Below are 50,474 nucleotides of genomic sequence, written 5' to 3'. Positions count from 1 at the left end.
CTTCCTTCAGATTCCGCGTCACCACGGACACCCTTGCGTTAAGCTAACTGCTACTTCTGCCTTCGCAGCTCGGGACTTTCACCCTATAGATTACACCCATGCCGGGCGCACATGAAAAAAGACTTGGAAAATTCCAAGTCTCTTTTCTGTCCTAGTATTATACGGTTGTTTACCGTTTTCTTCATTTTACGGTTATTTTCCAATTCCGACAAGATTGAAAAACCTTTGTTCAATAAAATGTCATAGATTTGTCAAGATTTCAAAAAAGTCAGGAAACCTCAAGACCCTTTTTTAACTCCTCGCTCGATAATTCCCACATCTTTTGATTATGATTCATTAAAAATTCTTTTAAAACTTTTTTCGATTCATCATCCATATGATCTACAATCACATGTCCTTTTAACGATTTATCCATTCGGTTGACATGTTCCGGTAAAGATTTATAACCTCTCCGAATAGATCGGTCGACTGTGAATTCACAGGCAGTGACTCCATGATAATATGGTCCTTCTTCTTTTCGATGAATGGTGACCCAAATTAGCCAATATGGCTTTCCATTTGGGACTTCTTCTTTATTAGGCAAAAATTTAATCCCCTTTTCAACAGCACTTCTTGCATGCATAGCACCAAGATCAACAAATGCTCTTTTTTCTTCCACATCAATAATGACAGGGGATACATTCTCTAAACTTAATGTCCCTATTCCAAACCCTTTATGCCCATCAGTTGGATCATTTTTTATAATGTTAAAAGTCACTTGTTTTTTCTCTTTTTTATCCATGTTGTATCCCTCCTAACTTATGGCAAAAATTGAAGCAACGAATAAATGAAATCATACACACCAGGAACGACTTTATTAAAAATTGGGTGAATCGTGTATTGATCAAGAGGTGTAATGACTAATATTAAAAAGATTAAAATTCCATATTGTTCATACTGCGTCATTTTTGCGCGAATGTCATTAGGTGCAAGATCTTCAATAATTCGATACCCATCTAACGGTGGAAAAGGTAGTAAATTAAAGACAAATAAGATGATGTTTAAGTACACAAAATATTCAAAGAAATGGAAAATAAATGTCGGTATGCTCCAAACAAGTCCTGTACGTACGATGATATAAATGATCAAAACACCGATAATCGCCAGTAATAAATTACTCACTGGCCCCGCTAAAGAAACTAAAATCCCTGCTTTTCTAGGGTTTTTAAAATAAAATCGGTTAACTGGTACAGGTCTTGCCCAGCCAAATCCAGCAATAAAAAGGAAAATCGTGCCGATCGGGTCTAAATGAACAGCAGGATTTAACGTGAGTCTTCCTTGGTTTTTCGAAGTAGGATCTCCAAATTTATAAGCCATATAGGCATGGGCGAACTCATGCACAGAAAATGCGATGATTAACGAAACAATAATATAAGGAATGACGTCCAAATCATATGCTAAAAAACGTTCTAAACCTTCCACACATTCAACTCCTTTGTTTGACTTCTTTCATTAGTATACAATAACTATCTTTATGAAAAAAAGATGATGACTCGATCATCGAATCTTTACATAGCATTAATGGCTTAATACTCTTATTACGATATTTTTTTCATTGCTATCCTTCTTTTTTTCCTAGTAAAATACTTCATAGATAATAAGCGAAATTGGAGGTCTACGATTATGCCTTACATAACAGTAAAAATGCTTGAGGGTAGAACGGAAGAACAGAAAAAAGCTTTAGTGGAAAAAGTAACAGAAGCCGTTAGTGAAACAACTGGCGCTCCAAAAGAAAAAATCGTTGTATTTATTGAAGAAATGTCTAAAAATCACTACGCAATCGGAGGAAAGCGTTTAAGTGATGAATAGTTGAAAAAGCTAAGCTTAGTGAGAAAGCTTAGCTTTTTCTTTTAACTTTTCAATATATCGAAACGCTTCTTCTATCTCTTCCTCCGTATAATTTTGCTTACTTTTCGTCGTTTTTATTTTTTCGATGACTTCTTCATACGAAAGGTTATCAAAATATAAGATTGTTGATACAAGTTCTAGAAAACGGGAACTTTGTCCATTCATGTCCTCTAAAAAATCTTTCAATAAAGGAATCTCGCTTCCATATGAATGAAGAAATTCCAATCCTTCCTTTGTCAACTTGTAACGGTATTGAAAATAACCACCTTTTTGTTCTTTTTCCTCCGAAATAAATCCCATATTGCAAAGTTCTTCAATGCGTAACGTTAACTCTTCTGAATAAGGACCAAAAAAATGAAAGGCAAATTTCTCTTGAAAAGGGAACGAATGCTTCTTTGCAATATAAATCATTTTTTGTAACTTCTTCCGCCCGACAATTTCACCCGAATAAAAAATCGCTGATAATAACTTTACATGTTCTTTTAACATTCCCCTTCATCTCCTACTATCATACCAATATCTATTTTTCTTCTAGTTCTAGAAGTTTACGGATTTGTCGTTTCACCGATTTTTTCGTAGATTCGTCGTATAATATATCCATTGGAAAATATAGTTTATGATCCGTACGTCTTTTGCCGGATATAGCATCAACAATTTCTGATTCTCGTGAAAGCTCTTTTAATTCTCCATTCGGCATAAGTAAATGAATCGGTAAACGTTCTCCCTCTTCACCTGGACGATAGAAATCATAAGGTAAATCTGATGAAGAATCCAATACTAAATAATAATCAGGATCAATCCCTGCCTTTTTAAACAACTCGACTAGCTCAACATGTTTCTTATATTCTTTTGCAGGGTCAAATTCAACATATTTAAAAAGATGCCTGTCCATAAATCGCCAACATAAATCACTTAGAATCGGGTCTTCTTCTTCTTGCCACATTTGAAAATAATATAAAAATACCGCTTCATCTAATTTTAAATACTCTTCTAAAGATATTTCCTCTTCAAACAATGAATAAAAGTGTTGAGGATGAAATTTAAAAGAATAGTAATTTTTATGTAAATATTTTGCTCGGTGCAAAATTTTCGTTAATATAACTTCTGCGCTTCGAGTGACTGGATGGAAATAGACTTGCCAATACATTTGGTAGCGGCTCATAATATAGTCTTCTACTGCATGCATTCCGCTCTTTTTAATAACGACTTGATCCTCTCTCGGCCTCATCACTCGCAAGATTCGTTCCATATCAAAATTTCCGTAGCTAACCCCGGTGAAATAAGCATCTCTCAATAAATAATCCATACGGTCTGCATCAATTTGACTGGATATTAAACTTACCACTAATTTATTTTCAGACGTTTTGGCAATTACTTCTGACACTTTCTTAGGGAAATCTTCATGTACTCGTCTTAAAACAGCATTTACTTCTGTATCACCTAAAATAATCGCTTGAGTAAAGTGCTCATGGTCTAAATCGAATACCTTTTCAAATGAATGGGAAAAAGGTCCATGTCCTAAATCATGGAGAAGTGCAGCACAAAGAGATAAAAGTCTATCTTCTTCATTCCACTCTTTTCTCCCTTTAAACACATCATCAACAATTCGTCGAACGATTTCATAAACCCCTAAAGAATGGTTAAAACGACTATGTTCGGCACCATGAAAAGTAAAAAAGGTTGTGCCTAATTGTTTAATTCTTCGAAGCCGTTGAAACTCTTTTGTTCCTATTAAGTCCCAAATGACTTGGTCACGAACATGGATATAGCGGTGAACTGGATCTTTAAACACTTTTTCTTCATTTAATTGCTTATCCCAATACGGCATTTGATTTCCCTCTTCCTAACTATCATGTTTTCATTATATCGATTTTTTCCTTTTCGTTCATCATGATTCGAGCTTTTTATACTATTTTGTCTAAAAAAATGGAAATTGTATACATTGATGTTTCAACAACTTTCTCTCCCATGGAAAAAACTACTATACTTTTAACTTAATTGTATAAATCATCTATATTTTGGACATGATAGAAGTAAAACCTATTAATAACGATCATCATTTAGGGAGTTGAGAAATATGAAAGTACGTCAAGATGCATGGACGGAAGAAAATGATTTATTATTAGCTGAAACTGTTTTACGTCATGTAAGAGAAGGAAGCACACAATTAAATGCGTTTGAGGAGGTAGGTGATAAATTAAATCGAACTTCTGCCGCTTGCGGTTTCAGATGGAATGCCGTAGTTCGCCATAAATATGAAAAAGCGTTGCAACTTGCGAAAAAACAAAGAAAACAACGTCAAAGACTACTAGGAAAAGATCATGGTGGAAAGAAAAAGCTGCTATATCAACCTCCAACACCATCGATTGAAGAATTAGAAGTCAACCCGCTTACTGAAGCTGAAACTTTCGATCATACCAATACTCAAGAAGCGGTCCAATCAAATATTCAAACAAGCGGTGAAATGACATTAGAAAAAGTCATTGCATTTTTACAAAATTTAAATCAAAATCATCTTCAATCAGGATTATTAAAAATTGAGAATGAAAGATTAAAAAGAGAAATTGAAGAGCTAAGAAAAGAAAACAAAGAATTAGAACAAAAGATAAAAGAATTAGAGGAAAACTCTTCCACAATGCAAGAAGATTACGAAACTTTAATGCAAATTATGAACCGTGCAAGGAAACTAGTATTATTTGAAGATGAAGAACGCCCATCGACTAAATTTAAAATGGATCGAAATGGAAACTTAGAAAAGCTTGCCGAATAGTCCAAAAGATAAACAATAGATGTTTATGGGGAATAAAGTTGGCAACAACAAACCGTTATATAAGATAGAAAATGGGGTGCTTTAGCACTCCATTTTCATTTTCTTTTATTATTTCTAAATGTGTCCAATCATTTTTTCATTTCGCTCTTTTATTCTTTCGAAATATTGCTGATACATATTTTGCTCAAACGGAGATAATTGACTACTTACGAGATGGCTCGCAAAAGTATTTAAAGACGTCAAAAAACGAAGCATCACATCTTGAATCGTTAATGGTTGATTAAATAGCTCCGATAAAGAAGCCATTACTTCCGGTTGAATCTTAGGGTAAGAAAACTTAGTTGTCATTCCTTTTGTAGACAAGTCGTAAAAAGATTTTATGATTTTCGCTCGCTCACTTCCTGAATCTGTCACACATAAATAAATTTGAACAGCAACACCTTTTCTTAATCTTCGCTGAGAAATGCCTGCGAATTTTTTTCCATCAATACTTAAATCAAAACTTCCCGGACAATAGGAACCTTTAATTTCTCCCGCCACAATGGGCAAGTTAAAATCTTTGAACATAGATAAAATTAATTGATACATTGCTTCATATCCACGATCAATATCTATCCCTTTTTCCGTATCAGGGAAAATTAATGTAATGTTTAACACCCCTTGATCTAAAACGACCGCTAATCCTCCAGACGTACGAACGATATATCGATAACCAATGCTGTTTAAATATTTTAGACCTTCTTCAATATACGGAAGTTTTGCATCTTGAATACCTAAAATCACACTATTATGATGCACCCAAGTTCGTGCTACTGCACTTGATTGTCCGGATCCAACCGAATGACAAAGAGTATCGTCTATTGCAAACGATTGAAGAGGATCGAAGAACGGACCAAAACTCGTCTGATCAATCACTCTCCACTCATTTTGTTTTAATAGATCAAAGACTTCGCTCATAAACCATTTCCTTTCTTAAATCTAACAACCATTATATCATAGCAAAAAAATAAGGTGTCTCCCTAAGAAACACCTTATTCCTCTATTATTGCTTGAGCAGCGGTTATGATGGCAAGCTTATACACATCTTCCTCATTGCAGCCTCTCGATAAATCATTCACCGGTTTATTTAACCCTTGTAAAATAGGTCCAACCGCCTCGAAATTCCCTAGACGTTGGGCAATTTTATATCCTATATTTCCAGCTTCCAAACTTGGAAATACAAATACATTCGCATCTCCTTTAATTACGGAATCTGGAGCTTTTTTAGCTGCAACAGATGGTACAAATGCAGCATCAAATTGAAACTCTCCATCGATAATAAGATCAGGGTTCATTTCTTTTGCTTTTTTTACTGCCTCTTCCACTTTTTCTGTTTCCTTTGATTTAGCAGATCCCTTCGTCGAAAAACTTAACATCGCCACTTTTGGTTCTAGCCCAAACATTTTTGCTAACTTGGCGCTTTCTACAGCAATCTCTGCTAAGTCATCACTTGTCGGAGCTATATTAATCGCACAATCTGCAAACACATATTTTTCCTCTCCACGGACCATGATAAAAGCTCCAGAAGTTCGTTTAATTCCTTCTTTCGTCTTTATAATTTGCAATGCAGGTCGAACGGTATCTGCTGTGGAATGCATAGCACCGCTTACAAGCCCATCTGCTTTCCCTAAATATACAAGCATAGTTCCGAAATAGTTGACATCAAGAATAATAGATTCAGCTTCTTGTTCCGTTACTTTTCCTCTACGTCGTTCAATGAGGGAAGAGATCATTTCATCTTTATGTTCATACGTAGATGGATGATAAATAGAAATCCCTTCAATTGAAATTCCTTTTTTATTAGCAATTTTTTCAATCTCTTCTTTCTTTCCGATAAGAATTGGTCTTACAAGTTGTTCCTTATGTAAACGAGATGCGGCTACTAATATTCTTTCGTCTACTCCTTCAGGAAAAACAATTGACAATTCTTTTGTGCGAATTTTTTCCTTTAATGCTGCAAATAATTCCATATATCTAACCTCCTATAAAGCATCCCAGTCAAGCATACTTTACATTTATAAAATTGTCATTTCCTAATTATATTTTCCTTTATATGAAAAATCTATCCTCATGGCCGCTTGTCACACAGTTTTCAAGTTTTGAACGCCTATATTTGGTTAAAACTATGATATAGTATGTATTGAATGGATTATGGAAGGAGTGTTAATAATGAATGAAGCAACACAAACTCTAGATGGTTGGTATTGCCTCCATGATTTTCGTACAATAGATTGGACACTTTGGAAATCTTTATCTAGCGATGAACGATATAAAGCTATTTATGAGTTTCAACAACTATTAGAAAAATGGAATAAAGTAGAAGAATCAAGACAAGGAAGCCATGCATTCTATTCCATTGTCGGTCAAAAAGCTGATTTAATGATAATGATTTTACGTCCTACAATGGAAGAATTAAATGAAATTGAAACTGAACTAAACAAAACAAAATTTGCAGAATGTTTAGTTCCTTCGTATTCATACGTTTCAGTAGTAGAATTAAGTAATTACCTATCTTCAGATAGCAATGAAGATCCATATCAAAACCCATATGTAATCTCAAGAATTTATCCAACACTTCCAAAATCAAAATACGTATGTTTCTATCCAATGGATAAACGCAGACAAGGAAATGATAACTGGTACATGCTTTCTATGGAAGAACGTCGTGAATTAATGAGAAGTCATGGAATGATTGGGCGTCAATATGCTGGAAAAGTAAAACAAATTATTACTGGTTCCGTTGGTTTTGACGATTATGAATGGGGAGTCACACTATTTTCTGATGATGTATTACAATTTAAAAAACTTGTGTACGAAATGCGTTTTGACGAAGTAAGTGCGCGCTACGGAGAATTTGGTTCATTCTTTGTCGGAAACCTTTTAGATCGTGATAAGTTTCAACAAATGCTTCATGTAAATGAACAATAAGTGTTTACTAGATTTCATTAAGGCAAGAAGGGAAATATTAACTCTCTTCTTGCCTTTTACTTGTTCCTTCTATTTTCTTCAAATCAAATATTCCTTCTATTTTTGATTCCTCCATTATACCATCGTAGCTATTGTTTATATATTTTTTCAAAATCGTTGAACAAATGGGCTTTTCCATTAGTCATAGGTATTTGTCTAATTTCATATACATGTGTTAGTAAATTAATCCTTTTCTGCTAAATGTTCTTACGTCGATAACTCGACAAAGAGAGGTGACATCATGGGTGTTGTTGCATACAACGACGAAGAAGTAAAACTATTAGCCCGACTCTTACGCGCAGAAGCTGAAGGAGAAGGAAAACTAGGAATGTTAATGGTTGGAAATACAGGGATTAACCGTGTGATTGCTGATTGTTTAGACTTCAAAGATATACGAACAATTAAACAAATGGTTTTTCAATCTCCTGGTGGGTTTGAAGCAACACAGAAAGGTTATTTTTATCAGCGAGCAAGACAAATTGAGATTGATTTGGCTAGAAAAGTTATAGCCGGACAAAGATTTCATCCTGCGACTAATTCTTTATGGTTTTTCAAGCCTCAAGGCTCTTGCCCAGCCCAATGGTTTAATCAATGGAATTCTGGTCGCTACAAATCGCATTGTTTTTATTCTCCAACAAGATCCAATTGCCCTACAGTTTATTAAATATATGGAGGAGGAAAATAAAAAATGAGTTCAAATGTTGGAAATTCTTACAACCAATATTATTTTCGTCAGCAGCAGCCGTCTGCCATGAGTTATAGCGGACAACAGCCGGCAGGAACAGGCTTCGGTAACGCTCAAGCGTTACAGCAATCATATGGTCAAGGTTTTCCAGGATTTGGTGCTATGTTTCCACAAATGCCTTCTGGTTCGGTCATTCCTGGTGGTCAAATGCCTTCTCAATCTCAAGCACCTCAAATTCCAGGAATGTTACCATTAGAACAATCCTATATTGAAAATATTTTACGACTAAACAAAGGGAAACTAGTCAATGTCTATGCAACTTTTGAAAACAATAGAGAATGGAATGCAAAAGTGTTTAAAGGAGTGATTGAGGCAGCAGGAAGAGACCACATTATATTAAGTGATCCAGAAACAGGGATTCGGTATTTAATATTAATGGTGTATGTTGATTATATAACATTTGAAGAAGAAATCGATTATACCTATCCATTTGGATCACAGGTCTCAACCTATACTCCAAGATAATGATTTGATACTTAATAAAAGGAAATACATTGAATTGAATGACATTTTTCAACTTTTAGCTAAGTTCTCCCTAGAAAATTGCTGGGTAATAAAAAATAAAGAGCGATTCGAGAAACAACAAAATGGTTCCTCGAGCCGCTCTTTTTTAGACGTTTTGAGTAGCATTTTTCATCAAAACATTTTTACAGCAACGATCATTAACAATACCCATGCGATTAGAAAAGAAACTCCACCGAAAGGAGTGATCGCACCTAAAATCCGAATTTGCGTTAAACTTAAAATGTACAAGCTACCTGAAAATAGAATGATACCCGTCAACATAAGCCATCCGGACCATGATAGAAGTTGGTTAGCAGGAATATTACCTGATAATACACCTATGACAAGTAACCCAACAGCATGAAACATTTGATAGGTAACCCCTGTTTGCCAAGTTCCCATATATTTTTCAGGCAGTTTTCCTTCTAGAATATGGGCTCCGAAGGCACCAAAAGCTACTGCCAAAAACGCATTGATAGCTCCAATTAATAAAAACGTATTCATGTAAATTCCCTCCATTAAAAATCAAAAATTGAATCTCCGTTTGCCCCGTCTTCTGTCTTTAAACGTTTTTCAAGAAGGACAGGTTGTGATGAAACTACTTTTGGCTCATCAGAGGTAAACGATTGAACCGTCTCCTCTTGTTCTTCCAAAATGACTTCACATAATGATTTAATGGACTGAACATGCTCCCGAATCGTAGGAACATGGTTTGTATTTTTCGCCTTATGTAACTGCTCTTCAATTTTACGCAATATCCTTTCATGAGATATACTCATGACAACACCCCATTTTTCTTCACAATCTTTTTTTCATATTTCATACATGGATTCCCCGATGCTCGAAATACCGCCACCGATGGTAATTCTTTTGTTTTAAAATTAAAAGCTTTACATCCTCTAGGGAATTTCGGATCCCAAGTCACATAAAAATGTTTGCACTGAAAACAATTCACCATTCTTCCCATTATAACATCCCCATGATTACCTATGTATAATTTTATTGTACAAGAGTTTTGAAAAATATTCGAATAGATATGTTACTCCCCTTTTCTCGCAAAAAATACAAAGTATTGTTACAATGAGACAAGAAATATAGTTTGAACAATAGGAGGGTTACTATGGAAAGAAATGTAGAATACTTACAAAATTTCGATGGGGCTCTATGGTTAACGGAGAATGATCGTGACCATTTAAAAATAAGCTATAAAATTCGTGATGTAATTTTTTCCGAATCATCTCCTTTACAGCATGTCATGATTTTAGATTCGTATGATTTCGGTAGAATGCTTGTCCTTGATGGAGTCGTACAAACTACTTCCATTGATGGTCACATTTATAATGAAATGATTACTCACGTCCCTTTACATATTCATCCAAATCCTAAAAAGGTTCTAATTATTGGCGGAGGAGATTGTGGAGCCGCACGGGAAGTCGCGAAATATAAAGAAATCGAGCAAATTGACATGGTGGAAATTGATGAATTGGTTGTAAAAGCTTGTAAAGAACATTTACCGGAAGTTTCCGGAAATCTGTCTGATCCACGGGTGAACTTTATTTTTGACGACGGAGTACAATTTGCGAAAAATAAAGTCAATGAATATGACGTAATTATTGTTGATTCTTCAGACCCAGTGGGACCTGCAGAGCAATTATTTGAATACGAGTTTTATAAAAACTTGCATAAAGCTTTAAAAGAAGATGGAATCATGGTTTGCCAAAGTCAGTCACCAATTTTCCATTCATCCATTTTAAAGCAAACTGCCGATTCTATTCGCCAATTATTCACATATTCCGGTACTTATACTGCCGTTGTTCCTACTTATCCGGGAGGTCTGTGGAGTTTTACAATTGGTTCAAAACAACATTCTTTAAATCCGGAAACTTTCAAAAATCACCCGATTGAAACGAAATATTTCAATCAAGAAATATTAAAAAGTTGCTTTGCACTACCAGAATTTATGAAATCAATAATTTAAAATTCACGTGGTACGATATAAATAAATTGTTATAATGAATGAGGAAGATTCTATTTGATATTGCTAGTTATCCACCTTAGGGAGGTAAAAAAATGACTATGAAAAAAACATTAACGCTTGCAGGTTCAGATTCTAGTGGCGGTGCAGGAATTCAAGCAGATTTGAAAACGTTTCAAGAGCATGGCGTATATGGTATGACAGCTTTAACAACCATTGTGACGATGGATCCTAATAATCACTGGCATCATAAAGTTTTCCCGCAAAATGTCGATATCGTTGAATCTCAATTGGAAACAATTCTTTCCGTCGGAATAGATGCGATGAAAACTGGTATGCTTGGCTCCGTTGAAATTGTTGAATTAGCAGCAAGAAAAATAGACGAGCATAAACTTGATAAAGTTGTCATTGACCCAGTTATGGTTTGTAAAGGAGAAGATGAAGTATTACAGCCAGAAACAGTAGATGCTGCTCGAGAACTTCTTCTTCCGAGAGCAACGATTACAACTCCAAACCTATTTGAAGCTGGACAATTATCAAAACTTGGTCCAATTAAAACAGTAGAAGATATGAAAAAAGCTGCCGAGAAGATTGTTGATTTTGGCGCTAAAGCTGTTGTTATTAAAGGTGGAAAACAGCTTGAACATGAAAAAGCTGTTGATTTATTCTTTGATGGAAAAGACTTTATTTTATTTGAAACAGATAAAGTAGATACCACTTATACACATGGTGCGGGTTGTACGTTCGCTGCTGCTATAACAGCTAATTTAGCCAACGGACAATCTACGTTAGAAGCTGTGAAAAATGCAAAAGCATTTGTTTCTGCAGCAATTCGTCATGGATTTAAACTAAATCAATACGTTGGTCCAGTCATGCATGGAGCATATAATCGCTTCCCATCTGAGCGACTAGAAGTAAAAGAAGTTCAATAATTGTATAAAGAGGCTAGACAAACTCGAGTCAAAAGAAAACGGCACTTGTGATGAAAAAAATCATAAGTGCCTTTATTTTTTGTTCTTCTTCGTTTCGACAAGACGCTTTTTGCGGGGCACGGTTCAAGGCGCCTCGTACATACTTCAAGTCTTGCGAGGTCACAATGCACGCCCTCCACTTTAAACAGACGGGTTAAAATATACTGGTTAAACAATTATCCCCTACTTTTATTAGTCTACATACGCATAAATCATTCTTTTCGCGTAAATGAATTTTTTTTAGTATGATAAAAATTAGAAATAGAGCTTTTTCTTAAAGATAGGAGGAATTCAATGGAACCTATTCAAGATAAAGAACAAGTCCAGCAAGTCATTGATCAGTTTGCCAATGATGAAGTATATATACATTTAGAAACGACTAACGGTGCTTATGCTTCCCATAACGATGAAACTTTCCTGAATGCAGGATGCTTTATTCGTAACGCAAAAATAAAATATTCAATCGGGAAAATCGTTGGAAATGGCCCATATCGCGTTGGCTTAAAATTAGATTTAGGATGGGTGTATGGAGAAGGCATTACCCACTATGAAGTAGACGAACTCGGTCGACTGTTAATGGCAGGGCATGATTCTAGTGGAAAATTAGCCATTGCCTTTGAAATTAGTAGAACACCTTTTGAATAGAAAGGAGTGATAATTTTGATTGAAAATGAAAGACATGTATTAGTCGTATTCCCTCATCCAGACGACGAAGCTTTCGGAGTGAGTGGAACGATTGCCTCATACATCCAAAATGGGTCTCCTGTGACATACGCTTGTCTAACTCTTGGAGAAATGGGAAGAAATATGGGGAATCCATTATTTGCTACGCGTGAAACGTTGCCAAAAATTCGAAAAAAAGAATTACAAGCAGCATGTGAAGCAATGGGACTAAAAGATTTAAGAATGCTTGGTTTTCGTGATAAAACAGTAGAATTTGAAGATGAAGAAAAACTTGCCGATGTTATATTCTCGTTAATAGATGAGTTAAAACCTACACTCATCATTACATTCTATCCGGGATATTCTGTTCACCCGGATCATGAAGCTTGTGGAAGAGCAGTAGTTCGAGCGGTTAGTCGCCTGCCAATTGAAGATCGTCCTAAACTACATTGTGTAGCATTTTCTAACAACTGTGTTGAAGAATTGGGTGAACCTGATATCATCCATGATGTTAGTGCGGTTCAAGAAATTAAAATGAAAACTATTAAAGCTCATGCTTCACAAACTCAATTGTTTTCGCAAGATATGGAAAATAAAATAAAAAATAAGGATCCTCAAGCACTTGCTTGGATACAAAAAGAAAGATTTTGGTCCTATCAATGGGAAAAGCATTCATAAATGGAGGTTATAAAAATGAAAGAAATTACATCTGTAGAACAATTTAACGAAATCATTAACAGTGATGAAAAGGTAGTGGTGAAATTTTATACGAATTGGTGCCCAGACTGTGTTCGTTTAAATATGTTTATCGGTGAAATTCAAGAAAAATATAGTAATTTGAAATGGTATCAAATGAATAAAGATGAAATCCCTTCTGTAGCAGAAGAGCAAAATGTAATGGGAATTCCAAGCTTACTTGTATTTAAAAACGGGGAAAAACTTGGTCATCTCCACAGCGCATATGCAAAAACTCCTGAAGAAGTAGACGAATTTTTAGCTTCTGTTTAATAAAAAAACTAGTTTCAAATATGAAAGAAGCAGAAATTGAGGATTTTCAATTTCTACTTCTTTCTTTTTTCATATTTGTGCTCCTATTCATTACTAGTATATAGGAAAATGGATTGTTACTCGTGAATATGAATTTGTCAGTGGACCCTAGATTGATTTCATTTATAAGTTGAACGCTCCTGAGTGATTTGGTTAAACGATTGGTAGAAAAACTTGCAACCTGTATTAATATATTTGCAAGTTAATTAATCACTGGTGAATGATTGAACGAGCATTAGAAAAAAACTTGCAAATCATAATGATTTACTTGCAAGTCGATCATTCGAAAGTGATTTTCTTTCAATCGGTGAGGATTGGCGGTCACCAATCCTGATCAATTAAATGATTATTTGCAACTCTTCTGATCAAATTTGCAAGTTTAAAAAAAGTATTTGTAACTATTGGATAGTTATTTGCAACTTGAAAAAATGAAACTTGCAACTGCGCGGAAAATATTTGTAACTTCGAAAAAATTATTTGTAACTCCCCGCCATTTTCTTGTAAGTCGACGAAAAATCTTGCAACTTGATTGAATTTATTTGCAAGTCGATGGTTCGAAAAGTACTCTAAAAATTTTGCACGGAATATTGATTATTTACAAAATGATCGTTCAAGAGTGAATTTGTTTTTTTATATAAAATGCAAAGCCAGTGAAACTTAAAAAGAAAAATTTCACTGGCATTCTCTATTACGAGGAAGGTTCTGTCCTCCTCCAACAAAAAATTATATTTCTTTTGGCAAAGGAATTTTTATTAATCGATCATCTTCAACTAATGGATTGCCTCGCCCATCCGTATTATTGGTAACAAAGTATAATTCATCCCCTAAAATAAACACGTCTCGAATTCTTCCAAATCCAGATACGACTTTCTTTGATTTCCCTGACTTCAAGTCAAAAGCCATCACTCCTTCTCCCCTTAGCATAGCAACATATAGAATTCCATCTTTATAAGCCATTCCTGACGGAGCCCATGTATCGTTTCCTGAATGAAATAACGGAACTTTCATGTCTTTTGCCTGTTGATCACCTTGAATCAGTGGCCATCCATAGTTACCTCCTTTTTCTATTTTATTCACCTCATCGTGCGCACTAGATCCATGCTCTGAACTATATAATTGGCCGTTTTCATCCCAAACGAGACCTTGTGGATTACGGTGTCCATAGCTATAAACATACAGATCTTTGAAAGGATTATCATCGGGAATAGATCCATCAAGATTCATCCTTAATATTTTTCCACCTAATGAATCTAGTTGTTGGGCAATTAAAGGGTCCGTAGCTGCATCCCCAGTTGTTGCATACAATTTCCCATCTGGACCAATTTTCAATCTTCCTCCGTGATGGTAACTACCGCTTGGTATTCTATCTAATAAAACTTGCTTTTCATGCCATCCATCTTCTCTTTTTTCCATGGTAATAATTCTATTAAACTGACCATCACTATTTTCATAAGTATAGTAGGCAAATGCTTGATTTTCTTCTTGAGGATGTAGAATAAAGCCTAATAATCCAGCTTCAGCCGCTGTCGCTAGAGGTTTTTCAAGAAATACTTTATTTCTATTAATTTGACCATTAGTAATTTCCACAACAGCTCCTGTCCGTTCACTAATATAAAATGTTTCTCCGTCATAATTAATTGACCACGGTATATTTAATTTTTCTGCTACTACTACGGCGCTTTCTTTTTTATTTACGGACTTATCCTCTACTTCTCGTTGTTTTTCATGTGAACATCCGAAAATTGCAAATATAAGAACAAAAGTCAAAACCAACTTTCGCATCAAATCACCCTTTCAGGAATTTTTACTACAAGTGTTGCCAAAAAAATCGAAGAATAATAGTTCTTTTTCATAAAGTTTATATTTTTTATTAGAGGAAGCGTTTGTTTCCTTATTCCCGGAGTTTACGCTTGAATTGTAAAATGCCACCAACCTCCGGTAACCATATATAAAAAAACAGAGATTGATATTTCAACCTCTGTGTTCGTCTTTCATTGAGTATATATAATTCGTTATTCAACCATGTCAGATAACACATAATGATATAATAGTTTTTCTGTATTCTCTATGGATGAAATATGAGTTCTTTCAAAAGCATGGGAGGAATCAATTCCCGGACCGATTAAACCGTGAATGATGTCATGACCGCTTCGAATAGCGGCAGAAGCATCAGAACCGTAATACGGATATATATCTAGCTTATAATCAATCTGATATTTTTCTGCTAATTGGACTAAATGTTTTCGTAGTTTATAATTATACGGTCCACTTGCATCTTTAACACATATCGAAACTGTATACTCATCGGTGGATTGTCCGTCACCCATCGCTCCCATGTCCATCGCTAAATATTCAACGGTTTCTTTTGTAATATTTGAGTTTCCACCATACCCGATCTCTTCATTATTAGAAATAAGAAAATGAGTGGTATAAGGAAGTTCTATTTGATTTTCTACTAAATGCTTAATTAACATTAATAATGCACCGACACTGGCTTTATCATCTAAATGACGAGATTTAATATAACCGCTCTCCGTAATTTCAACTCTTGGGTCAAACGATACAAAATCGCCTACTTCTATTCCTAATGCACGTACTTCATCAGCAGTATGTACTTTCTCATCTATGCGCACTTCAATATTTTGCTGATTTCTTTCCGCTTTTCCGGCGTCTTTGTACACGTGAACGGATTGTTGATGCATTAAAATCGTTCCAGTGTACACTTTTCCGGAAGACGTTTCAATTTGACAATACTCTCCTTCAATAGAGTTCCATGTAAATCCGCCGATTAAATCTAATCGAAGTCTTCCATTATTTTTAATTTCTTTGACCATAGCCCCTAGAGTATCTACGTGGGCTGTTAACATTCGATGTTTACGATCATCTTTCCCTTTTAATGTTACGAGAAGCCCCCCTTTTCGATTTCTTCTCGTTTCCAAACCAAGATTTTTTAAAAAACTTTCTACATATTGAATCACTGCTTCCGTGTTTCCGCTTGGACTCGGAATCGAAACTAGTTTTTCTATCACTTTTAATGTTTCTTTACTATTTGGATAAGTTGCCATTATCTTTCCCCCTTACTATTGATTGTACCTTAAATCTTGTTTTCATACATTTGTAATTCTTTATAAATAGATAATGCCTCTACTAGAAATCCCCAATCATACCCTGTTTTTTCATGAATTCGATTTGCCCATTCTTCAATTGTTTTTAACGGTTGATCCCGATCAATTCCTTTTGTCGTACTTAAAAAACTCTCCCAATTATAAAACTCCCAATGGGCGATTTCATCTTTATAAGGTATTCTACACTCTAATAGAACACGAGAACGCACATGACTTTGTGAATAATTGGCTCCGTATAAAAATTCATCCAAATGTATTTTCTTTAACTCGTATGTTTGAGAAGACATTTTTCCATTCGGCCGATAGTATTGAATGGTGATAGATTCTTGACTCGGAATCACCTTTACTTCTGCACCTGGAAAAAATCCATGAAGATTTTCCGTTGTAAAATTTGAAGTTGTATCTATAAGAATCGGTTGGATCCATTGGTCACCTAAATCACATAAATAGCGATTTCCTCGTTCATCAACTGCAATGACCCCAACATGTGCTTTTGGTGTATGAAATTGGCTTCCGATAAAATAAGAGTCAATCCCTTCCTTTTGAAACTCATCATATAGCCATAATGCCAAATCAAAACAATTCCCTGTGATTCCGTATTGCTCCCGATGTTCTTTCATAAGTTCAACATTTCTTTGTTTCTTAAAATTTTTCTTATAAAATAGCCATCCTTTAGTTAATGTCTCCATTGGAAAGTGATCAAATCGCTTCCAAACATCTAAAATATACTTTGGAGCCTCCATTCTTTTCCCTCTTTCTGGTTTATTGAATGACAGGTTCTTTAAAACCTTCTTGGTATATTTTACTGATAATCGTTTCAATTTCAGGTTCCTCTACTGTTAAGTCCGTAATGTTATGTGTTCTCGTAATTTGATGAATGATTTCGGATGCTGATATTTCAAATCGATTGAAACGAATCCATTTCCGGTTTCCTTCTTCTTTGATTAGTTCTCCCCCTCGTACTTGAAGCTCCTTCCCATTTTCCTCTACATCTACTATTAACGTTCTTGTCGTTCCAAAACGATTCTTCACAGTTAATATATCGCCATCGTACACTTTTTGACCGTGGTCGATGAGAACCATTCGTTGACAAAGCTTTTCAATATCTTCCATATCGTGAGTCGTTAAAATGACGGTGACATTTTTCTCTCGATTAATTTCTTGAATAAACGTTCTCATTTTTTCTTTTGCTACCACATCTAAGCCAATGGTTGGCTCATCTAAAAAAAGAATTGGTGGATCATGAAGGAGAGATGCTGCAATATCTGCTCTCATTCGTTGACCTAATGAAAGCTGACGGACTGGAGTGTTTAAAAACTCAGATAGTCCGAGAATATCACAAAAGATGTCCATGTTCTTTTTATATAAAGAATCAGGAACACGATAAATTTCCTTTAATAATTCGAACGATTCAATCGTAGGTAAATCCCACCATAATTGTGTCCGTTGGCCAAAAACGACCCCAATGTTTTTGGCATTCTTTTGCCTATCTTCATAAGGTACTAGCCCATTAACTATGACTTTCCCTGATGACGGGACTAAAATGCCGGTTAACATTTTAATCGTCGTTGATTTCCCAGCACCATTCGGGCCAATATAACCAACCATTTCACCTTTTTCAATGGAAAAGCTAATATCCTTCACTGCTTCCTTCGTGATAAATTCTCTTTTAACAATACTTTTTAATGCCCCTATTATTCCTGTTTCACGTTTTGCCACTTTAAATTGTTTATGTAAATGTTCTACTTCAATGATTGCCATATTCATCACTCCTTTATGAGCCTGTACTTTTATAATGATTTAACCCAAACATCCAAATAATATATGCAATTGTGAAAAAGATGACTCCGACAAGTGGCGATAAGTACCCAATATAAGATGGAAAAAAAGGAATATCTTTTTCAAGAATGACGGATACAGGAAAGTAATTCACGAACCCAAACGGAATGACAAAGGCTATAATCCATTGAATCACTTTTGGATAAATGACGAGCGGATAGTACGTTAAATTTCTTGCTGGATACATAGCTACCCAATAAAATTGTTCAGATTTTGTTGTCCAAAAGGCTATGGCCGATATCATGACGAGTAGTCCGCCTTGAATAAGAACTCCACCAATCGTTGCTGCTATTAAAAATAAAAACTTTGTTATGCTCCATCCTATATCTAAAACTCCACTAACCCATATAAATACAAAAATACTAAATATAAATTGTCCAAATGAAGCAACATCAAATTTCATCGCCATGAAATGAAAGAACGGATGAATGGGACGAACTAAGAAACGATCAAACGTACCATTGAGAATATATGTATCAAGACTTCTAAAATGAAAAAATAATATGATACAAAAACCCCAAGATAAAATGGCAAATGCAAATAAAAATAACATTTCATAGAAATTCCATGATCCTAACTGTTGAAATTGATATAACATAACCCACATCGTTACAGCTGTACCTGTATAAGCAGTAATCATTCCGACAATTCTCATAATAAAAGCAAACCGATATTGCATTTGTGCCCGAACCCCTGCGGATACGAGCCGAAAATATAGTTTTATATATTTAATAATCCCCATCACCTTATCCTCCCTGTACAACTACCTTTTTCGCCGCTTTTCGCCAAATCATTCTTAAAATAGCAAAACATATCATTACCCAAAAGAACTGAACTCCAAGGGAAAGATATAAATCGGAACCTGTTATTTCCCCTACAAAAATAGCGTTTGGGATAAAATATATTCCCTGAAACGGTAAATACATCGCTAACGTTTCAAGCCATGATGGAAAGAACCAAAGCGGAATGACTGATCCTGACAATAAAGAAACAGAAAAATAAAAAATATCTTCTACTCCCCCGGTTTCAACTAACCAGAAAGTAAGTAGACCAAAAGTAAGTTCAATACAATAACGAATAAGGAAACCTAATAAAGCACTAATAATAAAGAAAATCCAAGTTTGCATCGTCGAAGGAAGGGATAAATCAAAAATGAAAAATAGCACAACATATACTGGTAAAAGAGCTGTAATCATATAAAAGGCAACACTGCCAAAATCGGCAAATAAATATCGAGTTGGGACATCAAATGGTCGCATTAATTCTAACGATATATCTCCTGTTCGCACCTTTTCCTGAATTTCCCACAAAGGTGTACCTGCTCCATTAATTCCTGATAAAAATTGACTCACGACTATATATGTAAGCATCGCTTGGAAGCTTACGCCTCCTGCTTCATCTTTTCCAGCATATAATGCTATCCAAATAGAACTCCACATGAGTAAAAATATTAAATTTGAAAATAATCGGGACCACACTTCAAACCTATATGCTCCTGCACGAATAAATGCTTTTTTTGTAAACGTTATGTACATTTTCAACATGTTGAACACCCCAAATTTCAGACCAGAATATTTAGACTATTGCATATTTTACCACAAATCCTTTAAATTAAGGGTTGTAAAACTATAAATCTATATTTCTTTTTTCTATCGAAAATTAAGCGCTTACATTTATTTTTTACAAAATAATGATGAATTTATAAAAAAATTAGTAGTATTTCCTTTGTTTTTGTATTAATATAAGTATTATTGAATAAATATAAACACCAAAAAACTAGAAAGGAGATATTATGAATACACAAAAAGCTAACTTTTGGTTATTTCTCATACCTTCTCTTATCGGTGTATTTCTTTTTATGATCCCTATTCCATTTGACGGATCTTGGACAATCCCTGTTGCTATTCTCGCTAATTTTATTCAACAGGAAAATATTTTAGGTCCTTATATTCCGGGGATCATGACATTTTTAATCACATTAACAGCAATATGCTCTCTATTAACAAAATTATTTAAGCCTGAATTCATTTTGAAATACCCATTTTGGAATAATTTATTTAATGTTAATTATTTTTGGTTAATCATTCGAATTCTTGGTGCTGTTTTTGCCATTATGACATTCTATCAAATCGGGCCTGAAATCGTATGGTCTAGTGATACAGGGGGTACTCTATTAGGAGACGGCGGACTATTATCCGTATTATTTGCCGTATTCTTATTTGCAGGACTATTGCTCCCATTACTATTAAACTTTGGTTTACTCGAGTTTTTTGGTGCACTACTAACCAAGTTTATGAGACCTTTATTTAAGTTACCTGGTCGTGCATCTATTGACTCATTAGCCTCTTGGATTGGCGATGGTACAATCGGAGTATTATTAACAAGTAAACAATACGAAGATGGTTATTATACGAAAAAAGAAGCTGCGATCATCGGGACAACGTTTTCAATTGTATCGATTACATTTAGTATCGTTGTTATTCAAGAAGTTGGTTTAGGACATATGTTTGTTCCATTTTATTTAACAGTCACATTCTCTGGTATAGTTGCTGCCTTAATTATGCCGAGAATACCTCCTTTATCTCGAAAACCTGATACTTACAGCAAGGAAGTTGAAGGACAACGGGAGATTATTCCTAAAGGAATGACACGTGCCCAATGGGGATACTCAATGGCATTGAAAAAAGCTGCCTCCAATTCTAACATTAAAGAATTCTTTAAAGACGGAGGTAAAAATATATTAGACATGTGGTTAGGGGTTGCCCCTATCGTTATGGGGATTGGTACAATCGCCCTCATGTTATCACTAACTCCTTTCTACGAATGGGTTGGAGCACCGTTTATTCCTTTATTAGAATTATTGCAAGTTCCTGAAGCAAAAGAGGCAGCTCCTTTAATGGTAGTAGGATTCGCTGATATGTTCTTGCCGGCAATTTTAAGTTCCGGTATTGAAAGTGAAATGACACGTTTTATCGTAGCAACGATTTCTGTCACTCAGCTCATTTATATGTCTGAAGTTGGAGGATTGCTTCTAGCATCAAAAATACCTGTTAACTTCTTAGATTTAGTGATTATTTTCATCCAACGTACATTGATTACATTACCAATTATCGTATTAGTCGCACATTTTATCTTTTAATCCAGAAACCTATAGGCTTTAATGCTTATAGGTTTTTATATTTTCCTCTTACTCACATGTCCATTAAAATGTTCTCATGATAAAAATCATCAAGAGAATGAACGGCACCCCATTTGTTATCACCTGTTTTAGACTTATTTAACGGTGAAATTATTACTTATACAATTGGTCATTGACCAACATACTCACTTGTTTCTGAAATGTTAGAAAAAGCATTCAAAAAATGACCAGTAGAGTATACGATTATAATGCATTTTGATCAAGGCTGGCATTATCAAAAGAAGCAATATCGTCATGCCCTAAAAGAGAAAACATTGTGCAAAGTATGTCTCGCAAAGGAAACTGTTACGACAACTCGGTCATGGAGAATTTTTTTTGGGATTATGAAGTCTGAATTTCTGAATATGAAAGTGTGGAACACATTATAGAGGAACTTGAAGAGTATATAAACTATTACATCACGAAACGAATTAAGGCAAAATTAAAAATGAGTCCGGTACAATACCGAACTCATTTTGAACAACCTGCTTAAATGAAATAACCGTGTCTAACCTTTGGGGTCACTTCAGAATCGTCTCTCCTGATGCTTTTTGTTAAAATAAACGATATTTCTTAGTTCCTGAATCTCGATTCCAAATTTGTTCATTAGCCAAGTTAGCGAACTCATCATCAATAGGATGGTTAGTTAAAATAGATGAATCTCCGTATTTTCGTTCTAACGCCTGTTGTAACAACCAATCAGCGATTCGCGGATTTTTACTTAATATTGGACCATGTAAGTATGTTCCGATTAAATTATTATAAATCAATCCCTCTTTACGATCATTTCGATTGTTACCAAATCCGCCAATTACTTCTCCAATCGTCTCATATGAATGGAACGTCTCACCACTATGGTTTTCATAACCTACTACTTGTCCAAACTTTTCTGATTGAACCCGTAAATCACCAATTAAACGGTCTTTTGGATCATTACTAGTTGCCTTTGTGTAAAAATTTAATATTCCAAGGCCTCTCATTCTTTCCCCATCTGCTGTTTCATAGTAATCTCCTAAAAATTGATAACCTCCGCAAATGGTCAAAGCCGCTACACCATCCTCAATGGCAGCTTTAAATTCATCTTTGATTTTAAACAGTTCATCCGTACATAAACTTTGCTCTCGATTACTTCCGCCCCCGATAAAGAAGATGTCGGCATCTGTTAAATGAAGGTCTTCTTCCTTTTTCACTTCATGCACATTCAATTGTATACCGCGCCATTCACACCGCTTTTTTAAAATAATAATATTTCCACGATCACCATATAAATTTAATTTATCAGGAAAGAAATGATATAAATTTAATTCTTTCATGCTTCATTGCTCCTTTGTACTTGCTCCTGTTTCACATTCGGATGGCGTTCTAAAGATGTACGGACTTGTTCTAAGGCTGTATACGTAGAAATGAAATACGAATTCATTGGGAGCTTGGTTGCTTCTTCTACTGCTTCCTGAATAGAAGGATAAACTTCAATTTTTTCTTTCGGTATTCCAGCGTATTGAATACGAACGGCTAAATCATAGGCTCGTCTGCCAGAACATATAACCCTTGTTACATCTGGTCTATTTAACAATTCGTAATCAGCATCCCATATCCATGATACATCTGTTCCATCAGCACCTAAATCATTTAAGAATAGAACCATTTGTTTTTCGGATTCGTCTTTTAAATAACTAGACAATGTGGAATTTACACCTTGGTGATTTTTCGCAAGATTTAACGTATATCGATATCCATTACACGTAAATGTTTGCATTCTTCCATTTTGGAGTTTATATGTTTCTATTCCCCGTTTAATTTTTTCCTTATCTACACCTATTTCAATGGAACAAGCAATTGCTGCCGCTAAATTATAAGCGTTATAGTCACCCTTTAATTGACTGTTATAAACGTCTCCTTTAAATTGAACAGAAACAAAAGGTTCCGCTTCAATTCGTTCTAATTCATATTGAATAAAAGGACGTTCAAAGCCACAAGGACAGCGATAATATCCGAGTTGTCCATAATGGCTATGGTCATAAATTAATTCTTGTCCGCAATCTGGACAAAATTTCGAATCTGACATTTCATGTTTTTCAAATTCATAAGCATCTTTATTTAAACCAAAATAAACCGTATCTTTCTTTAAACTTTTCAACCGGTAACTAAACGGGTCATCCCCATTTAAAATTAATTTCGTTTTTACCGGACGAATAGCATTTTCCATTTTCTTGATCAGTTCATCAATTTCTCCAAATCGATCTAGCTGATCACGGAAGAAATTTGTTATCACAATCATATCTGGCGTGACATATTTAAGGACATTAATTAATGTTATTTCATCTACTTCAATGATGGCATATTTTACATCTTTAATTTTTCCAAACAGATTCGTCTCTTTCATAAAGCTAGAAGTTATACCTGAAATTAAATTACTACCTTCAGAGTTATTTATATACTTTTCTCCCGTCTCAGAAAAAATTGTAGAAACGAGATTGGATGTTGTTGTTTTCCCGTTTGTACCTGTAATTAATACGATATGATCAACCTGTTTGGCTAAATGACCTAACAGATCTGGTTTAATTTTTAATGCAACCATTCCTGGAATGCTAGTACCGCTTTTTCCAATCATTTTACTTAATAGACCGGCTATTTTCCCCACCCATAAACTAATGTAATATAGCATATATTTATCCTCCTGCATCTGTAGCAATTCAATAAATCGATATATAAAAAAAATAACCTATCAAAAAGAATACCATAAATAATCTCTACAATGCACTTATTATCAACTAATGGAAGGATTTATAATTTCTTTAATAAAACTTTTTCCATAAAAAAATACTACAGCTTTTTTTAAACTGTAGCTCGTTATGTTTTAATCTAACTTTATCTTCTTGGCTACTGCGGTGAACGTTTTTGGAATCCCAATATCATCTAATTTATGGTTTGGTTCTTCTTCTAGTATTTGAACTTGTAATTGCTCACTGGCCATCGCGGTAATGATTTCACCTAATGTCCATTTTCGATGATAGACTTTTTGTAATTGGTCTTTCTCATCTAATAATTTGGCAAAGGCAACATCACTTTCTATGATAGAAGGATTAAAATAATTCCCCGTTACTTTATGTTTCTTTCCTTTTGACGTTATTAACTTCGTAGAAACTGGATGGAATTCGTGTAAAATAAATAATCCTCCCTGTTTTAACAAGCTCGAAACTTTTTTGAATAACATATGCAAATCAAGGAAATAGTGAAGAACCCCTAATTCCATAAACGCAATATCAAATGTTCCGTTCAAATCATCATTCACTTGTAACAAATCTTGATTAATATATTTCACTGATTGACCACTTTCTTCTGCTAATAAACGTGCATATTGTTCGTTCTCTTTTGAAAAGTCAATGACGGTCACATCAGCCCCAAGGATGGATAGTGCAGTTGCTTTTATTCCGTTAGAACCTAGTAAATGAACGATATTTTTCCCCTGAACATCCCCAAAATACTTATAAAACGGATGTAATGTCCATGAAGGATTGTTCTTAATTTTTTCCACTCTTTCTTCAGGTCTCCCATATCTTTTTACGAGAGCCTCAAACTGATTTTGATTCCATGCTAATTGGTTCTGTTCATTCATATTTTCCTGTTTCTTATTTAAATATTGATGTATGGCGGTTTTCATATCGTTGTCTACTAGCACATCAAAAATCATCGCATAAATCGATAAACAAGATATACTGCGATTGTTCAACTCTACGGTTATTAAATATGGATTTGTCCGAATGGTTGTATTATGCATCGCTTTTATTTCTACAAATAGATCGCCCATATAAAATTGAAAGTAAGATTCTCTCATATCTTTAATGATTGGTGATGGAGAAAATGACTGAAATTGATCGTATACGTCTTGGATCAAATCCCATTGAACATAAATAGTAATAATATTGATATATTTTGGAAAAGTGACTCCTTGTAAGATAGCAGAAGATTCTTTATCGAAATAATAGGGAATTTTCATGCTATCTAATTTCTCGGCTAATTCGCAACAACTTTCTTTAATCGACCGTTCGTTCATATATGTATCTCCTTTTTTGGATAAGTAACAATCCTATTTTATTCTGAAAGAAGATGATTTTCTATCTTTTATTTTTATTCGTTTTTATATAAACATTCCTTTGCAGTTAACAATCTAATAAAAAAAGAGGAGGTTTTATTCCTCCTCAAATTTCTTTTTTAATTTATCTAACATATCCACTGTCATTTTTGCTAAGTCATATTCCGCCTTAAATCCCCATTCTTCCTTTGCTGCAGTTGCATCAATGGAATTTGGCCAACTGTCGGCAATACCTTGACGGATTGGGTCGACATCATATGAAATCTCAAACTCAGGAATGTGCTTTTGAATCTCTTTTGCTATTTCTTCCGGTTCAAAACTCATAGCTGTAACGTTAAATGCATTGCGGTGAATTAACTTAGAACCATCAGCTTCCATTAAATCTACAATGGCATTTAACGCATCTGGCATATACATCATATCCATATAAGTTCCTTTAGCAATATATGATGTATATTTCTTATTTTTTAATGCTTCATAATAAATTTCGACTGCATAATCTGTCGTTCCCCCACCTGGAGGTGCTACGTATGAAATTAGGCCAGGAAAACGAAGTCCACGTGTATCCACATTAAATTTATGATAATAATAGTCACATAAAAGCTCTCCAGATACTTTATTCACTCCATACATTGTAGTTGGACGTTGAATCGTATCTTGAGGGGTTTGATCTTTCGGGGTAGAAGGACCAAACGCACCTATAGAGCTTGGTGTGAAAAATTGTGTCCCTAGTTCTCGAGCGACCTCTAAAGCATTCACTAAACCACCCATATTTAAATTCCATGCAAGCAGTGGTTTTGCTTCTGCCGTTGCGGAAAGGAGAGCCGCTAAATGCATAATCGTATCCACTTCGTATTTTTTTGCAATGTCATACATTTTTTGACTGTCCATAACGTCTAATATCTCGAATGGACCAGAAGTGGCAGCTTCCGATTCATTTTTTCTAATGTCAGTAGCAATGACGTTTTCATTTCCATAAATATCTCTCAATTTAGTGACAAGTTCTGATCCTATTTGTCCTAATGCACCTGTTACTAAAATCTTTTTCATTTTCTTCCTCCTATGTCTCCACTTTGTTGCCCTTAAATAATATTTAATTCTTTACCAACTTTTTCATAAATGGAAATTGCTTGATCAAGCATTTCTTTCGTATGTGCTGCAGTTGGCATATTTCTTACTCGACCAGTGCCTCGTGGAACGGTTGGGAATACAATGGATTTAGCATAAACACCTTCTTCAAATAGACGCTTACTAAATTGTTGTGTTAATGTTTCTTCACCAATGATACATGGTGTAATTGGCGTTTCACTATTCCCGATATTAAATCCTAATGCTTTTAATTGTTCTTTTAAGTATTTTCCATTTTCCCATAGACGGTCATATAATTCTGTACTTTCCATTATTAATTCAATTGCTTTTTTAGCTGCTGCTGCATCGGCAGGAGTGACAGCTGTTGAGAATAAGAATGGTCGAGAACGAACTTTTAACCAATCAATTAAATCTTTTCTTCCTGCGACATATCCTCCAACGACTCCAATAGCTTTTGATAAAGTCCCTATTTGGAAGTCAATTTTCTCTTGTAAACCAAAATGTTTTACCGTCCCTGCACCTTTTCCTAAAACACCGGAACCGTGCGCGTCATCTACATAAGTAATTAAGTCAAATTCTTCAGCAATTTCTACGATTTCAGGTAATTTAGCAATATCCCCATCCATCGAGAATACGCCATCAGTAATGACCATAATTTTTTGGTATTGTCCACTCTCTTTTGCTTCTTTAGCCTTTTGTCTTAAATCATCCATATCTGAATGGTTGTAACGAATGATTTTCGCTTTTGATAATCGACATCCGTCTATAATAGATGCATGGTTTAATTCATCAGAAAGAATCGCATCATTTTTATCCATTACCGCTGAAATAGCAGCCATATTACAATTAAAACCAGATTGATAAGCGATTGCAGCTTCTGTTCCTTTAAATTTTGCAATTGTTTCTTCTAGCTGTACATGTAGATCTAATGTACCGTTAATAGTACGAACAGCGCCCGCTCCTACCCCATAATGTTTCACAGCCTGAATGGCTACTTCTTTTAATCTTTCATCTGTTGCTAAACCTAAGTAGTTGTTTGAAGATAAATTGATTAGTTTTTTTCCATTAATCGTAATAATAGGACCATTAGGGCCTTGAACTGGGTCAATTTCGTTATATAATCCTTTTTCCTTTAAGTCATTCAAGTTTTCAGTTAAAAATGATTGAAGGGTTTTACTTGACATCTCTTTTCACTCCTTTTTAATTATGTAAGCGCTTTATAAACATTTGTCCATTTCAGAAGTACAACAATGTCCTTTGATAACTTGTATACACTATATTCTATCACAATTACTATTTAATGTTTATATGGAATGGACATTTTAACAAAAATTCTTCTTATATATACTATTACCTTTTTTTCAGAAGAACATGAGAATAGACTGATAGCCAAACATTCAATACCCATTTTTTGTTTAAATGAACGTTAAAAATGGTATATATTTTTTCAATGATGGAGTTCATTTGATATGCTTCTTAACTAAAAACTTGTATAAAAAAGAAAAACTACGGTTATTACCGTAGTCAATTCTATAATATTCCAAAAAATCGGGTCATTTATTTAGTTGGCAACTTTTAATCCTTTTGAGATTTCTTCAAAATAGTGGCAAGCAGCCATATGTTTTTCTCCACTAGCTTCCACTTGTCTTAATTCAGGCACTTCCTTCTTGCAACGCTCTGTTGCAAACGGACATCTTGTATGGAAACGGCAGCCTTCAGGCGGATTGATCGGTGAAGGTACATCTCCTTTAAGAATAATTCTTTCTTTTTTCCTTTCCGGGTCAGGAACAGGGATCGCTGACAAGAGCGCTTTTGTATACGGATGTTGTGGATTTTCAAACAATGATAACTTATCCCCTATCTCCACAATTTTACCTAAGTACATGACAATAATTCTATCTGAAATATGTCTAACAACCCCTAGGTCATGGGAGATGAACATATACGTCAATTTATATTCTTTTTGCAATTTTTTCAATAAGTTTAATACTTGAGCTTGAATAGATACGTCAAGTGCGGAAACCGCTTCATCACATATAATCAACTTAGGATTTACTGATAGAGCGCGTGCGATTCCAATCCTTTGGCGTTGTCCCCCGCTAAATTCATGTGGATAACGATCCGCTTGATAGCGATTGATTCCAACAGTTTCTAGCAGTTGTAAAGCACGTTCTCTTCTTTCCTTTTTCGGAACGATATTTTGAATCTCCATCGCTTCTTCAATAATCTTTACTACCGTTTGGCGAGGATTTAAGGATGCGTAAGGATCTTGGAAAATGATTTGAATATCTTTGCGCATTTTCCGCATTTCTTTTTTACTCATCGACAAGATGTTTTTGTCTTCAAACCAAACTTCTCCAGATGTTGGTTCTTCTAATCGAAGAATCGCTCGACCAGTCGTTGACTTCCCACATCCAGATTCGCCTACGATACTTACTGTTTCACCTTCATATATTTCAAATGAAATATCATCAACAGCTTTTACATGGTTGACTGTTCTACCTAAAAAACCCCCTTTAATTGGGAAATATTGTTTTAAATGGTTAACTTTGAGCAATACTTTGTCCATTGTAAATGTCTACCTCCCTTTCTCCATCCCACTCATCGGTATAAATCCAACAGCGTACTTGATTTCCATCTACGTTTTGCAAATCAGGAAGTTTCTTGTGGCAAATTTCCGATGCATGTGGGCATCTCGGTGCAAATGCACAACCTGCCGGCATATCTTTCGGACTTGGCACAGTACCTTTAATGGCTGTTAGTTCTTCTTGATCAATATCATGACGAGGAAGGGAGTTTAATAGCCCCACGGTATATGGATGCTTTGGTTTTTTGAATAATGAACGAACATCCGAATATTCAACAATTTTTCCACAGTACATAACGGCAACTAAGTCACACGTTTCAGCTACAACCCCTAAATCATGGGTAATAAAAATTACAGACATATTTAATCGTTTTTGTAAATCTTTAATTAATTCAAGTATTTGCGCTTGAATGGTCACGTCTAAAGCGGTTGTTGGCTCATCCGCGATTAATAAATCCGGATTACATGCAAGCGCCATCGCTATCATTACCCGTTGTCTCATTCCACCGGATAATTCATGCGGATACTGTTTCACCCTTTTCTCCGGAGAAGGAATCCCAACTAGTTTTAGCATTTCTACCGATTTTTCCATTGCCACTTTTTTGCTTAATCCTTGGTGAATGATAAAAGCTTCTGATATTTGATCCCCAATGGTATACACAGGATTTAGCGACGTCATCGGTTCTTGGAAAATCATCGATATTTTATTTCCGCGAATTTCTCTCATTTCCTTTTTGGACAAATCTAAGAGGTTTTTCCCTTTAAAAAGAATTTCTCCCCCTTTAATTTCTCCTGGCTTATCTATTAAACGTAAAATTGATAGAGATGTTATACTTTTTCCCGATCCAGATTCTCCTACGAGTCCTAGAGTTTTTCCTTTAGGTACATCAAAGGAAACTCCGTTGACAGCTTTCACTTCTCCATCTTCCGTTTTAAATACCGTTTGCAAGTTTCGAACTTCTAAAATATTTTCTTTACTCATGATTGTCACCTCACTTTGAATGTTGATTTATTATTTCAGTTCAATTCGTTTATTTAAGTAGCGGTATGAAATATCAACCAATAAGTTTACGAGTACGAACAATAGGGAAATGATTAAAACTGTTCCTTGTACAACAGGGAAATCTCTTGCCCGAATTGCCTCAACGACGAGTCTTCCCATTCCGTTAATGGCAAATACCGTTTCGGTTAATACAGCACCACCTAAGAATGAACCAAACTCCAATCCCACTACCGTTACAACAGGAATTAACGCATTTCTTAACGCATGTTTATAAATAACCACTCGATCTCGAACACCTTTTGCTCTTGCTGTTCTGATATAATCTTGGCTTATAACCTCTAACATACTTGATCGCGTCATTCTTGCTACAATTGCAGCTCCTCCGGTTCCGAGAGTAATAACAGGTAGAATCATTTGTTGCCATGTCCCCCAACCAGAAGGAGGTACGAGCATTAAGTCGACGGCAAATTTTTTAATTAACATAAGACCTAACCAGAAGTTTGGCATCGAAAGTCCGAACAATGCCACAATCATGATAACAACATCTAGAATGCTATATTGTCTTACAGCAGATATTACACCAGCAATTAATCCAATAAACACACTCAAAATCGTACTATATATAGCTAATTCCACGGTTATCCAAAATCTGATTTTAATTTCGTCCATAACAGGAGCATTACTTCGAATAGATGTTCCTAAATCCCCTTGAATGATATTACCTAAAAATTTTCCATATTGAACATAAACAGGTTCATTTAAACCAAGCTTTTCTCTTAATTGCTCTACTTGCTCTTTAGGGGCACTTTCACCTGCGATAATTTGTGCAGGATCCCCTGGAATTAAATGCATTAATGAGAAAACTAATAACGTTACCCCAATTAACACTGGTATCGTTTGTATTAATCTTCGTACAACATATTTTATCATTCGGCCACCTCTTCTCTATTTTTTAGATTTTGGATCAAGGGCATCTCTGAGACCGTCTCCAAAAATATTAAACGCTAAAACAACAATCGCAATTGCTAATCCTGGAAACAATGCTACATGAGGATATTTAAAAATATAATTTCGCCCTTCATTTAACATTGCACCCCACTCAGGAGAAGGAGGTGTTGGCCCCAATCCTAAGAATGACAATCCTGATGCCGTTAAAATAGCTGTTGCAACACGTAAAGTTCCTTGAACAATAATAGGTGACAAAATATTCGGTAAAATATGTTTAAAAATAATCCTCGTATCGCTTGCACCTAATGCTTTTATGGCGTCTACATATTCTAAGTTTCTTACAGCTAAGGTTGACCCGCGAACAATTCTTGCAAATGCAGGTACAGAAAATACAGCAACAGCGATAATCACGTTCATAATGCTACCGCCAAGCACACTAGCAATCGCTAAAGCTAGTAAAATACCTGGGAATGCTAATAATACGTCCATAATTCTCATAATGATAGAATCTACGGTGCCTCCATAATATCCGGAAATAATACCTAGTAAAACTCCGACAATTGCTGCTAATATTACCGATAAAAATCCGACAATTAATGTCGTTCTCATTCCAAGAATAACACCAGTAAATATATCCCTTCCGTTATGATTAGTACCAAAAAAATGATCAGCAGAAGGAGGAAGTAATTTTAATTTATAATCAACTGTATAAAAGTCATCGGCATCGACAAAAAATGGTCCAATGATCGCAATAATTGCAAACAATAGTATTAAATAACCACCTATTAAAGCGGCTTTATTTTTCTTTAGACGTTTGTAGAAGGTTGCAAAACCTGAACTCTTTTTCTTTTTGGTTGGTGGTAAAGAATCACTTGGAGCAATTGTTGGATCAACCTGAGTGTTCATGACATCCATCCTTTCTAGTTTTCTAGCAAATGTAATGACATTTTATTTCATATGTTACATGAAAAAAGGTATTTTTGTAATACCTTTATTAGTAAATTATGAAGTTTGCAAAAAGTTTTTTCAACAAAAATCGACATTTTCAAAAAATTTACTCATTGATTTATCAATGATTATGTTGTATTATGTAGAAAAACGTCTGTCTATGTCTGAATATTTAGTCATGTTTTTGTATTTGCAATATTGTTTATTTATTCTCTATGGGTTATATTAAAGAAAATTTTATTTTTCCCAAAAAGTTTCTCCAATATTTTTAAAATATTTCTACATATGACTTTTTAGTCAAAAAAATTAAAAGGGGGATGTTTATGAAGCATTCAAAAAAATCATTACTATCCATTGCCTTCATGCTACTATTATCTATGATTCTAGCAGCATGCTCAGGCGGAGAAAAATCTTCTGATGATAAGAAAGATGGTAACAATGAAGCTAAATCTGGTGGCGACTTAACAATTGCATGGCCATCTGATGCTGTTTCTTTAGATCCTCATGGATCCAACGATGTTCCGTCTAGTAACGTTCAATACAACATTTATGAAACATTAGTTTACCAAGATGAAAATATTGAAATTAAACCACTTCTTGCAGAATCTTGGGAACAAGTCGATGACTTAACTTGGGAATTCAAATTAAAAGAAGGCGTAAAATTCCATGACGGAAGCGAACTAAATGCAGACGTTGTAGTAGCAAACTTTGATCGCCTTAAAGATCCAAAAGTAGCATCTCCAAAAGCTCACTTATATGAAATGGTAACTGAAGTAAAAGCGGTTGATACTTATAAAGTTCAAATTAAAACAGAGTATCCATTCGCTCCATTATTAGCTCATTTAGCGCATACTGGTGGATCTATCATCAGTAAAGAAGCTATTGACAAAGACTATGAAGCAATGGAAAATGGCGAACAAGCTGGAAGTTATATTAGTAAAAACCCTTCCGGTACAGGTCCATTTAAACTTGAAGAATGGCAATCCGGCCAACATCTCAAACTTGTGAAAAACGAAAATTATTGGGGAGAACCAGCAAAACTTAACAGTGTAACTTTCAAAGTTGTTCCTGAAGCATTAACTCGTGTCGCAGAATTAGAAACTGGCACAGTCCATATTTCTGATAACATCAGCCCAAGTGATATGGAGCATATCGATAGCTTAGATAATGCTGACATTCAACGTCAAACAAGCTTAAGCTTAGCTTACCTAGGTTTCAATTTGGATAAAGAACCATTTAATAACGTGAAAGTTCGTCAAGCTATTTCTATGGCAATTGACAAACAACAAATTTTAGAAGGTATTTATGAGGGTACAGGAGTTCCTGCTGTAGGACCTCTAGCACCAGATATTTATGGATTTGATGAGTCTGTAAAACCACTTGAATACAATTTAGATGAAGCGAAAAAGCTTCTTAAAGAAGCAGGCTATGAAAATGGATTCAAAACTACTATCTGGACAAACGAAGGTAATGCTGAACGCTTAAAAATTGCTGAATATGTACAATCTGCATTAAGAGATTTAAACATTGATGTAGAAATTCAAAGTATTGAATGGGGTACTTACTTAGCAGATACTGCTGCAGGTAAACACAATATGTTCATTTTAGGTTGGTCTACTGCTACTGCAGATGCTGACTATGCAATGTATCCATTATTCCACTCTTCAATGGTAGGAGAACCTGGTAACCGTACATTCTTAAAAGATTCTGAACTAGATAAAATTTTAGAAGAAGCTCGTAAGGAAACTGACGATACAAAACGTAAAGCTCTATACAAACAAGCTCAAGAAAAACTTGTAGAACTTGCACCAATGGTTTACTTATTACACACTGAGTACATTACTGGTGTAAGCACAAATGTTAAAGGATTCTCTACTCATCCAAGTGGAATGTACCTACTTAGAAACGTAACAATTGAAGAATAATAGAAAAGGCTGCAGGTCAATACCTGCAGCCTTTCATTTGATTTCTAGCAACTATTCCATGTAAAATGATAAAAAATCTAAATTTCTTGAGGTGTTATCATTGTCAAAATCAGAGATTGAACAAAAAATAGCAGAATTAAAGATGGATTACATTAGAATTCAAGGAGATATCGAAAAGCTTGAATCTGTAGGACACGATCCTTCAAAAGCAGAGCAAATGCTAGAAAACATTGAAAAAGAACTATCCGATTTGCGAAAACTATTAGAAGAATAAATGCTTCCATCCCTATGAATTTTTGAGCCAATGATAGTTAATTTAATATGGTTTCAAACAAAATTAGCCCATCTCAAAAATTGAGATAGGCTGCGTTTCCTTTGCGCGTTTCGTCTGTCAACCATTCAAATAATAGAGAAATTAAAAAAGTTGCATTTTTGCAATCAAATTGTCCTTTAATCCAACATTTAGTTTAAAAACAAAGAAATACACCCCAATAGCTTGCACTTTTCAACTATTGGGGTGTAAGTTTTTATATTTTTTATAAAATGCTTGAAAAGTCAGGTACTGCTAATTCGATACTATTAAATACAGCTGTCATTTTCTCAACGAATGCTTCTCTTAAAGGTTGGGCATCGGCAAAATCGCTTCCGCCGCTCTCAATAATTTCCGCTTTTTTGTTCATAAATGCTTTAAGATCCTCTAAAGCCTTTTGAATATCTTCTTTTTGCTCAGACAGTTTTTCTGGAATTGGTAATTCATCAACAGCCTTATTAAATTCTTCTACTGCTTGTTTTGCTGTGTAGTCTTCTTTTTCTGCAGAATCTAGTAAGTTTGCAAATTTTCCATCAACTGCATAAATCAACTTGTTTAATGCAGCTTGGTAGCTTAACAATTCTCCCCTAATTTCTTTTAATTCTTGTTCTTCTTTTGCTTTTTTATCTTCTTTATTATCTTCACTTGCTTTTTCATTGCTACAAGCAGCAAAAATCAATAAACACGCCGCTAATAACATTAAAAGGAACTTCTTCATTACGACTTCCTCCTATTTTCCTATGTAAAATTTGGAATTACTAGCAATTCCCATTTAATCATAGTTTTTTGTTAATTTCAATAGTTTTTAATTTTTCTATTATAAAATTTTAAATATATTAATATATTAAATAGATATAAAATTATCTTAATTTACTGAATATTTTATATTATATTATTTTCTCTATATAATTTAATTATTATTAAAGAATATGAAATACCCATATTAATTTCATTAGATTAGACGTTTACATTGATTAAAAGTTACATATTACTTATAGTAAGTAGGGAAAGGGGCGTTGAAATTGGAGAACAAAGTAATTATTTATACCCAAGAAACTTGCTCACCTTGTCAAGCAGAAAAAGAATGGCTTAAAAACAATGGCATTTCCTTTGAAGAACGGGATATTAGAAAAAATCAAAAATATTTACAAGAAGCTATTGATCTAGGCGCTTCTGCTACACCAGTCACTGTCATCATGAAAGATAACGAAAAAGAAGTCGTTCTCGGTTTTGATCAAGAAAAATTAACTAAACTGCTTAACTTAACGAATTAAACAAAAGCCGCTATTTAGCGGCTTTTGTTTTGTTTTCAAGTATATATAAATCATTTGGTATAGAATCAAATAGTTTTGTATCATTTTTTGTTTGGATTAAATGTAGTTCATGCATTGCCCTTGTACACGCTGTGTAAAAAATATTACGCTCAAAATCATTTTCTATTTGATATTTCGAACAATCATGAATGACAACCGCATCAAATTCAATACCTTTTGCCAAATAGGCAGGTATGATTAATACACCAGGTTCAAACATAACTGTGCCTTTTTCCATTAACCGAACAGAGAGGTGATATTTGAGCCGATCATAAACAATTTTACAATCTTTAGATGTACGACATATTATAGCAATTGTCTTATGATTACTTTCCTTTAGCATTTGAATTTTATCTATTAATGTTTTCGTCAAATTTTTCTCATCAACAAGTGTAATGACAGGCGCTTTACCATCTCTTTCAAAAGGGAGAATTTGAGAGGCATTTTTCTGAAATTCTCTTGAAAACAATACGATAGGCTTCGTAGATCGATAACTTTGAGTCAATGTAATTTCCTCAATACTTTCTCCTTCAAAAGCACTCCTAATGGAACGGGCAGGAGATTCAATGGTATGTGAGTATATCGCCTGATTCATATCACCTAATATCGTAAACTTACTGTTAGGAAATAATTGTTTAAAATAAGCATATTGAAAAGGAGAATAATCTTGTGCCTCATCAATAAAGACGTGACGTATAACTGAGATTGGTTTTCTCCCTTCCATTGAATCTTTTAAATATAGAATGGGCGTTGCATCTTCGTAAGGAAGATTCGAACGAAGTAGCTGTTGGACGGTTAAGTCGCAAATGGTTTCCCAATTGTCTGGTAAACGGATATCATCCTTACATAAATTTCTTACTAATGTTAAGTTAGAAAAAAGCTCTTTATAGATTGCTTTTAAATGGATAAATTGAAATTGGCTTATTTTTTTATATAATGTTTGAAATCTTTTTTTCACTACCAATTGTGAAAGGATTCTCTTTTCTGATTGATAATCATCAAAAGAATTCTCGGTATAACGATTGTCTCTTTGAATCTTTTTAAATGCATGTAAGTACTCTTCTTTATCCAACAGTTCAATTTCTCGTTCGACCCATTCTTTTTTCCTTTCTGCTCTCTCATATTTTTTTACGATTCTTTTGATCCAATCTTTTAACATTTGAATACGATTTGGAATAGGTAAATGTTGATCAAAGGAATAAAATTTTTCATATATTTCTTTTGCGGAGATAATCGTAGTACCACGGAATTTAATCCCTTTAAATTTCATTCCTTGATGACTTAAATATTGTATATATCGTTCTAATAAAGTTTTAAATTGGAGACTTGCCTTAAAGCGAATTCCATTCAATCTAGCCTGATATTCCGCTGACTCTTCTTGGCTTAATAAATATTCAATTTGTTCAAAAGAGTCTTCTATATTAAATTGTGAACCAAGCCGATTCAATAAAAATTCCCGAAACGTCGTTTGGTTCATATTTTCTTCGCCAAGTTCAGGCAGAACAGTAGATACATAGCTATTGAATAATGGATTAGGAGAAAAAAGCATAATCTGATCAGAACGAATACTTCCTCTATATCGATATAATAGATAAGCGACACGTTGCAAAGCAGCAGAAGTTTTCCCGCTACCAGCAACCCCTTGTACAACTAAAATTCGATTTTTTTCATTTCTAATGATTCGATTCTGTTCTTTTTGAATCGTTGACACAATACTTTTCATCTGTGTGCTTGCATTTTTCCCGAGTACTTCTCGAAGAATTTCATCACCGATCGTAATACCTGTTTCAAACATTCCTTCTATCTTACTATTTTTAATAACAAATTGCCTTTTAAGCTTCATCTCTCCCTTTATTTTTCCACCAGGTGTATCATATTCTGCTTCCCCTGGACCATAATCATAGTAAAGACTAGAAACAGGAGCTCTCCAATCATAAATCAAAAATTGATTATCTTTACTGATAAATGAAGAAAGACCAATATAAATCTTTTCCGCTTTTTCTTCCCCGTCTTCCAAAAAATCAATTCGACCAAAATAAGGGGAGTCTTTCAATCTCTCTAAAATTTTTATTTGCCTAGACATTTGTGAATGTGTACGTTCACGCTCTGCTAATAGTTCAACCTGCTGTTTGATACTTGTAAATGTTTCACCAAAATCGTCCGGCTCATCAACATTTACCGTTACATCCTCCCAAAAATTTTTCCTAAAATCGACAATATCCCCTTTGAGATCGCCTGATTTTTCCGTTAGTTCAATTTTCTTTTTTTCTATCTCCTTAACAACAAAATCTACCCTTTGTTGCTCCTTCATCCATTCTTGAGTAGGATTACTCATCATATACACCCCACAATTTTATAAAAACTGTTGACAACACAAAATAGTTTTGTTAAAATTAAATTGGGTAATTATTTTTATTTTTGGTATTTTGTGTGTCGCTATGCTATTTTATCATATTTTCTCCCTTTATTCAATGATCACCACACTCAGTCTGCATCTTATTCCTTTTTCATTATTCCCTCATTCATAGTCCTTTCACGAAAAAATAATTGTTATTAAATTTCCCATTATGTTCTTGATCCCTAATGCATTCATATAAAATGGTTATCATTTACTTCTTTAGTTTTTAGGAGTAATGAATAGAATAGAGATAACACTCTTTTTTACTAATATAGCTTTGTTATCATATCTTTTTAACAAAGGGATTAAAGGGAGGGTATCTTTTGATTAAAAAGTGGGGGCAAGGCGGTGCTGTAATCGTTGTTGCTTCAGCCTTATTTTTTCTATCTTTATTTTTACCATGGGTTGACATTGTTTTTGGTTCTTCCATCGGTTTTTCTACAGATGGCATATTCGTTCTATTATTGTTTGCATACCCTCTATATGTAATTCTTGCAAAAAAGCCGATGCATAAAATTGCCGGGATGGTATGTGGTATTGCTGCGATTGTTGCGATGATTTACTTTTACTCGCTAGTAAACACTCCATTAGGAAACTTTGCAGGTTCCGGTCTCTATATAGCCTTTATCTCTTCTATTTTATTATTAGTTGGTATCTATATAAAGAATAAAGAAGCTAAATAAGCTTTTCCTCTAGTCATTTTGATTAGAGGTTTTCTATTTTCCGTGACATAATGTTGGATTCATAATAAACTTAAACATAAATGACACTATAAACAGGGGTTTTTTTATGAAAATTTTAGTATTTTCTATGGCATCCATTTTAAAAGATGTATCGATTGGAGGATCTCAAAAACATTTAAGAGAACTTTTATTTTATTTTTCCAAAAAAGGGCATACCGTTACTGTTCTTACGAATCGTAGACAAGATAATTTTGAGCCATATCAATTATGCGAAGGAGTAGAAGTTCTGCCTATCCTTCGATTTAAAGAGACATTTCCAATCCCAAGCGACACACATCCATATCATTTAGCTTACTCCTATGAAATCATTCGGGAGTATGCAAAAAAACATGATGTTTTTTATATGCATGACTCGCAAATGGATTACGGATATTTACATACGGATATCCCAACGGTCGCTTCTCTAAAAAACTATGTATACCCAGAAGCAAAAATGTCGGCCTTTCATACGAACCGAGATCAACTCATTGTATCATGTGAATATATGTACGAATGTATAAAAGGTACGGTCGGTCGCGTCATACCAAATATCTCTGAACGAATGACCATAGTTAGAAATGGAATCAACCTTGAACTTTATAAACCAACAAGTAGCCATTGGAGAGAAAAATTAGGGATCGAAGAAAACGATTTTGTTGTATTATTTCCACATCGACCTGAGCGAGTAAAAGGAATATTTGAGACTTTTGAAGTTGTTAAACGATTAAAAAAAGAAGTCAAGGGAAGAAACATTAAGCTTCTCATGCCAAAACATTTTGATGAAAAAGTGTCTGAACAAACTAAACACTTTTATCAGTCTGTGATGGAGGAAGCAAAGGCATTAGAAATTCATGATTCTATAGTTTTTTTCGATTGGCTTCCTAATGAAGAAATGCCGAAAATTTATTCTTTAGCAGACGTTACTCTTTGTATCGGGAATATGATTGAAGCCTTCGGATACGTTCAACTCGAGTCCATTGCTTGCGGTACTCCTGTTGTTGTTTCAAAAGTCGCGGCACAAAGAACGATTGTTCCAGAAGGCTACTCAGTAAAAAAAGTCGATTACGGGGATATTGAAGATGCCGTTCAAGCTGTTTTATCAACGATGAATGAAGAAATCAATATTGATTTGATTCATTCTTTTATTGACAAAAACTATAATTACGAAGAAAATATGGCTGGTTATGAACGTGTCATAACTCATGCAGAAATTTCTGATAGAGGCATCACTTCTAGTAATAACAATCACCCGCAGTTATATAAACTTGCTCCATGGTGCTATATATCAAAACATGGAATTTATAATGATTATGAGTATCGCTACTTAAAAAATGAGAAATTATATCCGTTTTTGAAAGAAATAGGTGAAAATCCCTTCAGTTACGAAGAGTTCCTTACGAAATCAAAACTACCAGCGCACGAATTAGAACGGGCCATCATCAATGGAATTATTGTAAAAGCGTAGAATGCTCCCAAAAGAGGGGGCATTCTTTTTTATTTTGGAAAATGATACATATTCAAAAGGTTTCGGTTCATAATAAGTTATTGAATTAGGAAATAGGTGATCCGCAATGGAATTTCAATCCAAAAGAGAATCTTATTTATTTCTTTTAGCAATTGCAGCTATTGTATTATTCATTTCTCCACTTTTCATTTTAGGGGAAAATGCCCACATCCGAGTTCATGACAATCTCGATTCAAACATAGCTTGGTATAAGGTGTTAAAAGAGAGTGGGGAGACATTTGGAAATTTAGATGCAAAAATTCCTCAGGTCATTGGTGGACAACTTTCTCGTAATGCTTATGGCTCTGAATGGACAGGTATTGTATTGTTGCATTACTTTCTTCCGTCAATGACTGCTTATAGTTGGAGCCAATTCATCACTAGATTTTTTGCTTTTATCGGAATGTACTTACTTTTAAAAACACATATCATAAAAGATCGAAAAGCCTATCCAATTACTATTGGTGTTTCTTTAGCTTTTGCATTAACACCATTTTGGCCATCGGGAATGTTAAGTACATTAGGACATCCGTTAGCACTTTGGGCGTTTTTAAATATTCGAGCCAAAAATTACTCATGGAAAAATTGGCTTACTATAGGGTTACTCCCATTCTATTCAAGTATCGTACTTGGTTTTTTCTTTTTCATTGTGGCCATTGGCTTGCTTTGGCTCTATGACTTAATTGTAAAAAAAGATTGGAACCTTCCTTTCCTAGGCAGTATTTTTTTCATGTGTAGCATATTTATGCTCGTTGAATATCGACTCGTCTATTCTATGCTATTTTCTCATGAACCTGTACACCGATTAGAATTTATATCTTCGAGACACGATTTCGCACGTTCATTACGATTATCTTTCAAAAATTTTGTTCTAGGTCATAATCATGTGTTAACCATTCATACGTTCGTTATACTCCCAATCCTTACCCTTGTATTGCTCATATCATTAACCAAAAAGAAAAAACAAAAGGAAGATCAATTATTTATTTTTCTATTTATTCTTAATTACATTCTCTCGCTTTGGTACGCCCTCTGGTTTAATAATCTCTGGATTCCTTTGAAAGAAAAAATTGATTTATTAAATACATTTAATTTTGCTCGGTTTCATTTTTTAAGACCACTCATCATCTATACTAGTTTTGGACTCGGTTTATATATATTATGGAAGAAATATGTCAAATGGAGAAAAGTGGTCATCGGATTTATTATTGCACAAATTTTAGTTCTTGTTCCCTTTAATGAAGAGATTTTATTTGGAATAGTTCTGAAAGAGCCTTCTTTTAAGCAATTTTATGCAACGGAACAATTTGAAGAAATCAAAAATTTTATCGGTCTACCTCAACATCAGTACAAAGTGGCAAGTATCGGTCTTCATCCTGCCATTGCGCAATATAACGGATTTTATACATTGGATACTTATAACAATTTTTACCCTCTCTCCTATAAATATGAGTTTCGAAAAATTATTGAAAATGAGTTAGAAAAAAGTAAAAAGTTAAAAACTTATTATGATGAGTGGGGGAGTCGTTGTTATATTTTTGTAGCCGAATTAGGAAAAAAATACGATTTTCGTAAACATTCTAAGAAAGTGATTAAAAACCTCGAACTTAATACGGATGCATTTAAAGACATGGGAGGAAGATTTATTTTTTCTTCGGTCCCGATATTAAATGCCGAAGAAAATAGGTTGTCACTCTTAAAAGTTTTTGAACATCCAGATTCAGCTTGGAAGATCTATGTTTATGAGGCTATATAAAAATCGGTTTGTATAGAAGCAAACCGATTTTTTCATGAATTATTTTTAAAAATATATACCAAAATTTACAATTTAAGAGTATAATAGCTGGCATGGACTTTTTAAAAAAATTGTCATTCCTTCACATTTTTTAAAAATGATGAAACGTTAATAGTCGTTTTAACGTTTAATATTTTGACAGAACAAAAAGAAAGCGATGGTTTAAAATGAAAGAATTTTATCAGCAGCATAAAGAAAGAATTTACGTTATTGGTGGACTAATTGGGATATTACTATTCGTATCCCCTTTATTTATTTTAGGTGAGAATGCACATATACGTGTTCACGATAATTTAGACTCAAATTTAGCATGGTATAAAGTGTTAGCTAATAGTGGAGAAATGTTCGGTGGGTTAACGTCTACAATTCCGCAAATTATTAATGGATTACCAAGGGAGGCCCTTGGTTCTGAATGGACAGGCATTGTATGGTTACATGCACTCTTCCCATCGATGACAGCGTACGCGATTAGTATGCTTATTACTAGAGTCTTTGCATTTTTAGGGATGTACCTTCTCCTAAAGAACTATGTCGTTAAAAATGAAAAAGCAGTATTGATTCGTGTCGGAGTAGCTTTATTATTTGCTATTACTCCGGTTTGGCCGTCAGGAATGTTAAGTACATTAGGACATCCTTTAGCATTATGGGCATTTTTAAACATTCGTAAAAAAGATTATTCGTGGAAAAACTGGTTAACACTAGGGTTATTGCCGTTATACTCAAGTTTTGTTTTAGGATTTTTCTTTTTCCTAGCAGCAATAGGGTTTTTATGGCTATACGACCTCATTAAAACGAAAAAATGGAATCTTCCTTTCCTTGGAAGTATTGCTTTTATGACATTTGTCTTCGTACTAGTCGAATACAGACTTTTTTATTCTATGATCGTTGAACAAGAACCGAATCATCGAACAGAATTTTATTTATCGAAAAATAATTTAATGGAAACGATCCAACTATCCTTTAAAAACTTTTTTATTGGACATACACATGATTTAACCATTCACGATATTGTCATTATGCCTGTTTTAATTGGTGTATTACTTATAGTCATTTTCCAAAAACAGAAAGGCAGATTAGAAAAGCTTTACATTTCCTTATTTTCTTTTAATTATTTATTGTCCTTATGGTATGCCTTTTGGTGGTATGAAGGTTGGGTACCGTTAAAAGAGAAAAGCGAATTGCTTAATACATTTAATTTTTCCCGTTTCCATTTCCTTTCACCTATTGTCATTTATGTAAGCTTTGCTCTTGCTTGCTACCTACTTTGGAGGATTGGAAAGGTTTGGAGAAAAATTGTACCTATTATTTTGGTCGCCCAACTACTTGTACTACTTCCTTATAACGAAGAATATCGGTATGGCATTGAACATCCGTCACCATCATTTAAAGAATTTTTCGCGGAGGAACAGTTTGAAGATATTAAAGAATATATAGGTCTTCCTCAAGATTCTTATCGTGTCGCGAGTATCGGTATTCATCCTGCTATTTCTCAATACAACGGATTTTATACGGTAGATACTTACAATAATTTATATCCGCTTACATATAAACATGCATTTCGGAAAATAATAGAAAAAGAGCTAGCAAAAAATAAAGTTTTAAGAGAGTATTTTGATGATTGGGGCGGACGTTTATATATATTCGTTGATGAATTAGGGAAAAAATATGACTATAAAAAGAATTCTAAAAAAGTCATTCAACATTTAGAACTTAATACGGAAGCTTTCAAAGAACTCGGTGGACGTTATTTCTTATCAGCAGTGCCTATACAAAATAATGAAGAAAATAACTTAGTCTTTAAAAAAGCGTTCGAACACCCAGATTCAGCTTGGAAGATTTATTTATATGAAGTGAAGTAGACTTCAAGGAGGATTTTTTATGATTTACACGAAACCTTTATTAACGGTTGTTGTTCCATGTTATAACGAAGAGGAAGTACTAAATGAAACAATGAAACAGCTTTCTTCCGTACTTGATGATTTAATTGGTGAACAATTAATTTCAGAGGAAAGTAAACTATTATTCGTAGATGACGGCAGTAAAGATGATACATGGTCCATCATTGCGATGGAAAGTGTCAATAATAAATATGTGAAAGGTATTAAACTTGCTCGGAATGTCGGCCATCAAAAAGCATTATTAGCTGGGCTGGAAATTGCAAAAGAAAAATCTGATTGCGTAATTTCCATCGATGCTGATCTTCAAGATGATATTTCCGTCATACGTGAATTCATAAAAAAATATATCGAAGGATACGATATTGTTTATGGAGTTCGTAGCTCTAGAAAAAAAGATACGTTTTTCAAGCGAACAACCGCTCAAGGTTTTTATAAACTCATGAATAAATTAGGGATTCATCTTGTCTATAATCATGCGGATTACCGACTAATGAGTAAACGGGCATTAGAAGAATTAAGTCGATTTAAGGAAGCTAATTTATTTTTACGGGGAATTGTTCCGATGATCGGGTTCCGTTCTACAAAAGTTTATTATGAACGTAAAGAAAGACATGCAGGGGAAACAAAATATCCATTAAAGAAAATGCTATCCTTCGCCTTTGATGGTATTACATCTTTCAGTGTAGCACCAATTCGTCTTTTAACAATGATAGGATTTCTTCTATTTTTTATCGGAGGAATTGCCGGCAGTTATGCCTTATACCAAAAATGGTTTGGACATACAAATTCAGGATGGACGTCCTTAATGATTTCAATTTGGCTCCTAGGAGGATTGCAAATCATAGGCATTGGTGTGATTGGTGAGTATATTGGAAAGATTTATGAAGAAGTTAAAGGAAGACCAAAATACGCTATTGATATCGATTTATATTCAGATTCAATACTTAGTTTGAATAATGAAAACAAACGAAATAAGGAGCAATTAATGGTAAGAGGTAATAAATGAAATATCCTTTTTTAAGATTTTTAATGGTAGGAATTATAAATACGATTGTCGGTTTATCAATGATCTTTTTGTTATTCTATATTTTTCATCTATCTTATTGGGTCGCAACATTCTTTGGAAATATTGTCGGAGGCTTAGTAAGTTTTATATTGAATAGAAGTTTCACTTTTCAAAGTGATAAAAGTATAAAAAAAACGATTGTACCTTTTTTCCTTGTTATGTTTATATGTTATTTTGTTTCATATAACATTGGGAAAAAAATTGCTTTTTCCTTCTTGAATATTACGGCATTACCGATTCTCTCCGTTCATGACCTTGCTATATTACTTGGATCAGGATTGTATACGATAACGAATTATTTCGGACAAAAACTGTTTGTTTTTTCACATAAAGGACAGAAAGAGGAAAGTACCTAAAGCGAAATAGGTATTTTCCTCTTTTAATGGTATTATCTGAACCTACATCTTTTCTTTTTCAGAAATAACCTACTCTTGTTTCACTTATTTCCAATCTGGATATAAATCCGTCCGTCGATCTCTCCAAGTCGTGACAGAACCTTTTTCTCTTACATCGTATAATAACTGTAAATCTAAATCTGCCGTAACAATCATATCGTTATTGATTTCTCCCTCTACTAATATCCCTTTCGGCGGAAAAGGAATGTCATTCGGAGTAATAATGGCCGCTTGTGCGAAGTTTGCCCGCATAAAATCTACGTTCGGAAGGGAACCTACTGTTCCAGTTAAAACGACATACACTTGATTTTCTATTGCCCTTGCATGACTTGTATAACGGACGCGGTGAAAACCATGCCTGTCATCCGTACATGATGGGCAGAAAATAACATCTGCACCTTTAGCTTTAGCCATTCGAACAATTTCAGGAAACTCGATGTCATAACAAGTAAGAATGGCAATTTTTCCTTTTTTTGTTTCAAATATATTCAATTGATCTCCTTTAGACATGTTCCATTCATGAACCTCTGTAGGAGTAATATGCAATTTCGCTTGTTGATCGACTTTTCCGTCCGGGTGAAAAAGATGGGCAACATTGAATAAATAACCATCTTTTTCAATAACATGGGTACCGCCAATAATGTACATATTCGTTTCTTTGGCAAACGATTGGAATAAAGATAAATATTGCTCTGTAAAGGACGGGAGCTCTGTAATGGGAAGTCCATTCCCTTTATGATCCCCTATAGATAAAAGTTGAGTTGTAAAAAATTCCGGAAACAAAACAAATTCGGCACCAAATTCTTGAGCTGTTTTAATATAATGTTCGCACTGCTTAGCAAAATCATTAAAAGATGAGATCTTATGCAAATGATATTGTACTGCCGACACTCGCAACTTCATCAAATAGCTCCCCTTTCTTTTTTCTTTCGTCTTTATCGATTATGATTCATCCTATTCATTTTGACAACGAAAAAATTCAATTTTCTTATTTACCTTAAATGATATAAGAAAGAAAATCATGTTAAAATATTTTTAATACATAAAAGGGAGTGTATATTCATGAAAGAGGAAATGATCAAAAGATTTACAACATATGTCCAAATCGATACGCAATCAAATGAAGACAGTGAAACTTGTCCATCTACTAAAGGACAATTAGAACTTGGAAAACTATTAGTTGAAGAGTTAAAAGAAATAGGAATGCAAGAAGTATCCATGGATGAGAACGGGTATGTATTTGCAACACTTCCTTCGAATACGGAAAAAGATGTTCCTACCATTGGATTTCTAGCCCATTTAGATACTGCGACAGATTTTACTGGTAAAAATGTAAAACCTCAATTGGTAGAAAACTATGACGGCGGAAATATTGTTTTAAATAAAGAATTAGGGGTTATCCTTTCTCCGTCCGATTTTCCAGATTTATTAAATTACAAAGGTCATACATTGATAACAACGGATGGGACAACATTACTTGGTGCCGATAACAAAGCTGGAATCGCAGAAATCATGACAGCTATGCATTATCTTATTCGTCATCCAGAAATTAAACATGGAAAAATTCGAGTCGGATTTACTCCCGATGAAGAGATCGGAAGAGGTCCTCATAAATTTGATGTAAAAGCTTTTAATGCTAACTATGCATATACAGTAGATGGAGGTCCACTAGGAGAACTCCAATACGAAAGTTTTAATGCAGCATATGCAAAGTTAACCTTCAAAGGATCGAACGTGCACCCTGGTACCGCTAAAGGAAAAATGATACACTCAGCAAAAATGGCGATGGAGTTTCATCAACAACTACCTTCTGAACAAGCACCTGAATTTACAGAGGGTTACGATGGTTTCTATCATCTTCTTTCTTTTCATGGTGATGTAGAAACAACCAATCTATACTACATTATTCGTGATTTCGATCGTCAGTTATTTGAAGAAAAGAAAGATAAAATCAAACAAATTGTTGCTCAATTAAAAGAAAAATACGGCGAACAAGCAGTTCAATTAGATATGGGTGACCAATATTATAATATGCGCGAAAAAATTGAGCCGGTAAAAGAAGTGGTCGATATCGCATATGAAGCTATGAAAAACCTTGACATTGAGCCGATCATTAAACCGATTCGTGGAGGTACAGACGGTTCCCAGCTTTCCTATATGGGATTGCCTACTCCAAATATTTTTACTGGCGGTGAAAATTTCCACGGAAAATATGAATATATTTCTGTAGAAAATATGATTAAAGCAACGAACGTAATCATTGAAATTACCAAATTATTCGAACAAAAATATTAAAAAAAATCATTGACATTCTCCGATGAAACTGTGAAAATAACTATGACAAACAAATCAATCATATGAGTGTAAACCTTTAAAAACAGTCCTGTGAGGCTGGCAAGGTTTGGGCGGAGTTCATTTCATTGGATGAATTCTGTACATGTATATATATTTGTAAAAATAGGAATTTACTATTTTAAAATATATAGCACCTTGCCAACTTATAGGCAAGGTGCTTTTTTTATGATTTTATTTGAGGGGGAATAACAATGGCACAGCGAGAAATTCAAGTGGACGAACGACTACCTATATTAAAAAGTTTACCTTTAAGTTTACAACACTTATTCGCTATGTTCGGTTCAACTGTACTAGTACCAATCTTATTTGAAGTCGATCCTGCTACCATTCTCTTATTAAACGGGATAGGTACATTGCTTTATATTTTTATCACCAAAGGAAAAATACCTGCATACTTAGGTTCTAGCTTCGCATTTTTATCTCCGGTATTTGCCGTCCTTGGTGCATACTCAGGGGGTACCGGTTATAACTATGCATTAGGTGGATTTTTAGTTGTAGGTATTGTGCTAGTACTTGTCGGCTTCCTCGTAAAAATTGCAGGTACCTCTTGGGTGGATGTTATCTTTCCTCCTGCTGCTATGGGAGCTATTGTAGCGTTAATCGGTTTAGAGTTAGTTCCAGTAGCTGCTGAAATGGCAGGGTTAATCGCCCCAGCCGGTACTGAAAATTGGTCTATTGATTCAAAAGTAGTAACTGTCTCATTGCTTACTTTAGCCATTACGATCATCTGCTGGGTGACATTAAGAGGATTTTTGAAAATTATCCCTATTCTTTTAGGAATCATTGGAGGATATTTAATCGCTTGGGGATATGGAATGGTTGATTTGTCTACAGTGAAAGAAGCGGCTTGGATTCAATTGCCAACTTTCTACTCTATGAAACTTGATTTTTCAGCCATATTAACGATTCTGCCAGCTGCATTAGTTTTAATTCCTGAACATATCGGGCATTTAGTTGTTACAGGTAATATTGTCAATAAAGATTTAGTTAAAGACCCTGGCTTGGATAGATCCTTAATGGGTAACGGATTTTCCACAATCTTATCAAGTTTCTTTGGATCAACACCAAATACCACGTATGGAGAAAATATTGGAGTTTTAGCCATTACACGCGTTTACTCGATTTGGGTAATTGGTGGTGCAGCAGTTATTGCTATATTCTTATCATTCTGCGGTAAGTTAGCAGCCTTAATATCTTCCATTCCTAGTCCGGTAATGGGCGGTATATCGCTACTCTTGTTTGGAATTATCGGGGCAAGCGGTATTCGAATGCTAGTAGAGTCAAAAGTAGATTACAGCAAATCTAAAAATTTAATCTTAACATGTATCGTATTTGTCATCGGACTTAGCGGTGCTTCCATTACGATTGGTTCTGTAGCTTTAAAAGGAATGGGACTAGCGACGATTGTTGCGATTGTATTAAGTCTGTTCTTTAAAATACTTGATGTATTAAAACTTTCCAATGAAGACTAAAAAACCGGACATGTCCGGTTTTTTTTAATGACTATAAGTACGTGATTTTGACACAGTTTTCTTATGTTGCTCACATCAAATAAAATTTAAAGGGGATTAGAAAAATTCTATCCCATTTATTTTTATATGTTGCATGAACCATCCGAACAATTTTCATTGCCATTATTATTTGAATTAGATTGCAATATTTGAATCTTGATTTTTTCGTTTTCTTCTTCCCATACCTTCTGTAAAACTTCTGAAAATACCTCTGTCGGTTGTGCCCCTTGAACAGCATATTTTTCATTAAATACAAAGAACGGAACACCTGTAATTCCTAATCGGCTAGCTTCCTGCTGATCAGCGTCCACCTCTTTTTTGTATTGATCACTTTCAAGTAACTGTTTTACTTCTGTTCGATCAAGACCAATTTCTTCTGCTATGGAGGCAAGAGTCTCATGATCACCGATATGGAGCGAATCTGTAAAATATGCTTTTAACAATCTCTCTGTCAATTCCTTGTCCTTACCTAGACTTTTCGCATAATGAGAGACTCGATGAGCATCTAAAGTATTAGTTGGTTTCATCGTATCAAAGTGATATGTTAATCCCACTTCTTCAGCTTGTCGCCCAACTTGTTCGTTCATCTTTTTCGCTTGATCATAACTTACACCAAATTTTTCAGCAAGGACTGTATGAATATCTTTATTTGTATACGTCGGACTGGTAGGATTTAATTGAAAGCTCCGAAAAACAACCTCTACTTTTTCTCTATGATCAAATAAATCCAATGCCTGTTCTAGACGTCTTTTTCCAATATAACAAAACGGACATACATAATCCGACCATATTTCAATTTTCATTTTTTACCCTCCCAATAATCTTTCCGTATTGTCAAAAGTTTCTAAGTAAAAACTTACATTTTTATTGATTTAATGCTATTTAAGACAAAAAAACTTGCCAC

The 50,474-nt window shown here is 34.4% G+C and carries 49 protein-coding genes and 1 pseudogene; 23 read left to right on the top strand and 27 right to left on the bottom strand.

Features of this window, described 5'->3' with window-relative positions:
* Positions 1–268: 268 nt before the first annotated feature.
* Both AC3ASS_RS04160 and AC3ASS_RS04155 read right to left on the bottom strand, forming a co-directional pair.
* Entirely contained in the window at positions 269–781 is a 513-nt protein-coding gene (locus tag AC3ASS_RS04160) for a YwhD family protein (RefSeq protein WP_488282252.1), read from the bottom strand.
* Between the two features lie 17 nt (positions 782–798).
* Positions 799–1,461: a site-2 protease family protein gene (locus AC3ASS_RS04155; RefSeq protein WP_488282251.1), complete on the bottom strand. Its 663-nt coding sequence runs from the start codon at positions 1,459–1,461 to the stop codon at positions 799–801.
* Between the two features lie 201 nt (positions 1,462–1,662).
* Between AC3ASS_RS04155 and thmT the strand changes: the two genes are divergently transcribed.
* Complete coding sequence (gene thmT / locus AC3ASS_RS04150) at positions 1,663–1,848, top strand: 2-hydroxymuconate tautomerase (RefSeq protein WP_488282250.1); 186 nt, start codon at positions 1,663–1,665, stop codon at positions 1,846–1,848.
* A gap of 15 nt (positions 1,849–1,863) precedes the next feature.
* Here the strand turns inward: thmT and AC3ASS_RS04145 are convergent, their stop codons facing one another.
* Positions 1,864–2,376, bottom strand: a complete 513-nt coding sequence (locus AC3ASS_RS04145; protein WP_488282249.1) for a YwgA family protein — start codon at positions 2,374–2,376, stop codon at positions 1,864–1,866.
* Between the two features lie 31 nt (positions 2,377–2,407).
* Complete coding sequence (locus AC3ASS_RS04140) at positions 2,408–3,715, bottom strand: HD domain-containing protein (RefSeq protein ID WP_488282248.1); 1,308 nt, start codon at positions 3,713–3,715, stop codon at positions 2,408–2,410.
* 249 nt (positions 3,716–3,964) lie between these two features.
* Here AC3ASS_RS04140 and AC3ASS_RS04135 point away from each other — a divergent pair, with 249 nt between their 5' ends.
* Positions 3,965–4,657 (top strand): RsfA family transcriptional regulator, encoded by a 693-nt coding sequence (locus AC3ASS_RS04135; protein WP_488282247.1) that lies wholly within the window; start codon positions 3,965–3,967, stop codon positions 4,655–4,657.
* A 114-nt stretch (positions 4,658–4,771) separates the two neighbouring features.
* On the opposite strand, the gene lipL is transcribed toward AC3ASS_RS04135, so the two are convergent.
* Together lipL and pta are read right to left on the bottom strand one after the other, a co-directional pair.
* Positions 4,772–5,614, bottom strand: coding sequence for an octanoyl-[GcvH]:protein N-octanoyltransferase (gene lipL, locus AC3ASS_RS04130; RefSeq protein ID WP_488282246.1), 843 nt, complete (start codon positions 5,612–5,614; stop codon positions 4,772–4,774).
* Positions 5,615–5,688: 74 nt separating this feature from the next.
* Complete coding sequence (gene pta / locus AC3ASS_RS04125; protein WP_488282245.1) at positions 5,689–6,666, bottom strand: phosphate acetyltransferase; 978 nt, start codon at positions 6,664–6,666, stop codon at positions 5,689–5,691.
* A 199-nt stretch (positions 6,667–6,865) separates the two neighbouring features.
* Here pta and hemQ point away from each other — a divergent pair, with 199 nt between their 5' ends.
* The 3 genes from hemQ (at position 6,866) to gerQ (ending at position 8,873) form a co-directional block, all read left to right on the top strand.
* Positions 6,866–7,624, top strand: coding sequence for a hydrogen peroxide-dependent heme synthase (hemQ, locus tag AC3ASS_RS04120; protein WP_488282244.1), 759 nt, complete (start codon positions 6,866–6,868; stop codon positions 7,622–7,624).
* A 280-nt stretch (positions 7,625–7,904) separates the two neighbouring features.
* Positions 7,905–8,327 carry a cell wall hydrolase gene (locus tag AC3ASS_RS04115; RefSeq protein WP_488282243.1) on the top strand — a complete coding sequence of 141 codons (423 nt, stop codon included), beginning with the start codon at positions 7,905–7,907 and terminating at the stop codon, positions 8,325–8,327.
* A gap of 24 nt (positions 8,328–8,351) precedes the next feature.
* Positions 8,352–8,873, top strand: coding sequence for a spore coat protein GerQ (gene gerQ / locus AC3ASS_RS04110; RefSeq protein ID WP_488282242.1), 522 nt, complete (start codon positions 8,352–8,354; stop codon positions 8,871–8,873).
* A 171-nt stretch (positions 8,874–9,044) separates the two neighbouring features.
* Here gerQ and AC3ASS_RS04105 read toward each other — a convergent pair whose 3' ends face one another.
* Both AC3ASS_RS04105 and AC3ASS_RS04100 read right to left on the bottom strand, forming a co-directional pair.
* The gene (locus AC3ASS_RS04105) at positions 9,045–9,416 is read right to left on the bottom strand and encodes a DUF423 domain-containing protein (protein ID WP_488282241.1); all 372 of its coding nucleotides are present in this window, start codon (positions 9,414–9,416) and stop codon (positions 9,045–9,047) included.
* Between the two features lie 14 nt (positions 9,417–9,430).
* Positions 9,431–9,691, bottom strand: a complete 261-nt coding sequence (locus AC3ASS_RS04100) for a YwdI family protein (RefSeq protein ID WP_488282240.1) — start codon at positions 9,689–9,691, stop codon at positions 9,431–9,433.
* Between the two features lie 341 nt (positions 9,692–10,032).
* On the opposite strand from AC3ASS_RS04100, the gene speE reads away from it, so the two are divergent.
* The 5 genes from speE (at position 10,033) to AC3ASS_RS04075 (ending at position 13,529) form a co-directional block, all read left to right on the top strand.
* A complete protein-coding gene (gene speE / locus AC3ASS_RS04095) occupies positions 10,033–10,890 on the top strand; it encodes a polyamine aminopropyltransferase (RefSeq protein ID WP_488282239.1) in 858 nt (285 codons plus the stop codon).
* A gap of 92 nt (positions 10,891–10,982) precedes the next feature.
* On the top strand, positions 10,983–11,819 hold the full coding sequence (gene pdxK / locus AC3ASS_RS04090) for a pyridoxine/pyridoxal/pyridoxamine kinase (protein ID WP_488282238.1): 837 nt from the start codon (positions 10,983–10,985) through the stop codon (positions 11,817–11,819).
* A gap of 333 nt (positions 11,820–12,152) precedes the next feature.
* Positions 12,153–12,503 (top strand): YojF family protein, encoded by a 351-nt coding sequence (locus tag AC3ASS_RS04085; RefSeq protein WP_488282237.1) that lies wholly within the window; start codon positions 12,153–12,155, stop codon positions 12,501–12,503.
* An 18-nt stretch (positions 12,504–12,521) separates the two neighbouring features.
* Positions 12,522–13,199, top strand: a complete 678-nt coding sequence (bshB2, locus tag AC3ASS_RS04080) for a bacillithiol biosynthesis deacetylase BshB2 (protein ID WP_488282253.1) — start codon at positions 12,522–12,524, stop codon at positions 13,197–13,199.
* A gap of 15 nt (positions 13,200–13,214) precedes the next feature.
* A complete protein-coding gene (locus AC3ASS_RS04075; RefSeq protein WP_488282236.1) occupies positions 13,215–13,529 on the top strand; it encodes a thioredoxin family protein in 315 nt (104 codons plus the stop codon).
* Between the two features lie 762 nt (positions 13,530–14,291).
* Here AC3ASS_RS04075 and AC3ASS_RS04070 read toward each other — a convergent pair.
* The 6 genes from AC3ASS_RS04070 to AC3ASS_RS04045 form a co-directional block, all read right to left on the bottom strand.
* A complete protein-coding gene (locus AC3ASS_RS04070; RefSeq protein ID WP_488282235.1) occupies positions 14,292–15,350 on the bottom strand; it encodes a PQQ-dependent sugar dehydrogenase in 1,059 nt (352 codons plus the stop codon).
* 230 nt (positions 15,351–15,580) lie between these two features.
* Positions 15,581–16,633, bottom strand: coding sequence for a M42 family metallopeptidase (locus tag AC3ASS_RS04065; RefSeq protein WP_488282234.1), 1,053 nt, complete (start codon positions 16,631–16,633; stop codon positions 15,581–15,583).
* A gap of 29 nt (positions 16,634–16,662) precedes the next feature.
* Positions 16,663–17,436, bottom strand: coding sequence for a hypothetical protein (locus AC3ASS_RS04060; RefSeq protein WP_488282233.1), 774 nt, complete (start codon positions 17,434–17,436; stop codon positions 16,663–16,665).
* 19 nt (positions 17,437–17,455) lie between these two features.
* Entirely contained in the window at positions 17,456–18,454 is a 999-nt protein-coding gene (locus tag AC3ASS_RS04055; protein ID WP_488282232.1) for an ABC transporter ATP-binding protein, read from the bottom strand.
* Between the two features lie 13 nt (positions 18,455–18,467).
* Complete coding sequence (locus AC3ASS_RS04050) at positions 18,468–19,274, bottom strand: ABC transporter permease (protein WP_488282231.1); 807 nt, start codon at positions 19,272–19,274, stop codon at positions 18,468–18,470.
* Positions 19,275–19,278: 4 nt separating this feature from the next.
* On the bottom strand, positions 19,279–20,076 hold the full coding sequence (locus tag AC3ASS_RS04045; RefSeq protein WP_488282230.1) for an ABC transporter permease: 798 nt from the start codon (positions 20,074–20,076) through the stop codon (positions 19,279–19,281).
* A 248-nt stretch (positions 20,077–20,324) separates the two neighbouring features.
* Between AC3ASS_RS04045 and AC3ASS_RS04040 the strand changes: the two genes are divergently transcribed.
* Both AC3ASS_RS04040 and AC3ASS_RS04035 read left to right on the top strand, forming a co-directional pair.
* Positions 20,325–21,671, top strand: a complete 1,347-nt coding sequence (locus AC3ASS_RS04040; RefSeq protein ID WP_488282229.1) for a YjiH family protein — start codon at positions 20,325–20,327, stop codon at positions 21,669–21,671.
* A gap of 116 nt (positions 21,672–21,787) precedes the next feature.
* Positions 21,788–22,203 (top strand): annotated as a pseudogene (locus tag AC3ASS_RS04035) (transposase); the annotation flags it as partial.
* 61 nt (positions 22,204–22,264) lie between these two features.
* On the opposite strand, the gene AC3ASS_RS04030 reads toward AC3ASS_RS04035, so the two are convergent.
* The 9 genes from AC3ASS_RS04030 to AC3ASS_RS03990 form a co-directional block, all read right to left on the bottom strand.
* Positions 22,265–23,023 (bottom strand): type 1 glutamine amidotransferase, encoded by a 759-nt coding sequence (locus AC3ASS_RS04030; RefSeq protein WP_488282228.1) that lies wholly within the window; start codon positions 23,021–23,023, stop codon positions 22,265–22,267.
* Positions 23,020–24,375 carry a MurT ligase domain-containing protein gene (locus AC3ASS_RS04025; protein WP_488282227.1) on the bottom strand — a complete coding sequence of 452 codons (1,356 nt, stop codon included), beginning with the start codon at positions 24,373–24,375 and terminating at the stop codon, positions 23,020–23,022. The genes AC3ASS_RS04030 and AC3ASS_RS04025 overlap by 4 nt, the downstream gene beginning before the upstream one ends.
* Before the next feature lie 192 nt (positions 24,376–24,567).
* Positions 24,568–25,764, bottom strand: a complete 1,197-nt coding sequence (locus AC3ASS_RS04020; RefSeq protein ID WP_488282226.1) for a class I SAM-dependent methyltransferase — start codon at positions 25,762–25,764, stop codon at positions 24,568–24,570.
* Between the two features lie 135 nt (positions 25,765–25,899).
* Entirely contained in the window at positions 25,900–26,853 is a 954-nt protein-coding gene (locus AC3ASS_RS04015; protein WP_488282225.1) for an L-threonine 3-dehydrogenase, read from the bottom strand.
* Between the two features lie 32 nt (positions 26,854–26,885).
* On the bottom strand, positions 26,886–28,076 hold the full coding sequence (locus AC3ASS_RS04010; RefSeq protein ID WP_488282224.1) for a glycine C-acetyltransferase: 1,191 nt from the start codon (positions 28,074–28,076) through the stop codon (positions 26,886–26,888).
* A 377-nt stretch (positions 28,077–28,453) separates the two neighbouring features.
* Positions 28,454–29,461: an ABC transporter ATP-binding protein gene (locus tag AC3ASS_RS04005; protein WP_488282223.1), complete on the bottom strand. Its 1,008-nt coding sequence runs from the start codon at positions 29,459–29,461 to the stop codon at positions 28,454–28,456.
* Complete coding sequence (locus AC3ASS_RS04000) at positions 29,436–30,461, bottom strand: ABC transporter ATP-binding protein (RefSeq protein WP_488282222.1); 1,026 nt, start codon at positions 30,459–30,461, stop codon at positions 29,436–29,438. Before AC3ASS_RS04000 ends, AC3ASS_RS04005 begins: the two co-directional genes overlap by 26 nt.
* Positions 30,462–30,491: 30 nt before the next feature.
* On the bottom strand, positions 30,492–31,412 hold the full coding sequence (gene nikB, locus AC3ASS_RS03995) for a nickel ABC transporter permease (RefSeq protein ID WP_488282221.1): 921 nt from the start codon (positions 31,410–31,412) through the stop codon (positions 30,492–30,494).
* Positions 31,413–31,427: 15 nt separating this feature from the next.
* Positions 31,428–32,336, bottom strand: coding sequence for an ABC transporter permease (locus AC3ASS_RS03990; RefSeq protein WP_488282220.1), 909 nt, complete (start codon positions 32,334–32,336; stop codon positions 31,428–31,430).
* Between the two features lie 365 nt (positions 32,337–32,701).
* Here AC3ASS_RS03990 and AC3ASS_RS03985 point away from each other — a divergent pair, with 365 nt between their 5' ends.
* Together AC3ASS_RS03985 and AC3ASS_RS03980 are read left to right on the top strand one after the other, a co-directional pair.
* Positions 32,702–34,303 carry a glutathione ABC transporter substrate-binding protein gene (locus tag AC3ASS_RS03985; RefSeq protein WP_488282219.1) on the top strand — a complete coding sequence of 534 codons (1,602 nt, stop codon included), beginning with the start codon at positions 32,702–32,704 and terminating at the stop codon, positions 34,301–34,303.
* A gap of 100 nt (positions 34,304–34,403) precedes the next feature.
* Positions 34,404–34,577, top strand: coding sequence for an SE1832 family protein (locus AC3ASS_RS03980; protein WP_488282218.1), 174 nt, complete (start codon positions 34,404–34,406; stop codon positions 34,575–34,577).
* 262 nt (positions 34,578–34,839) lie between these two features.
* Here AC3ASS_RS03980 and AC3ASS_RS03975 read toward each other — a convergent pair whose 3' ends face one another.
* Complete coding sequence (locus AC3ASS_RS03975) at positions 34,840–35,331, bottom strand: hypothetical protein (protein WP_488282217.1); 492 nt, start codon at positions 35,329–35,331, stop codon at positions 34,840–34,842.
* 304 nt (positions 35,332–35,635) lie between these two features.
* Here AC3ASS_RS03975 and AC3ASS_RS03970 point away from each other — a divergent pair, with 304 nt between their 5' ends.
* Positions 35,636–35,887, top strand: a complete 252-nt coding sequence (locus AC3ASS_RS03970) for a glutaredoxin family protein (RefSeq protein WP_488282216.1) — start codon at positions 35,636–35,638, stop codon at positions 35,885–35,887.
* Between the two features lie 10 nt (positions 35,888–35,897).
* On the opposite strand, the gene helD is transcribed toward AC3ASS_RS03970, so the two are convergent.
* On the bottom strand, positions 35,898–38,261 hold the full coding sequence (gene helD, locus AC3ASS_RS03965; protein WP_488282215.1) for an RNA polymerase recycling motor HelD: 2,364 nt from the start codon (positions 38,259–38,261) through the stop codon (positions 35,898–35,900).
* 386 nt (positions 38,262–38,647) lie between these two features.
* On the opposite strand from helD, the gene AC3ASS_RS03960 reads away from it, so the two are divergent.
* From AC3ASS_RS03960 to AC3ASS_RS03935, 6 genes are all read left to right on the top strand, one after another.
* A complete protein-coding gene (locus AC3ASS_RS03960) occupies positions 38,648–39,007 on the top strand; it encodes a hypothetical protein (RefSeq protein WP_488282214.1) in 360 nt (119 codons plus the stop codon).
* A gap of 106 nt (positions 39,008–39,113) precedes the next feature.
* The gene (locus AC3ASS_RS03955) at positions 39,114–40,511 is read left to right on the top strand and encodes a glycosyltransferase family 4 protein (RefSeq protein ID WP_488282213.1); all 1,398 of its coding nucleotides are present in this window, start codon (positions 39,114–39,116) and stop codon (positions 40,509–40,511) included.
* 106 nt (positions 40,512–40,617) lie between these two features.
* Positions 40,618–42,306: a DUF6044 family protein gene (locus AC3ASS_RS03950; protein WP_488282212.1), complete on the top strand. Its 1,689-nt coding sequence runs from the start codon at positions 40,618–40,620 to the stop codon at positions 42,304–42,306.
* Between the two features lie 206 nt (positions 42,307–42,512).
* Positions 42,513–44,204: a DUF6044 family protein gene (locus tag AC3ASS_RS03945; RefSeq protein ID WP_488282211.1), complete on the top strand. Its 1,692-nt coding sequence runs from the start codon at positions 42,513–42,515 to the stop codon at positions 44,202–44,204.
* Between the two features lie 19 nt (positions 44,205–44,223).
* Positions 44,224–45,249, top strand: coding sequence for a glycosyltransferase family 2 protein (locus tag AC3ASS_RS03940; RefSeq protein ID WP_488282210.1), 1,026 nt, complete (start codon positions 44,224–44,226; stop codon positions 45,247–45,249).
* Positions 45,246–45,665 carry a GtrA family protein gene (locus AC3ASS_RS03935; RefSeq protein WP_488282209.1) on the top strand — a complete coding sequence of 140 codons (420 nt, stop codon included), beginning with the start codon at positions 45,246–45,248 and terminating at the stop codon, positions 45,663–45,665. The genes AC3ASS_RS03940 and AC3ASS_RS03935 overlap by 4 nt, the downstream gene beginning before the upstream one ends.
* 84 nt (positions 45,666–45,749) lie before the next feature.
* Here the strand turns inward: AC3ASS_RS03935 and AC3ASS_RS03930 are convergent, their stop codons facing one another.
* Positions 45,750–46,607, bottom strand: coding sequence for a carbon-nitrogen hydrolase family protein (locus AC3ASS_RS03930; protein ID WP_488282208.1), 858 nt, complete (start codon positions 46,605–46,607; stop codon positions 45,750–45,752).
* Positions 46,608–46,766: 159 nt separating this feature from the next.
* On the opposite strand from AC3ASS_RS03930, the gene pepT reads away from it, so the two are divergent.
* Together pepT and uraA are read left to right on the top strand one after the other, a co-directional pair.
* On the top strand, positions 46,767–47,999 hold the full coding sequence (pepT, locus tag AC3ASS_RS03925; protein WP_488282207.1) for a peptidase T: 1,233 nt from the start codon (positions 46,767–46,769) through the stop codon (positions 47,997–47,999).
* 251 nt (positions 48,000–48,250) lie between these two features.
* Positions 48,251–49,531 carry a uracil permease gene (gene uraA, locus AC3ASS_RS03920; RefSeq protein WP_488282206.1) on the top strand — a complete coding sequence of 427 codons (1,281 nt, stop codon included), beginning with the start codon at positions 48,251–48,253 and terminating at the stop codon, positions 49,529–49,531.
* 122 nt (positions 49,532–49,653) lie between these two features.
* Here the strand turns inward: uraA and AC3ASS_RS03915 are convergent, their stop codons facing one another.
* Entirely contained in the window at positions 49,654–50,373 is a 720-nt protein-coding gene (locus AC3ASS_RS03915; RefSeq protein ID WP_488282205.1) for a DsbA family oxidoreductase, read from the bottom strand.
* Positions 50,374–50,474 lie beyond the last annotated feature (101 nt).

Source organism: Bacillus sp. JST-5 (assembly GCF_057747715.1).
The sequence above is the reverse complement of the archived record's forward strand: the minus strand, read 5'-3'. Positions and strand labels throughout refer to the sequence as shown.

Bases quoted from the DNA above. Each gene is read 5' to 3' on its own strand.
- AC3ASS_RS03935 (WP_488282209.1), top strand. From the start codon at position 45,246: ATGAAATATCCTTTTTTAAGATTTTTAATGGTAGGAATTATAAATACG.
- AC3ASS_RS04030 (WP_488282228.1), bottom strand. From the start codon at position 23,023: ATGAAAGAATTAAATTTATATCATTTCTTTCCTGATAAATTAAATTTA.
- AC3ASS_RS04060 (WP_488282233.1), bottom strand. From the start codon at position 17,436: ATGGAGGCTCCAAAGTATATTTTAGATGTTTGGAAGCGATTTGATCAC.
- AC3ASS_RS03945 (WP_488282211.1), top strand. From the start codon at position 42,513: ATGAAAGAATTTTATCAGCAGCATAAAGAAAGAATTTACGTTATTGGT.
- nikB (WP_488282221.1), bottom strand. From the start codon at position 31,412: ATGATAAAATATGTTGTACGAAGATTAATACAAACGATACCAGTGTTA.
- AC3ASS_RS04020 (WP_488282226.1), bottom strand. From the start codon at position 25,764: ATGAACGAACGGTCGATTAAAGAAAGTTGTTGCGAATTAGCCGAGAAA.
- AC3ASS_RS04115 (WP_488282243.1), top strand. From the start codon at position 7,905: ATGGGTGTTGTTGCATACAACGACGAAGAAGTAAAACTATTAGCCCGA.
- AC3ASS_RS04075 (WP_488282236.1), top strand. From the start codon at position 13,215: ATGAAAGAAATTACATCTGTAGAACAATTTAACGAAATCATTAACAGT.
- AC3ASS_RS04050 (WP_488282231.1), bottom strand. From the start codon at position 19,274: ATGGGGATTATTAAATATATAAAACTATATTTTCGGCTCGTATCCGCA.
- AC3ASS_RS04105 (WP_488282241.1), bottom strand. From the start codon at position 9,416: ATGAATACGTTTTTATTAATTGGAGCTATCAATGCGTTTTTGGCAGTA.
- AC3ASS_RS04010 (WP_488282224.1), bottom strand. From the start codon at position 28,076: ATGTCAAGTAAAACCCTTCAATCATTTTTAACTGAAAACTTGAATGAC.
- pdxK (WP_488282238.1), top strand. From the start codon at position 10,983: ATGACTATGAAAAAAACATTAACGCTTGCAGGTTCAGATTCTAGTGGC.
- speE (WP_488282239.1), top strand. From the start codon at position 10,033: ATGGAAAGAAATGTAGAATACTTACAAAATTTCGATGGGGCTCTATGG.
- AC3ASS_RS04005 (WP_488282223.1), bottom strand. From the start codon at position 29,461: ATGGACAAAGTATTGCTCAAAGTTAACCATTTAAAACAATATTTCCCA.
- AC3ASS_RS03975 (WP_488282217.1), bottom strand. From the start codon at position 35,331: ATGAAGAAGTTCCTTTTAATGTTATTAGCGGCGTGTTTATTGATTTTT.
- AC3ASS_RS03915 (WP_488282205.1), bottom strand. From the start codon at position 50,373: ATGAAAATTGAAATATGGTCGGATTATGTATGTCCGTTTTGTTATATT.
- AC3ASS_RS04070 (WP_488282235.1), bottom strand. From the start codon at position 15,350: ATGCGAAAGTTGGTTTTGACTTTTGTTCTTATATTTGCAATTTTCGGA.
- AC3ASS_RS04025 (WP_488282227.1), bottom strand. From the start codon at position 24,375: ATGCTATATTACATTAGTTTATGGGTGGGGAAAATAGCCGGTCTATTA.
- AC3ASS_RS03985 (WP_488282219.1), top strand. From the start codon at position 32,702: ATGAAGCATTCAAAAAAATCATTACTATCCATTGCCTTCATGCTACTA.
- AC3ASS_RS03955 (WP_488282213.1), top strand. From the start codon at position 39,114: ATGAAAATTTTAGTATTTTCTATGGCATCCATTTTAAAAGATGTATCG.
- AC3ASS_RS04040 (WP_488282229.1), top strand. From the start codon at position 20,325: ATGAATACACAAAAAGCTAACTTTTGGTTATTTCTCATACCTTCTCTT.
- AC3ASS_RS04015 (WP_488282225.1), bottom strand. From the start codon at position 26,853: ATGAAAAAGATTTTAGTAACAGGTGCATTAGGACAAATAGGATCAGAA.
- AC3ASS_RS04135 (WP_488282247.1), top strand. From the start codon at position 3,965: ATGAAAGTACGTCAAGATGCATGGACGGAAGAAAATGATTTATTATTA.
- AC3ASS_RS03930 (WP_488282208.1), bottom strand. From the start codon at position 46,607: ATGAAGTTGCGAGTGTCGGCAGTACAATATCATTTGCATAAGATCTCA.
- AC3ASS_RS03950 (WP_488282212.1), top strand. From the start codon at position 40,618: ATGGAATTTCAATCCAAAAGAGAATCTTATTTATTTCTTTTAGCAATT.
- gerQ (WP_488282242.1), top strand. From the start codon at position 8,352: ATGAGTTCAAATGTTGGAAATTCTTACAACCAATATTATTTTCGTCAG.
- thmT (WP_488282250.1), top strand. From the start codon at position 1,663: ATGCCTTACATAACAGTAAAAATGCTTGAGGGTAGAACGGAAGAACAG.
- hemQ (WP_488282244.1), top strand. From the start codon at position 6,866: ATGAATGAAGCAACACAAACTCTAGATGGTTGGTATTGCCTCCATGAT.
- AC3ASS_RS03990 (WP_488282220.1), bottom strand. From the start codon at position 32,336: ATGAACACTCAGGTTGATCCAACAATTGCTCCAAGTGATTCTTTACCA.
- AC3ASS_RS04085 (WP_488282237.1), top strand. From the start codon at position 12,153: ATGGAACCTATTCAAGATAAAGAACAAGTCCAGCAAGTCATTGATCAG.
- AC3ASS_RS04065 (WP_488282234.1), bottom strand. From the start codon at position 16,633: ATGGCAACTTATCCAAATAGTAAAGAAACATTAAAAGTGATAGAAAAA.
- pepT (WP_488282207.1), top strand. From the start codon at position 46,767: ATGAAAGAGGAAATGATCAAAAGATTTACAACATATGTCCAAATCGAT.
- AC3ASS_RS04140 (WP_488282248.1), bottom strand. From the start codon at position 3,715: ATGCCGTATTGGGATAAGCAATTAAATGAAGAAAAAGTGTTTAAAGAT.
- AC3ASS_RS04045 (WP_488282230.1), bottom strand. From the start codon at position 20,076: ATGTTGAAAATGTACATAACGTTTACAAAAAAAGCATTTATTCGTGCA.
- lipL (WP_488282246.1), bottom strand. From the start codon at position 5,614: ATGAGCGAAGTCTTTGATCTATTAAAACAAAATGAGTGGAGAGTGATT.
- AC3ASS_RS04000 (WP_488282222.1), bottom strand. From the start codon at position 30,461: ATGAGTAAAGAAAATATTTTAGAAGTTCGAAACTTGCAAACGGTATTT.
- pta (WP_488282245.1), bottom strand. From the start codon at position 6,666: ATGGAATTATTTGCAGCATTAAAGGAAAAAATTCGCACAAAAGAATTG.
- AC3ASS_RS04055 (WP_488282232.1), bottom strand. From the start codon at position 18,454: ATGGCAATCATTGAAGTAGAACATTTACATAAACAATTTAAAGTGGCA.
- AC3ASS_RS04145 (WP_488282249.1), bottom strand. From the start codon at position 2,376: ATGTTAAAAGAACATGTAAAGTTATTATCAGCGATTTTTTATTCGGGT.
- helD (WP_488282215.1), bottom strand. From the start codon at position 38,261: ATGAGTAATCCTACTCAAGAATGGATGAAGGAGCAACAAAGGGTAGAT.
- AC3ASS_RS03940 (WP_488282210.1), top strand. From the start codon at position 44,224: ATGATTTACACGAAACCTTTATTAACGGTTGTTGTTCCATGTTATAAC.
- AC3ASS_RS04160 (WP_488282252.1), bottom strand. From the start codon at position 781: ATGGATAAAAAAGAGAAAAAACAAGTGACTTTTAACATTATAAAAAAT.
- AC3ASS_RS04100 (WP_488282240.1), bottom strand. From the start codon at position 9,691: ATGAGTATATCTCATGAAAGGATATTGCGTAAAATTGAAGAGCAGTTA.
- uraA (WP_488282206.1), top strand. From the start codon at position 48,251: ATGGCACAGCGAGAAATTCAAGTGGACGAACGACTACCTATATTAAAA.